The organism is Pseudomonas sp. EB271-G4-1 (assembly GCF_058791355.1).
In genome coordinates, this window is the sequence record NZ_JBYTEO010000020.1 from 1 (window position 1) to 54563 (window position 54563).

The 54563-nt window shown below is 61.2% G+C and carries 60 protein-coding genes and 1 pseudogene (1 of these 61 running past the window's edge); 24 read left to right on the forward strand and 37 right to left on the reverse strand.

Going from position 1 to position 54563, the window contains the following annotated elements; genetic code table 11:
• Positions 1 to 436 precede the first annotated feature (436 nt).
• Both AC3WWR_RS11910 and AC3WWR_RS11915 read left to right on the forward strand, forming a co-directional pair.
• Entirely contained in the window at positions 437 to 1177 is a 741-nt protein-coding gene (locus AC3WWR_RS11910; RefSeq protein ID WP_020800967.1) for a response regulator, read from the forward strand.
• A gap of 105 nt (positions 1178 to 1282) precedes the next feature.
• Complete coding sequence (locus AC3WWR_RS11915) at positions 1283 to 1495, forward strand: hypothetical protein (RefSeq protein ID WP_020800966.1); 213 nt, start codon at positions 1283 to 1285, stop codon at positions 1493 to 1495.
• Between the two features lie 77 nt (positions 1496 to 1572).
• On the opposite strand, the gene AC3WWR_RS11920 is transcribed toward AC3WWR_RS11915, so the two are convergent.
• The 11 genes from AC3WWR_RS11920 to AC3WWR_RS11970 form a co-directional block, all read right to left on the reverse strand.
• Entirely contained in the window at positions 1573 to 3003 is a 1431-nt protein-coding gene (locus AC3WWR_RS11920) for an FAD/NAD(P)-binding protein (protein ID WP_083349322.1), read from the reverse strand.
• A gap of 14 nt (positions 3004 to 3017) precedes the next feature.
• Entirely contained in the window at positions 3018 to 3785 is a 768-nt protein-coding gene (locus tag AC3WWR_RS11925) for an ABC transporter ATP-binding protein (protein WP_492598716.1), read from the reverse strand.
• 2 nt (positions 3786 to 3787) lie between these two features.
• Entirely contained in the window at positions 3788 to 5128 is a 1341-nt protein-coding gene (locus AC3WWR_RS11930) for an ABC transporter substrate-binding protein (RefSeq protein WP_454866109.1), read from the reverse strand.
• Positions 5129 to 5153: 25 nt separating this feature from the next.
• Positions 5154 to 6203, reverse strand: a complete 1050-nt coding sequence (locus tag AC3WWR_RS11935; RefSeq protein ID WP_033043855.1) for a branched-chain amino acid ABC transporter permease — start codon at positions 6201 to 6203, stop codon at positions 5154 to 5156.
• Positions 6204 to 6207: 4 nt separating this feature from the next.
• A complete protein-coding gene (locus AC3WWR_RS11940; protein WP_020800961.1) occupies positions 6208 to 7089 on the reverse strand; it encodes a branched-chain amino acid ABC transporter permease in 882 nt (293 codons plus the stop codon).
• Positions 7089 to 7865 carry an ABC transporter ATP-binding protein gene (locus AC3WWR_RS11945; RefSeq protein WP_020800960.1) on the reverse strand — a complete coding sequence of 259 codons (777 nt, stop codon included), beginning with the start codon at positions 7863 to 7865 and terminating at the stop codon, positions 7089 to 7091. The genes AC3WWR_RS11940 and AC3WWR_RS11945 overlap by 1 nt, the downstream gene beginning before the upstream one ends.
• Positions 7862 to 8767, reverse strand: a complete 906-nt coding sequence (locus tag AC3WWR_RS11950; protein WP_020800959.1) for an acyl-CoA synthetase family protein — start codon at positions 8765 to 8767, stop codon at positions 7862 to 7864. Before AC3WWR_RS11950 ends, AC3WWR_RS11945 begins: the two co-directional genes overlap by 4 nt.
• Positions 8768 to 8943: 176 nt before the next feature.
• Entirely contained in the window at positions 8944 to 10347 is a 1404-nt protein-coding gene (locus AC3WWR_RS11955) for an LLM class flavin-dependent oxidoreductase (protein WP_033043275.1), read from the reverse strand.
• The gene (locus AC3WWR_RS11960; protein ID WP_033043274.1) at positions 10347 to 10796 is read right to left on the reverse strand and encodes an acyl-CoA dehydrogenase; all 450 of its coding nucleotides are present in this window, start codon (positions 10794 to 10796) and stop codon (positions 10347 to 10349) included. Before AC3WWR_RS11960 ends, AC3WWR_RS11955 begins: the two co-directional genes overlap by 1 nt.
• Before the next feature lie 10 nt (positions 10797 to 10806).
• Complete coding sequence (locus AC3WWR_RS11965; protein ID WP_033043273.1) at positions 10807 to 12024, reverse strand: SfnB family sulfur acquisition oxidoreductase; 1218 nt, start codon at positions 12022 to 12024, stop codon at positions 10807 to 10809.
• 157 nt (positions 12025 to 12181) lie between these two features.
• Positions 12182 to 12745 (reverse strand): helix-turn-helix domain-containing protein, encoded by a 564-nt coding sequence (locus AC3WWR_RS11970; protein WP_020800954.1) that lies wholly within the window; start codon positions 12743 to 12745, stop codon positions 12182 to 12184.
• Between the two features lie 15 nt (positions 12746 to 12760).
• Here AC3WWR_RS11970 and AC3WWR_RS11975 point away from each other — a divergent pair, with 15 nt between their 5' ends.
• The 7 genes from AC3WWR_RS11975 to AC3WWR_RS12005 all read left to right on the forward strand — a co-directional run bounded on the left by AC3WWR_RS11975 (position 12761) and on the right by AC3WWR_RS12005 (position 20073).
• Complete coding sequence (locus AC3WWR_RS11975; RefSeq protein WP_432669680.1) at positions 12761 to 13765, forward strand: DMT family transporter; 1005 nt, start codon at positions 12761 to 12763, stop codon at positions 13763 to 13765.
• Between the two features lie 244 nt (positions 13766 to 14009).
• Positions 14010 to 16928: a monovalent cation/H+ antiporter subunit A gene (locus tag AC3WWR_RS11980; protein ID WP_492598717.1), complete on the forward strand. Its 2919-nt coding sequence runs from the start codon at positions 14010 to 14012 to the stop codon at positions 16926 to 16928.
• On the forward strand, positions 16928 to 17272 hold the full coding sequence (locus AC3WWR_RS11985) for a Na+/H+ antiporter subunit C (RefSeq protein WP_007986256.1): 345 nt from the start codon (positions 16928 to 16930) through the stop codon (positions 17270 to 17272). The genes AC3WWR_RS11980 and AC3WWR_RS11985 overlap by 1 nt, the downstream gene beginning before the upstream one ends.
• Positions 17269 to 18954 (forward strand): monovalent cation/H+ antiporter subunit D, encoded by a 1686-nt coding sequence (locus tag AC3WWR_RS11990; RefSeq protein WP_492598718.1) that lies wholly within the window; start codon positions 17269 to 17271, stop codon positions 18952 to 18954. Before AC3WWR_RS11985 ends, AC3WWR_RS11990 begins: the two co-directional genes overlap by 4 nt.
• On the forward strand, positions 18951 to 19439 hold the full coding sequence (locus AC3WWR_RS11995; RefSeq protein ID WP_454866112.1) for a Na+/H+ antiporter subunit E: 489 nt from the start codon (positions 18951 to 18953) through the stop codon (positions 19437 to 19439). Before AC3WWR_RS11990 ends, AC3WWR_RS11995 begins: the two co-directional genes overlap by 4 nt.
• The gene (locus AC3WWR_RS12000) at positions 19436 to 19714 is read left to right on the forward strand and encodes a K+/H+ antiporter subunit F (protein WP_008063386.1); all 279 of its coding nucleotides are present in this window, start codon (positions 19436 to 19438) and stop codon (positions 19712 to 19714) included. Before AC3WWR_RS11995 ends, AC3WWR_RS12000 begins: the two co-directional genes overlap by 4 nt.
• On the forward strand, positions 19711 to 20073 hold the full coding sequence (locus AC3WWR_RS12005; RefSeq protein WP_008063389.1) for a Na+/H+ antiporter subunit G: 363 nt from the start codon (positions 19711 to 19713) through the stop codon (positions 20071 to 20073). Before AC3WWR_RS12000 ends, AC3WWR_RS12005 begins: the two co-directional genes overlap by 4 nt.
• A 280-nt stretch (positions 20074 to 20353) precedes the next feature.
• On the opposite strand, the gene AC3WWR_RS12010 is transcribed toward AC3WWR_RS12005, so the two are convergent.
• From AC3WWR_RS12010 to AC3WWR_RS12025, 4 genes are all read right to left on the reverse strand, one after another.
• A complete protein-coding gene (locus AC3WWR_RS12010; RefSeq protein WP_033044544.1) occupies positions 20354 to 20791 on the reverse strand; it encodes a DUF3995 domain-containing protein in 438 nt (145 codons plus the stop codon).
• A gap of 106 nt (positions 20792 to 20897) precedes the next feature.
• Complete coding sequence (locus AC3WWR_RS12015; protein ID WP_083349327.1) at positions 20898 to 21911, reverse strand: ABC transporter substrate-binding protein; 1014 nt, start codon at positions 21909 to 21911, stop codon at positions 20898 to 20900.
• 118 nt (positions 21912 to 22029) lie between these two features.
• Positions 22030 to 22233: a hypothetical protein gene (locus AC3WWR_RS12020; RefSeq protein ID WP_020796722.1), complete on the reverse strand. Its 204-nt coding sequence runs from the start codon at positions 22231 to 22233 to the stop codon at positions 22030 to 22032.
• A complete protein-coding gene (locus AC3WWR_RS12025; protein WP_020796723.1) occupies positions 22233 to 22703 on the reverse strand; it encodes a hypothetical protein in 471 nt (156 codons plus the stop codon). Before AC3WWR_RS12025 ends, AC3WWR_RS12020 begins: the two co-directional genes overlap by 1 nt.
• A gap of 409 nt (positions 22704 to 23112) precedes the next feature.
• On the opposite strand from AC3WWR_RS12025, the gene AC3WWR_RS12030 reads away from it, so the two are divergent.
• The 3 genes from AC3WWR_RS12030 (at position 23113) to AC3WWR_RS12040 (ending at position 24121) form a co-directional block, all read left to right on the forward strand.
• Positions 23113 to 23361 (forward strand): hypothetical protein, encoded by a 249-nt coding sequence (locus AC3WWR_RS12030; RefSeq protein WP_080725390.1) that lies wholly within the window; start codon positions 23113 to 23115, stop codon positions 23359 to 23361.
• A 149-nt stretch (positions 23362 to 23510) separates the two neighbouring features.
• On the forward strand, positions 23511 to 23741 hold the full coding sequence (locus AC3WWR_RS12035) for a hypothetical protein (protein ID WP_008064250.1): 231 nt from the start codon (positions 23511 to 23513) through the stop codon (positions 23739 to 23741).
• A gap of 140 nt (positions 23742 to 23881) precedes the next feature.
• On the forward strand, positions 23882 to 24121 hold the full coding sequence (locus AC3WWR_RS12040; RefSeq protein WP_020796726.1) for a DUF2789 domain-containing protein: 240 nt from the start codon (positions 23882 to 23884) through the stop codon (positions 24119 to 24121).
• A 2-nt stretch (positions 24122 to 24123) separates the two neighbouring features.
• Here the strand turns inward: AC3WWR_RS12040 and AC3WWR_RS12045 are convergent, their stop codons facing one another.
• From AC3WWR_RS12045 to AC3WWR_RS12055, 3 genes are all read right to left on the reverse strand, one after another.
• The gene (locus AC3WWR_RS12045) at positions 24124 to 24333 is read right to left on the reverse strand and encodes a hypothetical protein (protein ID WP_432668313.1); all 210 of its coding nucleotides are present in this window, start codon (positions 24331 to 24333) and stop codon (positions 24124 to 24126) included.
• Between the two features lie 173 nt (positions 24334 to 24506).
• A complete protein-coding gene (locus AC3WWR_RS12050) occupies positions 24507 to 26171 on the reverse strand; it encodes a methyl-accepting chemotaxis protein (protein WP_371106604.1) in 1665 nt (554 codons plus the stop codon).
• 168 nt (positions 26172 to 26339) lie between these two features.
• A complete protein-coding gene (locus AC3WWR_RS12055) occupies positions 26340 to 26744 on the reverse strand; it encodes a TraR/DksA family transcriptional regulator (RefSeq protein WP_007935965.1) in 405 nt (134 codons plus the stop codon).
• Positions 26745 to 27108: 364 nt separating this feature from the next.
• On the opposite strand from AC3WWR_RS12055, the gene AC3WWR_RS12060 reads away from it, so the two are divergent.
• Entirely contained in the window at positions 27109 to 27720 is a 612-nt protein-coding gene (locus AC3WWR_RS12060; RefSeq protein ID WP_020796730.1) for a glutathione S-transferase, read from the forward strand.
• Between the two features lie 224 nt (positions 27721 to 27944).
• Here the strand turns inward: AC3WWR_RS12060 and AC3WWR_RS12065 are convergent, their stop codons facing one another.
• Entirely contained in the window at positions 27945 to 28874 is a 930-nt protein-coding gene (locus AC3WWR_RS12065) for a hypothetical protein (RefSeq protein WP_042955307.1), read from the reverse strand.
• A 278-nt stretch (positions 28875 to 29152) separates the two neighbouring features.
• On the opposite strand from AC3WWR_RS12065, the gene AC3WWR_RS12070 reads away from it, so the two are divergent.
• Positions 29153 to 29836: a response regulator transcription factor gene (locus AC3WWR_RS12070; RefSeq protein ID WP_020796732.1), complete on the forward strand. Its 684-nt coding sequence runs from the start codon at positions 29153 to 29155 to the stop codon at positions 29834 to 29836.
• Entirely contained in the window at positions 29814 to 31208 is a 1395-nt protein-coding gene (locus tag AC3WWR_RS12075) for a sensor histidine kinase (protein WP_020796733.1), read from the forward strand. Before AC3WWR_RS12070 ends, AC3WWR_RS12075 begins: the two co-directional genes overlap by 23 nt.
• A gap of 116 nt (positions 31209 to 31324) precedes the next feature.
• Here the strand turns inward: AC3WWR_RS12075 and AC3WWR_RS12080 are convergent, their stop codons facing one another.
• From AC3WWR_RS12080 to AC3WWR_RS12090, 3 genes are read right to left on the reverse strand one after another with little or no spacing between them, the layout of a single operon-like run.
• Positions 31325 to 31735 carry an SRPBCC family protein gene (locus AC3WWR_RS12080; protein WP_033044548.1) on the reverse strand — a complete coding sequence of 137 codons (411 nt, stop codon included), beginning with the start codon at positions 31733 to 31735 and terminating at the stop codon, positions 31325 to 31327.
• A 28-nt stretch (positions 31736 to 31763) separates the two neighbouring features.
• Positions 31764 to 32561 carry an SDR family NAD(P)-dependent oxidoreductase gene (locus AC3WWR_RS12085; RefSeq protein ID WP_033044549.1) on the reverse strand — a complete coding sequence of 266 codons (798 nt, stop codon included), beginning with the start codon at positions 32559 to 32561 and terminating at the stop codon, positions 31764 to 31766.
• A 2-nt stretch (positions 32562 to 32563) separates the two neighbouring features.
• On the reverse strand, positions 32564 to 33580 hold the full coding sequence (locus AC3WWR_RS12090; protein WP_020796736.1) for an aldo/keto reductase: 1017 nt from the start codon (positions 33578 to 33580) through the stop codon (positions 32564 to 32566).
• A 115-nt stretch (positions 33581 to 33695) separates the two neighbouring features.
• Between AC3WWR_RS12090 and AC3WWR_RS12095 the strand changes: the two genes are divergently transcribed.
• Together AC3WWR_RS12095 and AC3WWR_RS12100 are read left to right on the forward strand one after the other, a co-directional pair.
• Positions 33696 to 34598, forward strand: coding sequence for a LysR substrate-binding domain-containing protein (locus AC3WWR_RS12095; protein ID WP_020796737.1), 903 nt, complete (start codon positions 33696 to 33698; stop codon positions 34596 to 34598).
• 179 nt (positions 34599 to 34777) lie between these two features.
• Positions 34778 to 35698 (forward strand): annotated as a pseudogene (locus AC3WWR_RS12100) (LysR substrate-binding domain-containing protein).
• Here the strand turns inward: AC3WWR_RS12100 and AC3WWR_RS12105 are convergent.
• The 5 genes from AC3WWR_RS12105 to AC3WWR_RS12125 form a co-directional block, all read right to left on the reverse strand.
• On the reverse strand, positions 35619 to 36212 hold the full coding sequence (locus AC3WWR_RS12105; protein ID WP_033044551.1) for a DinB family protein: 594 nt from the start codon (positions 36210 to 36212) through the stop codon (positions 35619 to 35621). The pseudogene AC3WWR_RS12100 and the gene AC3WWR_RS12105 sit on opposite strands and share 80 nt — an antisense overlap.
• A 79-nt stretch (positions 36213 to 36291) precedes the next feature.
• Positions 36292 to 36417 (reverse strand): hypothetical protein, encoded by a 126-nt coding sequence (locus tag AC3WWR_RS12110; RefSeq protein ID WP_492598719.1) that lies wholly within the window; start codon positions 36415 to 36417, stop codon positions 36292 to 36294.
• 8 nt (positions 36418 to 36425) lie between these two features.
• Positions 36426 to 37532 carry an NAD(P)/FAD-dependent oxidoreductase gene (locus AC3WWR_RS12115; protein ID WP_492598720.1) on the reverse strand — a complete coding sequence of 369 codons (1107 nt, stop codon included), beginning with the start codon at positions 37530 to 37532 and terminating at the stop codon, positions 36426 to 36428.
• Positions 37532 to 38845, reverse strand: coding sequence for an MFS transporter (locus tag AC3WWR_RS12120; RefSeq protein WP_492598721.1), 1314 nt, complete (start codon positions 38843 to 38845; stop codon positions 37532 to 37534). Before AC3WWR_RS12120 ends, AC3WWR_RS12115 begins: the two co-directional genes overlap by 1 nt.
• A 197-nt stretch (positions 38846 to 39042) precedes the next feature.
• Positions 39043 to 39831 carry an SDR family oxidoreductase gene (locus AC3WWR_RS12125; RefSeq protein WP_020796742.1) on the reverse strand — a complete coding sequence of 263 codons (789 nt, stop codon included), beginning with the start codon at positions 39829 to 39831 and terminating at the stop codon, positions 39043 to 39045.
• Positions 39832 to 39987: 156 nt separating this feature from the next.
• Between AC3WWR_RS12125 and AC3WWR_RS12130 the strand changes: the two genes are divergently transcribed.
• From AC3WWR_RS12130 to AC3WWR_RS12140, 3 genes are all read left to right on the forward strand, one after another.
• Positions 39988 to 41154: an iron-containing alcohol dehydrogenase gene (locus AC3WWR_RS12130; RefSeq protein WP_492598722.1), complete on the forward strand. Its 1167-nt coding sequence runs from the start codon at positions 39988 to 39990 to the stop codon at positions 41152 to 41154.
• Between the two features lie 14 nt (positions 41155 to 41168).
• Positions 41169 to 41483 (forward strand): NIPSNAP family protein, encoded by a 315-nt coding sequence (locus AC3WWR_RS12135; RefSeq protein ID WP_008054497.1) that lies wholly within the window; start codon positions 41169 to 41171, stop codon positions 41481 to 41483.
• A gap of 152 nt (positions 41484 to 41635) precedes the next feature.
• Positions 41636 to 42619: a cyclase family protein gene (locus tag AC3WWR_RS12140; RefSeq protein ID WP_020796745.1), complete on the forward strand. Its 984-nt coding sequence runs from the start codon at positions 41636 to 41638 to the stop codon at positions 42617 to 42619.
• Here AC3WWR_RS12140 and AC3WWR_RS12145 read toward each other — a convergent pair.
• From AC3WWR_RS12145 to AC3WWR_RS12155, 3 genes are all read right to left on the reverse strand, one after another.
• The gene (locus AC3WWR_RS12145) at positions 42612 to 43541 is read right to left on the reverse strand and encodes a LysR family transcriptional regulator (RefSeq protein ID WP_020796746.1); all 930 of its coding nucleotides are present in this window, start codon (positions 43539 to 43541) and stop codon (positions 42612 to 42614) included. The two genes, AC3WWR_RS12140 and AC3WWR_RS12145, sit on opposite strands and share 8 nt — an antisense overlap.
• Positions 43542 to 43611: 70 nt before the next feature.
• Positions 43612 to 45195, reverse strand: coding sequence for an aldehyde dehydrogenase (NADP(+)) (locus AC3WWR_RS12150; RefSeq protein ID WP_492598723.1), 1584 nt, complete (start codon positions 45193 to 45195; stop codon positions 43612 to 43614).
• Positions 45196 to 45354: 159 nt separating this feature from the next.
• Positions 45355 to 46293 (reverse strand): cyclase family protein, encoded by a 939-nt coding sequence (locus AC3WWR_RS12155; protein ID WP_020796748.1) that lies wholly within the window; start codon positions 46291 to 46293, stop codon positions 45355 to 45357.
• 227 nt (positions 46294 to 46520) lie between these two features.
• Here AC3WWR_RS12155 and AC3WWR_RS12160 point away from each other — a divergent pair, with 227 nt between their 5' ends.
• Both AC3WWR_RS12160 and AC3WWR_RS12165 read left to right on the forward strand, forming a co-directional pair.
• The gene (locus tag AC3WWR_RS12160) at positions 46521 to 47531 is read left to right on the forward strand and encodes a GlxA family transcriptional regulator (protein ID WP_168758497.1); all 1011 of its coding nucleotides are present in this window, start codon (positions 46521 to 46523) and stop codon (positions 47529 to 47531) included.
• An 89-nt stretch (positions 47532 to 47620) separates the two neighbouring features.
• Positions 47621 to 47941: a DUF2388 domain-containing protein gene (locus AC3WWR_RS12165; protein ID WP_033044188.1), complete on the forward strand. Its 321-nt coding sequence runs from the start codon at positions 47621 to 47623 to the stop codon at positions 47939 to 47941.
• Between the two features lie 86 nt (positions 47942 to 48027).
• Here the strand turns inward: AC3WWR_RS12165 and AC3WWR_RS12170 are convergent, their stop codons facing one another.
• Entirely contained in the window at positions 48028 to 48819 is a 792-nt protein-coding gene (locus AC3WWR_RS12170; RefSeq protein ID WP_033044187.1) for an SDR family NAD(P)-dependent oxidoreductase, read from the reverse strand.
• Positions 48820 to 48942: 123 nt separating this feature from the next.
• Here AC3WWR_RS12170 and AC3WWR_RS12175 point away from each other — a divergent pair, with 123 nt between their 5' ends.
• Both AC3WWR_RS12175 and AC3WWR_RS12180 read left to right on the forward strand, forming a co-directional pair.
• Positions 48943 to 49887, forward strand: coding sequence for a GlxA family transcriptional regulator (locus tag AC3WWR_RS12175; RefSeq protein ID WP_020796752.1), 945 nt, complete (start codon positions 48943 to 48945; stop codon positions 49885 to 49887).
• Between the two features lie 65 nt (positions 49888 to 49952).
• Positions 49953 to 50612, forward strand: coding sequence for a methyltransferase family protein (locus tag AC3WWR_RS12180; protein WP_020796753.1), 660 nt, complete (start codon positions 49953 to 49955; stop codon positions 50610 to 50612).
• 74 nt (positions 50613 to 50686) lie between these two features.
• Here AC3WWR_RS12180 and AC3WWR_RS12185 read toward each other — a convergent pair whose 3' ends face one another.
• The 6 genes from AC3WWR_RS12185 to AC3WWR_RS12210 form a co-directional block, all read right to left on the reverse strand.
• Positions 50687 to 51385 carry an HAD-IA family hydrolase gene (locus AC3WWR_RS12185; RefSeq protein WP_033044182.1) on the reverse strand — a complete coding sequence of 233 codons (699 nt, stop codon included), beginning with the start codon at positions 51383 to 51385 and terminating at the stop codon, positions 50687 to 50689.
• A 128-nt stretch (positions 51386 to 51513) separates the two neighbouring features.
• Entirely contained in the window at positions 51514 to 51921 is a 408-nt protein-coding gene (locus AC3WWR_RS12190) for a response regulator (RefSeq protein ID WP_020796755.1), read from the reverse strand.
• A 132-nt stretch (positions 51922 to 52053) separates the two neighbouring features.
• Positions 52054 to 52320: a pentapeptide MXKDX repeat protein gene (locus AC3WWR_RS12195; protein WP_020796756.1), complete on the reverse strand. Its 267-nt coding sequence runs from the start codon at positions 52318 to 52320 to the stop codon at positions 52054 to 52056.
• 52 nt (positions 52321 to 52372) lie between these two features.
• Positions 52373 to 53158, reverse strand: a complete 786-nt coding sequence (locus tag AC3WWR_RS12200) for a molybdopterin-dependent oxidoreductase (RefSeq protein WP_033044181.1) — start codon at positions 53156 to 53158, stop codon at positions 52373 to 52375.
• Positions 53155 to 53763, reverse strand: coding sequence for a cytochrome b/b6 domain-containing protein (locus tag AC3WWR_RS12205; RefSeq protein WP_033044180.1), 609 nt, complete (start codon positions 53761 to 53763; stop codon positions 53155 to 53157). The genes AC3WWR_RS12200 and AC3WWR_RS12205 overlap by 4 nt, the downstream gene beginning before the upstream one ends.
• Positions 53764 to 53984: 221 nt before the next feature.
• Positions 53985 to 54563, reverse strand: partial view of a hypothetical protein gene (locus tag AC3WWR_RS12210; RefSeq protein ID WP_492598724.1) — the end only. Its footprint extends 2994 nt past the window's final position; only the last 579 of its 3573 coding nucleotides appear in the window; its start codon lies off the right edge, out of view — the gene reads right to left on this strand; it ends in the stop codon at positions 53985 to 53987.

The window sequence follows — 54563 nt, forward strand, 5'->3', positions numbered from 1 at the left end:
TCTTGCCCCCTCGAGAGGCCGAGTGGAGGTTCTGCGCAGTGGGTAAACCGGCATGGATGCCGGTTTAGCCGCGCACGACCATGGATGGTCGATCGCGGCGGGCCCACGGAGCAGGACCGGAGCGAGGGCATGCCGAGCATTAGCGAGGCACCGAACGCCAGGGGCAGGAGCGTTTGGTTACTTTGCGCCGGGCGGCGTTCCGCTCTTCAAAGTGACTCGCTGTAAGAGCGAAACCATAGGTGGCCGTTACCGCTGGAATGGATATGTACACCTGAAAGAGAATTGGTTGACTGTAAGGGCGCCTTCGCCGGCAAGCCTGGCTCCTACAGTAAATCAGTAGATCAGTAGATCGGGTACATCCGAGAGCTATGAGGCCGCCTTCGCTGGCAACCCAACGCCTACAAAATGTATCGTTGCAAAAAAAGAGGATCGACCGATGGACCACGTCAACCACATCCTGATCGTCGACGACGATCGCGAAATCCGCGAACTGGTCGGCAACTACTTGAAGAAAAACGGCCTGCGCACCACCGTGGTCCCCGATGGCCGGCACATGCGCAGCTTCCTCGAAGCCAACCAGGTCGACCTGATCGTGCTCGACATCATGTTGCCCGGCGACGACGGCCTGGTGCTGTGCCGCGAACTTCGCGCGGGTAAGCACAAAGCCACGCCGATCCTGATGCTCACCGCTCGCAACGATGAAACCGACCGTATCCTCGGCCTGGAAATGGGCGCTGACGACTACCTGACCAAACCCTTCTCCGCCCGCGAACTGCTGGCGCGGATCAACGCCGTATTGCGCCGTACCCGCATGCTGCCACCCAATCTGCTGATCAGCGAAAGCGGTCGGATGCTCGGTTTTGGCCGCTGGCGCCTGGACACCACCGCCCGTCATTTGCTCGACGAAGACGGCACCCTGGTGGCCCTCAGTGGCGCCGAATACCGCCTGCTGCGGGTGTTCCTCGATCACCCGCAACGGGTTCTGAGTCGCGACCAATTGCTCAACCTGACCCAAGGCCGCGACGCCGATCTGTTCGACCGTTCGATTGATTTGCTGGTCAGCCGCCTGCGCCAACGACTCAAGGACGACTCACGGGAATCGACCTACATCAAGACCGTGCGCAGCGAGGGATACGTGTTCTCCTACCCGGTGGAAATGCTCGATGCACAGGCCTGAATAGATCAACACCCTCGATAACGACTATGCGCAAGGGTGTTTTTTCATCGCGACGCTCCAGCACTACAGTGGCCACATCTTCTCCCCACGCTCTGGAGCAACATCATGAAAAGCCTCATCGGTCTCGGCTTCGCCCTTTCGGTGCTTGGTGCCACTAGCGCCATTGCCGCCCCCCACGCCACTACCCCGCTGGTTGCAGCGGCGAAAGTCAGCCAGCCGGCGACACTCAACGTGAACACCGTCAGCGCTGACCAGAAAGACAAACTCTACGTCGCAGAAAACCGCCCTGAGTTCGGCTCCAAGTATCAGCGCTATTGATCAACAGCCTTGGGCTGCCTGAAACAACAAACCCCGCCAATGCGGGGTTTGTTGCATCTACACAGCTCCTACAGGGTTTATGGTGTTGCCAATCGCGCGGCCAGTGCCTTGGCCTGGCTTGCGACATCTGTGACCGCAGTGCTTTCCCACCACATCCCGCGCAACGGTGGGCCCATGGCAAACAGTCGGCTCGCAGCCTGACCATCGGCATCCAGTACCGCACCGTCGACCTCGGCCGCAATGCCCAGCGCCAGGTGTCCCGGGCGAATCAGCCCGCGCGCCAGCAATTGCCGGGGCAATGGTCGCGCCACCCGTCGCCAGTCATATTCGATGCCGCTGGAGTTGATCAATGCCGCGCCACTGACGACAACGGTTTGCGTTTCACCTCGGCGGCGAATTCGAATACTCACCTCATTGCCCGAAGAAGGCTCCAGCCCTTTGAACGAGGCTGCCTGAATCTGCAATCGCCCTTCCTTGTGCAGGCGTTCCACCAGTTCGGCGCTCAACGGTGGCGAGCGGTGATGATGGCTTTCCCACCACGGCCGTACATGGCGCACGAATTGCCGCCGCTGCAAGTCGGTGGCCTGACTCCACAGACGGCCGATGTGCGCCCGCACCGTGTCCAGCGGTGCCTGCCAGTCAATGCCCCGGGCGATGGCATCGCGGCAATGCCGGCGTAATTCACGCACCAGCTGTCGTGGCGTGCGAATGCTCTGATCCTCGGCCAGGAAATCCACCCAGGCCGGTGGCTGGCGCCGCACATGGGGCAACAGGCCGTGACGGGAAAACACGTTGATCGGCCCGCGATGCCCGGCCTGTTCCAGCGACACCACGGCATCGACCATGGTCAGCCCCGAGCCGATGATCAGCACCGTCGACTGCGGATCGAGCTGGCGCATCGCAGCAACATCCCACGGGTCAAGCGCCGCCGCGTTCAAACCGCTGGACTGCGTCTGCGGCGTGCGCGCGGCCGGGAACATCCCCGTCGCGAGCACGGCAAAGGAACCCTGCAGTCGCTGGCCGTCGCTCAAGCTCAAGCGCACCGACTGCGCATCGGTTTGCAGATCCACCACCTCGGCGCGCACATGCTCGACCGTCGAGCCGTTCAACGCACCCAGCGCTTGCGCCTCGGCCAGGCGTTGCTGCACGTACAGGCCGAAAATCCCCCGGGGCGGGAACAACTCGCTGACCGGTACATGCTGCTCATCCGACTCCGGCCAGCCGCCGGCCGCAATGTAGTCGGTCAACCATTGGGTCAGGTCATCGGCGTTGTCCGGATCGACACTCATTCGCGCCGCGTTGCCGTTGAGCGTATGCCCAAGCTCCACGGCGCTGTAGGCCTCGCCGCGCCCGAGCTCGGCGCGCGGTTCGATCACCAGCACCTGGCGCTTGCCCGGCAGGCGTAACAGTTGCGCCGCCAACATCGCGCCGCTGAGGCCGCCGCCGATAATCAGGATGTCCGCGTGACGGATGACGTCGCTCGCCTGTCCGTTTTGGGTTTCACTCATGCCGTTCTCACTGCTCAGTGTTTACCTAGATAGAAGTCATGCAGATCGCCCCGGGCCAGCAGCTCGCTGGCGCTGCCGGACAACACCACCCGGCCGGTGTCGAGGACATAGGCCGTGGAAGCGTACTTGAGCGCCACATTAATATTTTGCTCGGCAATCAGGAAGCTCACTTGTGCGTCGCGGTTGAGCTGGGCGACGATCTCGAAAATCTCCTGGACGATGATAGGCGCCAATCCCATGGAAGGTTCGTCGAGCAGTACCAAAGTAGGACGTGTCATCAATGCGCGGCCGATGGCGACCATCTGCTGTTCGCCACCGGACGTGAGGCCGGCCTGGGTCTTGCGCTTGGTTTTCAGGCGCGGAAACCAGGCGTAGATGCGCTCCAGCTCCCGGGCCATGTCCTGGCGACTCAAGCCGCGGACAAATCCACCACTGCGCAAGTTGTCCTCCACCGTCAATTGCGCGAAGACGTGCCGGCCCTCCAGTACGTGGACCATCCCTTCGCGCACCCGCAGGCTCGGATCGACGCCTGCGGTATCACGCCCCAGGAACTCGATGCTGCCACGACTGACCTCGGCCCGCTCGGCCCGCACCAGGCCGGAAATCGCCTTGAGCGTGGTGCTTTTACCCGCGCCGTTGGCGCCGAGCAACGCGACGATGCCGCCCTTGGGCACCGTCAGCGAGACGCCGGCCACGGCCAGGATCGCGCCGTCGTAGATCACTTCGATGTCATTGACCCGCAACAGATCGTTGACGGCAATGTCGCTGGCGGCTTCGCTCATGATTATTCCTCTGCGGTGCAGGTGCGTGGCGTCAGGCCTTTTTCCTTGGCGAACGCGGCGGATTTCTCGTCGATCAACGGCCGCAGCAACGCGCGGTCGGCGGCGATCCAGTCGCTGATCAGCGTCCAGTTGGCGCCGTCCCACTGCTGCACCCGCGCCGAACCGCCGCCCTCGTGATCCTTGCAAGACAACTTGAGGTTTTGCATCAGGCCCAAGTAACCCATGTCCTTGAGCCGCGCATCGTCGATATTCAGATGTTCCAGGCCCCAACGCCCTTCCTCACCGTTGAGCGGGCGCTTGCCGAATTTGCCCTGGGCGGTGCGAATCGCTTCCACCGCCACGGCGGCATTCACCAGCCCGGAGTTGTAGTAGACGCTGCCGAAATTCTTCAGGTCCTTGAGGTCGCTCTTGCCCTTGTCGAGGATGTATTGCTTGAGGCGCTTGTGGATCTCGAAGTCAGTGCCGGCCGGGTACGGCGTCAGCGCCAGGTAGCCTTTGGCGGCAGCGCCAGCGGGCAGCACGTCTTCGCTGGAGCTGGCCCAGATGTCGCCGACGATGTGGTCCACCGGGAAGCCGAAACGCGCAGCGGTCTTGACCGCCACCGGGGTCGACACGCCCCAGGTGCGCAGGAACACCCAGTCCGGGTTGAGCTGACGGATCTGCCGCCATTGCGCCGATTGCTCATTGCCCGGATCGGCCACCGGAATCTGGATGTTCTCGAACCCGTACTTCTCGGCCAACAGCTTGAGCGGCCCCAGGGTTTCGCGACCGTATGCGGAGTCGTGGTAGACCGTGGCGATTTTCTTGCCCTTGAGTTTGTCGAAGCCACCCTCTCGCTGGGCGATGTAGTTGATCAGGCTGGAGGCTTCGCTGTAGAAGGTCAGCATCACCGGGAAGTTGTACGGGAACACCGTGCCGTCGGTGGCTTCGGTGCGGCCATAACCCAGGGTGATCAGCGGAATCCTGTCGACTTCCGCCCGTTCACTCAGGGCATAGGCCGCCGGCGCGCCGTTAGGTTGATAGACCGCTACGGGCGCGCCATCCAGGCCATTCTTGAAGCGCTCGTAACACTCGATGCCCTTCTCCGCCGTCCATTCGGTTTCGCATTCCTGCCAAACCAGTTTCACCCCATTGATCCCGCCTTCGACCTCGTTGATGTAGTTGAGGTAATCGATCATCCCGGCCCACACCTGTACGCCGCTGGAGGCGTAGGCGCCGACCCGGTAAGTGGCCAACGGAAAGAACTGCTGGTCCGCCGAGGCCTGGGCCATCGGTACTGCACTGCCGAAAACCGCCAGCGCCAAAGCGGCGCCGAGCAGGGAGCGTTTCAAGGATGCACGCATGTTGTTTCTCTAGTAGTGGAAGGATTCAGAAGCGCAGCGGCCAGTGGCCCAGCCGTTCACGAAGATTGCCCAGCAGGCGGATCAAGCCTTCCGGTTCCTTGATCAGGAACAGGATGATCAGCACGCCGAAGATGATTTTTTGCAGGTTTTGCAGCTGCCCGGCATCCACCGCGCCACCGAGCAAGGCTTGGCCGAGGTGGCTGAGCAGGATTGGCAACAGGCTGATGAATGCCGCGCCGACGAAGTTGCCGGCGATGCTGCCCATGCCACCGATAATGATGATGAACAGGATCTGGAATGATCGATTGATATCGAAACTGCTGGCACTGGCGGTGCCCAGGTAGGCAAAGGCCCACAAGGCGCCGGCGATGCCCAGGTAGAACGAGCTGACGGCAAATGCCAGGAGCTTGTAGCGCGCCACGGGAATACCGATGACGGCAGCGGCGGTGTCCATGTCGCGGATCGCCATCCAGTTGCGGCCGATCTGGCTTTTCACCAGGTTCACCGCGACCCAAGTCAGCAGCAGCACAGTGGTCAGGGTCAGCCAATAGCGGCCCAGCGGCGTGTTCAGGTCATGGCCGAACAGCGCCAGTTTCGGTGCGCTGATGGTGCCGGACGAGCCGTAGTTGTAGAACCAGGGGAATTTGACGAACAGCCACTCCAGGAAAAACTGCGCCGCCAGGGTGGTAACCATCAGGTAAAAGCCCTTGATCCGCGAACTCGGCAGCCCGAAAAAAAAGCCCACCACCGCACTGATCAAACCGCCACCCAGCAACGCCACTGGCAGCCCCAGTTCAGGCAAACGCAACAGAAAACCGTACGTGGCAAACGCCCCGACCGCCATGAACCCGGCCGCACCCACCGAGGTTTGCCCGGTGTAGCCGGTCAGCAGGTTCAGGCCAAGTCCGGCCAGGGACAGCACCAGGAACGGAATCAGAATGGCGTTCAACCAATAGTCGTTGCCGGTCAGTGGAACGACGACAACCGCGATCAGCAATAAGCCGACCAGACCGAACGGCACGCGGCGCCGGACCAACACCGCCGGTGCGGTTTCACGGGTAAGGGAAATCGACATGGGTTCAGACTCGCTCGATGGCGCGCTCGCCGAACAGGCCGGCGGGACGGATGTAGAGGAAGGCCAGGGCCAGGACATAAGCAAACCACGGCGTGATGCCGCCACCGATCAGCGGGCCGATGTAGACTTCGGCGAGGTTCTCCGCCGCACCGACGATCAGCCCGCCGACAATCGCCCCGCCAATCGAGGTGAAACCACCGATGATCAACACCGGCAACGCCTTGAGCACCACCAGCGACAGGGAAAACTGCACCCCTTGTCGCGCCCCCCAGAGCAACCCGGCCACGAGTCCGACCACTCCGGCCACGGCCCAGACGATCTGCCAGATGCGGTTGAGGTTGATGCCGATGGACAGCGCGGCGGTGGTGTCATCTGCCACCGCCCGCAACGAGATGCCGATGCGGGTCTTGTTGAACAGCAGTGCCAGCACCGTCACCAGCACGATGGCCGCAGCGGCGGCGATCAGGTCGAACTGGCTGAACATCATCGCGCCAATGAACAGCGGCACGTCGTCGATGCCCAGGTCCAGCGCCCGGACCTGCGAGCCCATCAAGCCTTGCGCCAGGCCTTCGATGATGAAGGACAGGCCGAGCGTGGCCATGAACAGGGTGATCTGTGAGCGATTGACCAAGGGTCGCAGCACCAGCCGCTCGATCAACAGCGCGCCAACGATCATCACCAGCACTGTCAACAGCAGCGCCAGGGCAAACGGCACACCCTGATCGTGCAGGCTGACGAAAGTCAGCGCGGCGAACAACAGCATCGCGCCCTGGGCGAAATTGAACACACCGCTGGCCTTGTAGATCAGCACGAAGCCGATGGCGACCAGCGAATACAGGGTTCCAGCGAGCAAGCCGCCGAGCAGGGTTTCAACGAAGAACGTCATCAGTGCACCACTCCCAGATACGCCGCGATCACCTCAGGGTTGGCCTGCACCTGGGCAGGCGTGCCATCGCCAACCTTGCGCCCGTAGTCGAGTACCACCACATGGTCGGACAGGCCCATCACCACGCTCATGTCGTGTTCGATCAACACCACCGTGGTGCCAAGGTCACGGTTGATGTAGGCGATGAATCGGGCCATATCCTGTTTTTCCTCGGCGTTCATCCCGGCCATCGGCTCGTCGAGCAGCAATAGGCTCGGACCGGCGATCAGGGCGCGGCCCAGCTCGACGCGCTTTTGCAGGCCATAGGCGAGATTGCCCACCGGCACATCGCGTTGGGCTTGCAGTTCGAGGAATTCGAGGATGCCTTGGGCCTGCTGGCGAAACTGTTCGGCTTCAAGCCGGGCTCGTGGCAAACCCAATGCCTGCTCGATGAAGCTGCTGCGCAGGTGTCGCGACAGGCCGGTCAGGAGGTTGTCGATCACGCTCATTTTCTTGAACAGCGCGTTGTTCTGGAACGTTCGGCCTATGCCCCGGCGCGCAGCGCTCAAAGGATCGATGCGCTTGAAAGACTGCTGCTCGAACACGATCGAACCGGCATCGAAGCGGTACACGCCGTTGAGCACATTGAGCAACGAACTCTTGCCCGCCCCGTTGGGGCCGATCAACGCGCAGATCTCGCCACGGCGCACATCGAACGACAGGTCGTTGATCGCCTTGACGCCTTTGAAGGACAGGGAAATACCGCTGACTTGCAGGATGGAATCGGTCGAGATCATGCGATGTTCCGTTTGAATTCGGCGAGCCAGGCAGGCGTGGATTGCGCTTGCGCGGTGCGCGTGGCTTGCCAGATGAAGTGCAGGTTGTGAAAGCCCAGCAGGCGGCGGACGCGGGTCTTGATCAGGCGTTGCAGGGGCTTTTGCGGCTGGGCAATGGCCCAGTCGCACAGGCGGCGGCGCCAGGTGCCCGGTGACGCGAGGCGGCTTTCGATTTCCATGGCAAGCAGTTGCAGGCGCCCGGCGGAGAGCAGCAAGCCCGTAGGCGCCACTTCACGGCGATCACGACTGGCGCTGCCAGGGCTTTCCGGGAAAGCCAGGGTTTGCCCGCTGCCCAGCCACAGTTCGAACAAGACGCTCAGGCCGCCCTGCCACTCGGTGCCCTCTTCGCTCCATAACTGTTCTGCGTTCACACCGAGGCGAAGCCGTTGCGGATGCTCTGTCGGGCCCAGCAGCTCGGCGAAGTCGAGCAACGACTGGCCCTGGTTGAGCCAGAGTTGCCGCGCCTGCCGTCCCTGCACAAAGGCGTGGCCAGGGCTGCTGCGCCACAGGACGTTGTGCAAGGCGGGAGCGTCGAGGTTGTCGGCGATGGCCAGCACCTCGCCGCCGATGTGCTGAGCCGCCAGGGCCAGCAGCAACAGGTTCGGCTCGAAGGCGCCGCTGACGGCCAGCCGCGAATCCTCATCGAATCCTTGCTGGCGCAAGCCATCGGCCAGGCGCTCGACATCGCGCAAGACATCGATCCAGCGCCAGGCAAACCATTGCCCGTGACGCTTGTGCCGCAGCGCTGGCTGCAAAGGACTGATTTGCGCCCAATGGCGCAATTGCTCCAGCGCCTTGGGTGCGCTGACCTGCCATTCCCTGGTATCCGCAATCGGCGGACGCTTGAGTTCGTGCACGCTCATGGGTTGACCTCCTGTTCATGGGTAATGTGGGAGCGAGCCTGCTCGCGAAGATGCCATGATCGTTCCCACGCTCTGCGTGGGAACGCCGCCATGGACGCTCTGCGTCCGCTCCTGATGCAGGGACGCGGAGCGTCCCGGGATGCATTCCCACGCAGAGCGTGGGAACGATCATCTACTCAGGCAGACACCACCTTTCTCTCCTGCTGCCGCAACCCCGCCAGATCGCGGTACCCGCTGCCCGGATGAATCTGCGGCAAGCGCGGTCCTTCACCGAACAACTTCTCGCGCAATGTCCCCGGCGCGTATTCGGTCTTGTACACACCGCGTTTCTGCAACTCCGGCACCAGCAACTCCACGGCATCGATGAACGTTTCGTGGGTCAGCGCATACGCCAGGTTGAAGCCATCCACATCCGTCTCCTCGACCCATTCCTGCAGCAGATCGGCAACGGTTTCCGGGCTCCCGACAAACAACGGGCCAAAGCCACCGATGCCCACCCAGTCGGCCAGTTCATTGGGGGTCCAGACCTTGTTCGGATTGGCCGTGGAGAACGCCTCCACCGCCGATTGAATGGCATTGGTGTGCACATGCTTGAGCGGTTCATCCGGGTTGAACTGACTGAAATCGATGCCCGTCCAGCCGGAAATCAACGCCATCGCGCCCTCATAACTGACCCAGCTCTTGTATTCCTCGAACTTGGCCTTGGCCTTGGCGTCGGTCTCGCCGAGGATCACCGTCTGCAGGTTGAAAATCAGGATCTTCGACGGATCACGCCCCGCCTGCGCTGCACGCTTGCGGATGTCGGCCACGGTTTTCTTCAGCAGCACTTTCGACGGTGCGGCGACGAACACACACTCGGCATGCTCGGCGGCGAACTGCTTGCCGCGACTTGACGCCCCCGCCTGATATAACACCGGAGTGCGTTGCGGCGAGGGCTCGCAGAGGTGAATCCCCGGCACCTGGAAGTGTTTGCCGACATGTTGGATCTCGTGGATTTTGCTCGGGTCGCTGAAGATCCGCCGCTCGCGATCGCGCAGGATCGCGCCCTCTTCCCAACTGCCCTCCCAGAGCTTGTAGCAAACCTGCAGGTACTCTTCGGCGAAGTCGTAGCGGGCGTCGTGTTCGGTCTGGGTTTTCTGCCCGAGGTTCTTCGCCCCGCTCTCCAGGTACGAGGTCACGATGTTCCAGCCAGCGCGGCCCTTGGTCAGGTGATCGAGGGTCGACAGGCGTCGGGCAAACGGGTACGGATGCTCGAACGACAGCGACGCGGTCAGGCCAAAGCCCAGGTGTTCGGTCACCAGCGCCATCGGCGGGATCAGTTGCAGCGGGTCGTTGACCGGCACCTGGGCCGCCTGGCGGATTGCCGCATCGCCGTTACCGTTATAGACGTCGTAGATGCCAAGCACATCGGCGATGAACAGGCCGTCGAACTTGCCGCGCTCGAGGATTTTCGCCAGATCTGTCCAGTATTCCAGGTCCTTGTACTGCCAGGAACGATCCCGCGGATGCGCCCACAACCCTGGCGACTGATGGCCGACGCAGTTCATGTCGAAAGCATTGAGACGGATTTCACGGGCCATCAAACGGCTCCCTTGGTTGATGTGTGCAAGCTGGGCGGGTGAATGCCGTTGAGGCGAAAGTTGCCGATGAGGTGGAGCTTGCCGCGCAGCGGATCGTGCAGCGAACCCGGCAATGCGGTGCGCTGCCCCGTGAGTTCGAATTCGGCGTTGCTGGCTGTGCTCAAAGCCTCGGCGCTGGCCAGGCGGGATTCGGCTTCGGCGATGCTGACTTCGATGTCGTCAGTGCCACTGGCGAGAAATTCTTCAGCGCGTTCCAGCAGCGCAGCGGCCACTTCGATGCGGATGTGCACATCGCCAAGGCGGCTGATCACCAGAGGCTCATCAGTTGCCTGGTTGTGCTGGCGGACGAAACGCAAGGTCGCATCGAGCAGGCTACGCGCGTTGTGCAGGTCATGCCGGCTGTTGGCCAGGGGTTGCCCGGCGGCAATCGGTTGGGTCAAGGCGTTCATGGTGGACTCCTCAGTTCCAGGCGTGGCGCGCAGGCTTTACGCCGTTGAGCAGGTAGTTGCCGATCAAGTGGAATTTCCAGCGCGCCGGGTCGTGCAGCGTATGGGTGCGGGCGTTGCGCCAGTGACGGTCGAGGTTGTATTTGCCGAGCACCGAGCGGGTACCGGCCAGTTCGAAGAGCTTGCTGCTGGTGAGCAAGGCGATTTCGGCGGACAGCACCTTGGCCTGGGCGACCACCACCGAGGCGTGCGCCACCGTGTCTTCATTGGCGTCGAGCAGCGCGGCGTCAATGGCCTGGCCGGCCTTTTTCAGGATCGCTTCGCTACCCCGCACACGCCATTCGAGATCGCCGATGGCGGCAATGCTGAACGGGTCCTGCCAGCCGTGGTCCTGGCCGCTGTCGATCCATGGCCGCGCTTCACGGGCGTAGCGCTTGGTTTCTTCCAGGGCACCCACGGCGATACCGGTGTCCACGGCGGCCTGGATGATTTGTGAGATCGGGCCGTCGGCGGTTGGCTCATCGAAGGCTTTGTGGGCCGGGATCACCGCGCTGAGCGGGACCTGCACCGCGTTCAGGGTCACGCCACCGCTGGCGGTGGTGCGCTGGCCGAATCCGTCCCAACTGTCGATCACCGTCAAGCCGGGATTGTCGCGCTCGATGAAAGCGATGAACGCCTGGTTCTGTTCGTTGACCGCCACCGCCGGCACGATGTGCGCAAACAGCGCGCCGGTGCAGTAGAACTTCTCGCCGTCGATTTGCGCGGTGTCGTCGTTGAAGTGAATACGGGTTTCAAAAGCCCCGGCGTGTTTGCTTTTCGATTCCGAGAAGGCGTTGCCGAAGCGGTAACCCTGCAGCACTTTGCCGAAGTAGTACTGTTTCTGCTCTTCGCTGGCGGTTTGCACCAGGATGTCGAGCACGCCAAGGTGGTTTTGCGGGATCTGGCCCAGGGAAGAATCAGCGGCGGAAATGATCTTGATCACTTCGGCGACGGTCACATAAGACACTCCGGCGCCACCGTAGGCTTTTGGCACGGTGATGCCCCAGAGGCCGCTAGCGGAGAACTCGTCGAGCTCGGCAACCGGCAGACGTCGTTCGCGATCGCGCACGCTGGCTTCGACGGCGAATCGCGCCGCGAGCTTGTGGGCGATGGCAATCGCTTCCGCATCCGAGCGGATCACATGGGCAGGGCTCACACTGGCCGAGCGGGGGGATTGGGCTGAGGCTGTCATGGGCCGACTCCGGGTTCTGGGTGAATGCACCAGAGCTTTTGCAGGAGTCGTGCCTGAATTTAAATTCGTTATTTATCAAAATCTTAACGAATTATTAGAGAAAAGCTTTTAGCTTCAGAACAGCAAAATGTTTATCCAGTGTTGACCGGCCAACAGTTCAGATCACCACATTGCGCACAAAGCGCACCGCGACTTCTCCCTCGTTGCGATAGGAATGCGGCTGGTTGCTGGCGAACATGAAGAACTCGCCGGCGGCGATCTTGTGCGGCACCTCGCCGACCATCACCGTCAGGCAGCCTTCGAACACGTAGAACTGTTCGCTCCAGCCTTCGGCGTCAGGCTCCGACGGATAATGCTCGCCCGGCTCCAGGCGCCATTCCCAGAGTTCGACTTCACGGGTGGCATTGGCCTTGGCCAGCAGCACCGCCTTGCTACCGGGGATCGTTCCGGCCCAGGCGAGTTCGTTGATGCGGCTATGGTCGCGCACATCGGGGGCCTGGATCAGGTCGCTGAACGCCACGTCCAGCGCTTCGGCCACACGGTCGAGGGTGGTCAGGCTAACGTTCTTTTCGCCGGCCTCGATCGCCACCAGCATCCGGCGACTGACACCGGATTTTTCCGCCAACGCGGTCTGGCTCATATCGGCGGCATGGCGCAACCGCCGAATGTTCTGGCTGACGTGTTGCAGGACCGAAGCCCGGGGCGAGGAATCTTTGTGCACTATATTGCTCACTTGATGGTGTTGCGCAGTATACTGCCCAACTTCGGGAGCATTGTGCGTCCCCCTCAAACAGTGTGCAAGATCATGACGTCGGTGAACTCCTCCCAGGCTCCCTCCCGTTTCCTGCGACTCAGCAAGGCCGAGTGCGTGCTGGTGTTGATCACCATGGTCTGGGGCGGGACCTTTCTGCTGGTCCAGCATGCGATGACCGTCAGTGGCCCGATGTTTTTCGTCGGCCTGCGCTTTGCCGCCGCCGCGATCATCGTCGCGCTGTTCTCCTGGCGCAGCCTGCGGGACCTGACCTTGTTTGAATTGAAGGCCGGCGCCTTCATCGGCGTGGCGATCATGCTCGGCTACGGCCTGCAGACGGTCGGGCTGCAAAGCATTCCCAGCAGCCAGTCGGCGTTCATTACCGCGCTGTACGTGCCCTTCGTGCCGTTGCTGCAATGGCTGGTACTGGGGCGTCGTCCGGGGCTGATGCCAAGTATTGGCATCATGCTGGCATTTACCGGGTTGATGCTGCTGTCGGGCCCTTCCGGCGCGGCATTGAACTTCAGCCCCGGTGAAATCGCTACCTTGATCAGCGCCATTGCCATTGCGGCGGAGATCATCCTGATCAGCAACTTTGCCGGCCAGGTCGATGTGAAACGGGTGACCGTGGTGCAATTGGCGGTCACGTCGCTGCTGTCGTTCCTGATGGTGGTGCCGACCCAGGAACACATTCCTGATTTCTCCTGGTTGCTGTTGTGCAGTGCCCTTGGGCTGGGCGCGGCGAGTGCGGCGATCCAGGTGGCGATGAACTGGGCGCAGAAGAGTGTTTCGCCAACCCGCGCGACCTTGATCTATGCCGGTGAGCCGGTGTGGGCCGGGATTGTCGGGCGGATCGCCGGGGAGCGACTGCCGGCGATTGCGCTGGTGGGAGCGGGATTGATCGTGGCGGCGGTGATTGTCAGTGAGTTGAAGACCAAGGGTAAGGCCGCTGTGGCTGAGGAAGCGTTGGAGCGGGAAACCCAGGGTTAACCGCAAAATCTGCAACGTCTGGAAGATAGCTTTCGCGAGCAGGCTCGCTCCCACAGTTGAAATGCATTCTCCTGTGGGAGCGAGCCTGCTCGCGAAGAGGCCGGACCTGCTGAACGCAGGCCTTCGAAACAATGTGAAGCAAGACTTTTCCGTCTACCTTGTAGGATTCTGCGACAGCTTGGCGTTTGGCGATCCGGGAACTGGCACGTATGATGCTTCACAAACTTCCGCAGATTAGAAGCCTATGTCCCTGATAGTTCTACTGCTTCTGCCTTTCATAGGCAGCTGTCTGGCAGCGGTGCTGCCTCACAACGCGCGTAATACCGAATCGTTATTGGCTGGCCTGGTCGCTTTGATCGGCACCGTCCAGGTCGCCCTGCTGTACCCGCAAATCGCCCATGGCGGCGTGATCCGCGAAGAATTCCTTTGGCTGCCCAGCCTTGGCCTGAACTTTGTCCTGCGCATGGACGGTTTCGCCTGGCTGTTCTCGATGCTGGTGCTGGGCATCGGCACGCTGGTGTCGCTGTACGCCCGCTACTACATGTCGCCGGACGATCCGGTACCGCGTTTTTTCGCGTTTTTCCTGGCGTTCATGGGTGCCATGCTCGGGCTGGTAATCTCCGGCAACCTCATCCAGATCGTGTTTTTCTGGGAGCTGACCAGCCTCTTCTCGTTCCTGTTGATCGGCTATTGGCACCACCGCGCCGACGCGCGACGCGGTGCTTATATGGCGCTGATGGTCACCGGTGCGGGCGGCTTGTGCCTGTTGGCGGGGGTCATGCTGCTTGGCCATGTGGTCGGCAGCTATGACCTGGACAAGGTCCTGGCCGCCGGCGAGCTGATTCGTGCTCATGCCCTCTACCCTATCCTGCTGCCCCTGATCCTGATCGGCGCGCTAAGCAAAAGCGCGCAATTCCCCTTCCACTTCTGGCTGCCCCACGCCATGGCCGCGCCGACACCGGTTTCGGCCTATCTGCACTCGGCAACGATGGTCAAGGCCGGGGTGTTCCTGCTGGCTCGCCTGTGGCCGTCGCTCTCGGGCAGTGAAGAATGGTTCTACATCGTCAGTGGTGCCGGCGCCGCCACCCTGCTGCTCGGCGCGTATTGCGCGATGTTCCAGAACGACCTCAAGGGCCTGCTGGCGTACTCGACCATCAGCCACCTGGGCCTGATCACCCTGCTGCTGGGCCTGAACAGCCCGCTGGCCGCCGTAGCCGCGGTGTTCCACATCCTCAACCACGCCACGTTCAAGGCCTCGCTGTTCATGGCGGCCGGCATCATTGACCACGAAAGCGGCACCCGCGACATCCGCCGGCTCAACGGCCTGTTCAAGCTGATTCCGTTCACCGCGACCCTGGCCATGGTCGCCAGCGCCTCCATGGCCGGCGTGCCGCTGCTCAACGGCTTCCTGTCCAAGGAGATGTTCTTCGCCGAGACCGTGTTCATCAACGCCACGGCCTGGATCGAAGCCACCCTGCCGATCGTCGCGACCATCGCCGGGACCTTCAGTGTCGCCTATTCCCTGCGTTTCACCGTTGACGTGTTCTTCGGCCCGACCGCTACCGACCTGCCCCACACCCCGCACGAGCCGCCGCGCTGGATGCGCGCGCCGGTCGAGCTGCTGGTGTTCACCTGCCTGGTGGTGGGGATCTTCCCGGCGCAAGTGGTCGGCCCGTTGCTCGCCGCTGCCGCGCAACCGGTCGTGGGCGGCACCTTGCCCGAGTACAGCCTGGCGATCTGGCACGGCTTGAACGCGCCGATGATCATGAGCCTGATCGCCATGTCCGGCGGCATCGCGCTGTACCTGCTATTGCGCAAGCAGCTCAAGCTCGGTCGCTTCCATTACCCGCCGCTGATTGGCCGCTTCAATGGCAAGCGCCTGTTCGAACGCAGCCTGGTGCTGATGATGCGCCTTGCCCGACGCCTGGAACCGCTGATCAATACCCGGCGCCTGCAGATGCAATTGTTCCTGATGGTGCTCGCCGCGGTCCTGGCCGGGTTGATCCCGATGTTGCACAGCAGCCTGCACTGGGGCGACCGACCGAAAATCCCGGGCTCGATCGTGTTCGTCATCCTCTGGCTGCTGGCGATTGCCTGCGCCCTCGGCGCCGCATACCAGGCCAAGTACCATCGTCTGGCCGCCCTGACCATGGTCAGCGTCTGCGGCCTGATGACCTGTGTGACCTTCGTCTGGTTCTCGGCCCCGGACCTGGCGTTGACGCAACTGGTGGTCGAAGTGGTGACCACGGTGTTGATCCTGCTGGGCCTGCGCTGGCTGCCACGGCGGATCGAAGAGGTTTCGCCGCTGCCGAGCAGCCTGCGCAGGGCGCGCATCCGCCGCATCCGCGACTTGCTGCTGTCGGCGGTAGTCGGCGGTGGCATGGCGTTGCTGGCCTACGCGATGCTGACCCGCCAGACGCCGAACGACATTTCTTCGTTCTACCTCAGCCGCGCCCTGCCCGAAGGCGGCGGCAGCAACGTGGTCAACGTGATGCTCGTGGACTTCCGCGGCTTCGACACCCTCGGCGAAATCACCGTGCTGGCGGCCGTGGCGCTTACCGTGTTCGCCCTGCTGCGACGCTTCCGTCCGCCGAAGGAAAGCCTGCAGTTGCCGGCCCAGCAGCGCCTGCTCGCGCCGGACGTGGTCACCGACCTGGTCAACCCGCGTCACGCCAGCGACACCGCGCTCGGCTTCATGATGGTCCCGGCGGTGCTGGTTCGCCTGCTGCTGCCAATTGCGCTGGTGGTCTCGTTCTACCTGTTCATGCGCGGGCACAACCAGCCGGGCGGCGGCTTTGTCGCGGGCCTGGTGATGTCGGTGGCGTTCATCCTGCAGTACATGGTCGCCGGCACCCAGTGGGTCGAAGCGCAAATGAGCCTGCGGCCGCTGCGCTGGATGGGCGTCGGCCTGCTGTTCGCCACCGTCACCGGCCTGGGCGCGATGGTCGTCGGCTATCCGTTCCTGACCACCCACACCTGGCATTTCGACCTGCCGCTGCTGGGCGACATTCACCTGGCCAGTGCGCTGTTCTTTGATGTCGGCGTGTACGCCGTGGTGGTCGGTTCGACGCTGTTGATCCTGACCGCCCTCGCCCACCAATCGGTGCGGGGTCACAAGACCGCGGCCCAGCCCAAACTTGTCGTCATCAAGGAGGCTGTCTGATGGAAGAAGTCATCGCCATCGCCATCGGCGTCCTGGCCGCGTCCGGCGTCTGGCTGATCCTGCGTCCGCGGACGTTCCAGGTGGTCATGGGCCTGTGCCTGCTGTCGTACGGTGTCAACCTGTTCATCTTCAGCATGGGCAGCCTGTTCATCGGCAAGGAGCCGATCATCAAGGACGGCGTGCCCCAGGATCTGCTGCACTACACCGACCCGCTGCCGCAAGCACTGGTACTCACCGCCATCGTCATCAGCTTCGCCATGACCGCACTGTTCCTGGTGGTCTTGCTGGCTTCGCGCGGTCTGACCGGCACCGACCATGTGGATGGCCGGGAGCCTAAAGAATGAATCCGATGTCGCACCTGATCGCCGCCCCCATCCTGCTGCCGCTGCTGACCGCCGCGATCATGCTGATGCTCGGCGAGAAGCACCGCCCGCTCAAAGCCAAGATCAACCTGTTCTCCAGCCTGCTGGGGCTGGGTATTTCAGTGCTGCTGTTGCAATGGACGCAAACCACCGGCATCGCCGGTTCCATTGGCGTGTATCTGCCGGGCAACTGGCAGGTGCCATTCGGCCTGGTGCTGGTGGTCGATCGCCTGTCGGCGCTGATGCTGGTGCTGACCGGCATTATCGGCGTCTGTGCGCTGCTGTTCGCCATGGCGCGCTGGGACAGCGCCGGTTCGAGCTTCCACGCGCTGTTCCAGATCCAGCTGATGGGCCTGTATGGCGCCTTCCTGACGGCGGACCTGTTCAACCTGTTCGTGTTTTTCGAAGTGCTGCTGGCCGCGTCCTATGGCTTGATGCTGCACGGGTCGGGCCGGGCGCGGGTGTCGTCGGGGCTGCATTACATCTCGATCAACCTGCTGGCCTCGACCCTGTTCCTGATTGGCGCGGCGCTGATCTACGGCGTCACCGGCACCCTGAACATGGCCGACCTGGCGCTGAAGATTCCGCTGGTGCCCGAAGCCGATCGGGGACTTTTGCATGCAGGCGCGGGCATCCTGGCGGTGGCGTTCCTGGCCAAGGCCGGGATGTGGCCGCTGAATTTCTGGCTGGTGCCGGCGTACTCCTCGGCAAGTGCGCCGGTGGCGGCGATGTTTGCGATCATGACCAAGGTCGGCATCTACACCTTGCTGCGCCTGTGGACCCTGCTGTTTTCCGGTCAGGCCGGCGCCTCGGCGTACTTCGGTGGCGACTGGCTGATCTACGGCGGCATGGCCACCATCGTCTGCGCGGCCGTGGCGATCCTCGCGGCCCAACGCCTGGAGCGCATGGCCAGCCTGAGCATCCTGGTGTCGGCGGGGATCCTGCTGGCGGCGATCGGCTTCGGCCAGCCCAACCTGATCGCTGCGGCACTGTTCTATGTGGTCAGCTCGACCCTGGCGCTGAGCGCGCTGTTCCTGCTGGCGGAGTTGATCGAACGCTCGCGCTCGGCCAACGAAATGCCCCTGGAGGATGAAAACGAGATGCTGCCTCGGCCGCTGGAATCGTTGTATCCGGTCAAGGGCATCAACCTCGACGACGACCAGAAAGCCGTGGTCGGCCAAGTGATTCCCTGGACCATGGCGTTCCTCGGCTTGAGCTTCATCGCCTGCGCCCTGCTGATCATCGGCATGCCACCGCTTTCCGGGTTCATCGGCAAGCTCAGCCTGCTCAGCGCCCTGCTCAACCCGATGGGTCTGGGCAACGCCGGCGACGCACCGGTATCGAATGCCGCGTGGGGCTTGCTGACGCTGCTGATCCTCTCGGGACTGGCGTCGTTGATCGCCTTTGCCCGCATCGGCGTCCAGCGTTTCTGGACACCGGCAGAACGCCCCTCGCCTGCGCTGCGGCGCCTGGAATGCGTACCGATTTTTGCGCTGTTGGGCTTGTGCATCCTGCTCACGCTCAAGGCCGAACCGCTGCTGCGCTACACCCAAGCGGCCGCCAACGCCTTGAACAACCCGCAGCAGTATGTGATGGCCGTGCTCGGCACCCGCGTAGTGCCAGGCCCGCAGGCCAGTGCAGCGCTGCTGGAGGTGCAACCATGAAGCGCCTGCTGCCTGCGCCATGGCTGTCGCTGGCCCTGTGCCTGTTGTGGTTGCTGCTGAACCTGTCGCTCAGCCCCGGCAACCTGTTGCTGGGCGCCCTGCTGGGGTTTTGCGCGCCTTTAATGATGCGCAAGCTGCGCCCGCTGCCGATTCGCATTCGGCGGCCCGGGGTGATTCTGCGTCTGTTCCTGCTGGTCGGTCGCGATGTGCTGGCGTCCAACCTGGCGGTCGCCTTTGGTGTGCTCAATGCTCGCCGCCGGCCGCCACGCTCAGGGTTCGTCAAGGTGCCGCTGGACCTGCGCGACGCCAATGGCCTGGCCGCGCTGTCGATGATCTGCACGGTGGTCCCCGGCACCGTCTGGTCGGAACTGGCGCTGGATCGCAGCATCCTGCTGCTGCATGTCTTCGACCTGGATGACGAAGTGCTGTTCATCCAGCACTTCAAGGCGACCTACGAGCGCCCGCTGATGGAGATTTTCGAATGAGCAGCTTGTTGTCCAACGCCATCCTGCTAAGCCTGTTCCTGTTTTGCGTGGCGATGATCCTGACCCTGATCCGCCTGTTCAAGGGCCCATCGGCCCAGGACCGGGTCCTGGCCCTGGATTACCTGTACATCGTGGCGATGCTGATGATGCTGACGCTGGGCATTCGCTATGCCAGTGACACTTACTTCGAGGCGGCGTTGCTGATCGCGCTGTTTGGCTTCGTCGGTTCGTTCGCCCTGGCGAAATTCCTCCTGCGCGGCGAGGTGATCGAATGAGTGCGCCATTATCCTTGTGGGTGGAAATACCCGTGGCCATCCTGCTGGTGCTCGGCAGCCTGTTTGCCCTCATTGGCGCCACTGGCCTGTTGCGGATGAAGGATTACTTCCAGCGCATGCACCCACCGGCCCTGGCCTCGACCCTGGGAGCATGGTGCGTGGCCCTGGCCTCGATCATCTTCTTTTCGGCGCTCAAGTCCGGGCCGGTTTTGCATGCGTGGCTGATACCGATACTGCTGGCGATCACTGTGCCGGTGACCACGTTGTTGCTGGCCAGGGCGGCATTGTTTCGCAAGCGCATGGCTGGGGATGATGTGCCGGCGGAGGTTTCTAGTCGGCGTACGGAGAGTGGGGGGTGATTGAAAGATCGCAGTCTGCGTTGATGGAGTACATTCCATTCCTGCGGTAACGGCCACTTATGGTTTCGCCCTTACGGCGAGTCACTTGGAAAAGCCCCAAGTAACCAAGGGCTCTTGCCCCTGACGTTCGGTGCCTCGCTAATGCTCGGCACCGAGTGGTGGGGCAAAGCCTTTTGGTTCCTTTTTGGCGTTTGAAAAAGGGACTCGCCGTAAGGGCGAAACCATAGGTGGCCGTTACCGCAGGAATGGATATGTACTCCGTCGGCTGCGATTTTTCATCTTAGACCCAGGCCACCGCCAACAACCCAGCCCCCAGCACCACACACAACGGCGAATAAACCCAAGTGTCCCAGCGGGCAAACCGCGACCCCTTGACCTCCTTGAAAAACCCCACCAGTTCCGAATCACCAATCGCCCGGGCGAACAGCAATAACGCAATGGCGCTGATCACCCATTGCAACCCTCGATGATCCACCTGCGGCAGCCACCAGCCAACTCGCAAGCACACCAACAGGGCAATGGTCAGCAACGCCGCCGCCACCAGCATCGTCATCCAGCCACGGGGCTTGAAGGCCGGCTGCAATCGCGCTTCGCCCTCCACCGGCACCTGCGGCACCACCGCCACGACGGCCCATTTACCACCCAACGCCCAATACACGTGTGCCAGGGCGATTGCCGCAATTACCGTCGCCAGCCATTGAGCCAACACGAAGGTCATGGTCTGAAATCCTTGAAAGGGATTTGAACAGACTCATCCTAGTCGGCTTTTTTCGCCGTGCACGCGCTCATGCCAACGACCCGACCAACGCGTTTGCGGCTGCCGCCTACAAGGCGGCTGACACCTTGTCCGCGATATCCTTGGGCAACCAGGCCTTCCAGACCTGCGGATGCGCCTTCATGAACGCTTCGGCGGCCTGACGCGGTGGCGTGTGCTTTTCACTCATCTCAGCCAGCGCCCTGTTCAACGCGTCGATGGGAAAATCGACCTTGGCAAAGAACGCGGCAATCTGCGGGTACTGCTTCTGGAACGGCGTGGACACGCCGATAGACAGCTTCGAGGGCAGCGATCGGGTCGGTTGCGGGTTGGGGTTGTCGGCGTCGGTCAGGGTTTTCCAGGCCTGCGCATCGAAGGGCGGCTCCTCCAGCTGGATCAGCTTGAAGCGACCGAGCAGCGGCGTGGGCGACCAGTAATAGAACAACACCGGTTTACCCCGGCGAATCGACGAGCTGATCTCCGCATCCAGCGCCGCTCCCGAACCGCTGCGAAAATTCACATAGCTGTCATCGAGCCCATAGGCCTTGAGCTTCTGCTTGTTGACCACTTCCGAGGTCCAACCGATAGGGCTGTTGAGGAAGCGCCCCTTGTTCGGCGCTTCAGGGTCCTTGAACACGTCTTTGTACCTGGGAAGGTCGGTGACACTGCGCAAGTCCGGCGCCAGCGCCTTGATGCCCTTGGCCGGGTCGCCCTTGACCACGTACTCAGGCACCCACCAGCCTTCCGTGGCGCCCTTGACCGTATCGCCCAGGCTCACGACCTTGCCTTCCGCCTCTGCCTTGACCCAGACCGGGCTGCGCCCCGCCCACTCCTCGCCAATGACCTGGATGTCATTGTTGGCCAGTGCGGTTTCCAGGGTGATGGTAGTGCCTGGCAAGGTGTCGGTCGGCAGCCCATACCCTTTTTCGACGATGATCCGCAGGACATCGGTGATCAGGCTGCCGCTTTCCCAATTGAGGTCGGCGAAGTGGATCGGCGCGCTGGCAGCCAGCACCGCAGCGGGTGACGCCAACAATCCGAACGTGGCCACGACAGCGGCCAGCAACCGGCGAATGCCTTTCATGCTTGTGCACCTCGTGCTGTTCACAGCAATAGCAGGATGGCCTGGCAGAAGACCGCAAAGCCTCTGAATACTCAGTCAACTGACTGTAGTAGAGGTTCCTGCTTTCGAGGGACGAGGATCACTTTTCACAGGATTGCTGCAGACAGGCCAGCTCTCTCCTGACCATGCTGGCGTACGCCGCAGGTTGCAACGCGTAGATTTGCGAGGCCACCCAGTTCAGCCAGGCACCCTGCAGGACCGCCTTTTGCTCAAACAGACGCTGGGCCTCGGCTTGCGCACGGGCCTGGTGCTGTTGGTGGAAATCGGCACGGGGCAGGACCACTATTCACTGGCCTTGAACGTCACCAGTTCGCCCTTGCGCCACTTGGCGGCCTTGCCGGTCACGGCCTTGAGGGTCTTGGTCAGGCCTTCCTGCAGCTGCTGGTGGGCGGCGAATACCGTCACCACGTTGTGCCCTTCCTTGAACAGGATAGCTTGGCCGTCGGCCGTGGTCACGAAGGCGTAATCGCCCAGGCCATAGACTGTCAGTTTGATGTCGCGGAACTTGATTTCCAGTTTGCCGCCTTCGCGGCTGGGCAACACCGACGCGCTGAAATGATCGCCGACCTTAAGTTTGAGCCCCGGTTTATCGTCCACCACGAGCGCTGTCTCGGTGTCGATCTCGGCAATGTAAATGCCTTCGGCGCTCTGTTCGGTAATGTAAACAAAACGTGACTGAAACTGTTTAACCAGCTTTGCGCGCAAATCGCCCAGCACGAACAAAGCATGCATATCGAGATTACTTACTGCCAAGGAAACATCCCCACATCTGAAAATGACGCCGCACGCGAAAAAAGCGCACGGCCAAAAAAGCGGCAATGCCGAGGTGAAGCCAGATAACCCGGGTTGAGATCCTGGATGCGCAGAGCGCTCATCCCTCTCGAAGCTTGAGCAGATTACTGGATGCTGCTCACGTCGTCTCGCCCGGCATTCGACAAAGGCTGAAGGAAAACGCCCTTGGAACCGCCAGAGAAATACGGACTATCAACTTTAGGGAAAAAACTCTTATAAAAAAGCACTTTTCTTACATATCGCCAGCCAGAAATTGCTTTAGATAAGCCTTGTCCACCCACCAGTGACGCTGATTCTAGAGCAGCGATGCTCACCGAGACTACCCATAACGACGTACATTACGTCGGCAAACCCAAGAAAAGGACTTCACATGTGCACACTGACACACTTTGCCCATCCCCAGGCATCTTACTCCAACACCCCACCTTCCCTGCACCCCGCCTTGTTCCTTGCGACCGAAGCCGCTCCTCACTGCCCCTCGCCACCACGATTTCACGTGGTTCTGGCGGGTATCGCCTTCTTTCATATCAAAGAAACTTCCACGGGGCACGTAAGAGGTTTCCGCGGCGATCATAACCAGGCCTGCGCCCTCGCCCGCGCGCTCGAGTCACATAGGTGAAACTTTCATCCCGTTTTCCCGGAAGGTTTTGTCAAGCCGGCGACTTTACTCAGCCGCCGGCCTCCAACTACTGCCATACTCCCCGACCAATCAAGCGCGCCTTCCCGTGGCGGGCGCGTTAAACAACAATTTCATGGGAAGGCTGTAACGTGACGGAATTTGATATCGGCGAGTTTTTCATCAGGGGCGAAGCCAGAGAGATCGACGGCGAGTTCCAGGCCGTGATCGTGATGCGCGCCAAGCCACCGCTGAAAACCGTGACCTATCATCAGGTTGAGAAAGATCGCTGGTTCAAGTCCTCCGACATCGCCGCCCTCGCCGCGCAGGAGTCGGCCAAGGAACTGAAGGCGGCCGTCGATGCAGGCGCCTTGAAAACCTGACACGCGCCATTGCGGTCTATGCTCACTGCTGCGTTGGAACATCGTTTGCGAACTTAATGAAGCACGGCTCCCTCAGATGCAGCAGAGACGTTCTTCATCTCTATCACTCGACACGACCGATGACCTGCAAGGAGATCAAGATGGAATCACCGACCCACGACCTGAAAGGCTTGTTCGACCAGCTCGGGCTGGATTCCAGCCCAAAAGCCATTGACGATTTCATTGCCAGCCACTCCCCCCTGCCCCAAGACAAAAAACTCATTGATGCCGAGTTCTGGACCTCCCAACAGGCAGGCTTCCTCAAAGAACAACTGCGTGAAGACGCCGACTGGGCGCGAGTGGTCGACGACCTGAACCTGCGCATGCATCAGGTTCACTAAGATCAGGCACAGTGCAGGTTGCCTGGCGTTTCGGCGCGCAATTGCGCCAGCCAGGCGGCCTTGCACTCTTCGGCTTCATTGCGACTGGAATAGGCCGTGCCACGGCGTTCGCCATTGAGCAGCACCACCCAGCAGATGCTTTTCCCCATCGCCCGCAAACTGGCGGGTACTCCGCTACCGATCATGACCGCGACATCAACTTTACCGTGCATGCTGCGCCTCCAATTCCGTTAGCAACCTAACTAATACAGTTATGGTAACGACAGCGCAGGCGCGAAAACAATATCGACTTTGTACAGCTTAGTTACCAAAATTGTAACAATCGCCCGCCATCATCGGGCCCCCTCTCCACAGGTTTGTTTCTTGCCTGAAGATTGCTTGAACATTATCGAGGGTTTTCCGGCTTGTAGCCCAAGCGCAAACCACCCCAATGACGGCCCTTGAGCATGATCGGCACTGACAGGTCGTGCATGAGCTCTCCGGTATCGCGGGTGTAGGTTTGCAACAGCACGGCCTGCTGATGACTGCCACAGCGGATCCCCGTTCGGTCGGCGAATTTGCGTTTGCTGCGGTTATGCAGGGTATCGTGCTGTATATCGCCGGTCAGTGGCTGGCTGAACGCCTGGTTATGCGTCGGCACGTAGCCCTGCTGGGTGCAGGCAATGGCGAATACCAGGCCTTCGTGGCGTGGCAGCAGTGGCTCCTGGATAGCCGGCAGGACCTGATCGGTGTAACGATCAAAGCGCGTTCGGTATTTGGCCGGGTGGGTATCGGGAATCGCCTGGTAATGGCGGTCGAACAGGTCTTCGAGGCTGATGTGCCCCGCATCGATATCTGCCTCGAAGCGCGCGGCAATCTGGCTCGCGCCTTCCCGGGCGAGGTCATAGATACGCTGGTGATAGTCATCCAGGCCGACTTCGGCGAGGCGCTCGCTGATGGTCTCGGCCTGGCCTTCCATCTGCACCGCTGCCAAGGCCAGGCGCTGGGTCTGCTGGTCACTGATCGCAAGGTCGCTGCGCATCTGCTCGATGGCGTGAAACAGGCTATCGAGTTGTTCGCGGTTGGTTTCGGCACCGCGAGCGATTGCCCCGACCTGGCTTTCGACACCGGCAGCCAGGCGAGCAATGTTGTCCAGGTGCTGGCCCGTCTGTTCGACCTGGCCTACGCCGGTGTCGAGGTCGCTGGACAACTGGCGGATCTGCTCGACCACTTGTGCAGTGCGCTGCTGGATATCGGCCACCATGTCGCCGACTTCTCCGGTGGCCGTGGCCGTGCGCGCGGCAAGCCCGCGCACCTCATCGGCCACCACCGCAAAGCCACGACCGTGCTCTCCGGCCCGCGCCGCTTCGATGGCCGCGTTCAAGGCCAGCAAGTTTGTCTGGCTGGCAATGGACTGGATCACCAATGTGACCCGCTGAATGTCATCGCTGCGCAGGCTCAGGGCTTCGATCAGCTCACGGCTGTTATTGGCCCGCTGGCTGAGTTGGTGCATGCGGGCAATGGACTCGATCAACTCGGTACGCCCTGCCACGCCGCTTTGATGCGCTTCACTCGCGGCACTCAGGGCCTGGTGACTGAGGGCCGAGGTGGCCTGCTCGGTAGCGATCATGACTTCGGCATTGCCAACGATTTGTGCTGCCGCCCCCAGTTGCGACTGCAACTTGTCGGCCAGCTGCTTGACCGAGAAGGCCACGCCGGCGGCGGACAAAGCGTTATGACTGGTGGTGTAGGACAGTTCGCGGGTTAACGCCGAGAGTGTGCCGGACGTATCGACCGGCGCGACTTCAGGCATTGCGCGTGAGCGCAGGCGCGGCAGCCAGATGATCAACACGGCCAGAGTCAGGCCAAGGTAGAGCGGCCAGCCGCCCAGGGTAATGCCACACAACAGCAGCATCAGGGCGATGCTTTGCAGTGTCGGCGTCAACCAGCGGTTTTTCGGCAAAAGCGTGGGTGCAGGCACGGCCGCCACCCGAGATCCGTCTCTCGTCATCTTTTTCACCCCGCCAATTTCTAGTTGTTGTCTTCGCATTAAACGCCAGCACAAGGCCATTATCCATGAGCCTTTAGTCGGGGACGTTGCAGTGGATCAATAGAAGTTCGGGGGGATTGTGCAGGCGTCGAAAAGCAAAGATCGCAGCCTGCGACAGCTCCTACAGGGGGCTGCCGACGGCTGCGATCTTTTCCAGGCAGCCCAGGTTAAGTGGGCTGCCCAACAGAATCAGGCCTGACGCTGGTGCTTGTCGATTTGCTCGTGACGTTCTTGAGCTTCGATGCAGTACTTGGTGGTCGGGCTGATCAGCAGGCGCTTGAGGCCAATAGGCTCGCCGCTGTCATCGCACCAGCCGAAGCTGTCTTCCTTGATGCGTTCCAGGGCTTGTTCCAACTGAGGCAGCATGCGCTGATCACGATCGATCGCGTTCACCAGCCAAGTGCGCTCTTCTTCAACGGAAGCGGCGTCCGCCGGGTCGGCTGGGGTGTCCAGGCTTTCGATGGCGATGCGGTTCTGTTCGATGCGCTCATGGGTTTCGACTTTCATGTTTTGCAACAGCTCAGAGAAAAAAGCATGTTGCTCGGCATTCATGTAGTCATCCGCCGGCATGGCCAGCAACTTGTCCTTTGTCATTGATATCTCTATAAAAAAACGTGCATTAAGGCGAATTAGGGAGCGTTGCGGCGGACCATCGAAGGTCATCGCAAAGGCGCCGTTTATACCAAGCGCCACCCGGCACTCAATTTACGAGGGGCGGCAGTCTAAGGCCGACTTGAGGCCTCAGCAACTGAAAAGACAGCGAATTTGTCCGACAAAGCCTCGAAAATGCTCTAAGACAGGCATCCAGGCGGATATCGGAGTGCGTTTATAGCAAGAAATTCAATCCTGCGAAGCTTATATAAAAGACAAACCGCTGAGCTGCATGCCCCGGTTTGCAGGTCGACCGGGCTCAGCTAAGGTTGTCGCTCGCGTAATGGCTATCTCAAGGAGCGGTTAAATGAAGCTGATCGGCATGCTGGATTCACCTTACGTGCGACGCGTCGCCATTTCTGCCAAGCGCCTGGGCATCGCCCTGGAGCACGAATCGGTGTCGGTGTTCAGGACCTTCGAGCAATTTCGGCAAATCAACCCGGTGGTCAAGGCGCCGACCCTGATACTGGATGACGGTGAAGTGTTGATGGATTCGACGCTGATCATCGATTATCTGGAGGCATTGGCCGGCCCGGATCGCAGCTTGATGCCTGCGGGTATCGAACATCGCCTGCGGTCACTGCGCCTGATTGGCCTGGCATTGGCTGCCAGCGAAAAGTCGGTGCAGCTTTATTATGAACGCAACCTACGCCCGGCAGAGATTCAATACGAGCCTTGGGTTGAACGGGTCGAGGGGCAATTGGCAGCCGCCTATTCGGCGCTGGAACGAGAGCTGGAAAAGCAGCCGCTGAAAAATGACGGCTCGATTGACCAGGCTGGTATTACCCTCGCTGTTGCGTGGAGCTTTACCCAGTATGTGGTGCCGGATCAGGTTCCGGTTGAGCGGTTCCCAAAAATCGCTGCGTTCACCCGCTATGCCGAGGGGCTTGAGGTGTTTATCGACACGCCGATTGACTGACGGCGTTACGGCCACCATCGCATCGCCAGCAAGCCGGCTCCTACAGGTGCGTTCCACACCTTTACATCCACCAGCAAAAACGCCGCTTCTGCCAAAAAGGCAGAAGCGGCACAGGCACGAGGCCAGGAACTATCAGTTCATGTAAACAACGCGATCAGAATGATGATCGGGATCGGTATGCCGAGAAAGAACAGCAGTAATGAACGCATGATGATTCTCCTGAGTTAGCGAACAGGTGTGGTGTTCACATAAGTGTCGGTTTCTACATACACCACGGCATCCCGACGACGACCTCCAAATGTTGCTGCAAGGCTGGCGAAGAACGCACCGGCCAAGAGCGCAACAAACATCCACAAGGTGGTCATGGCAGCGACTTTGGCGGCGGTATCAGCAGCTTGTTGCGCAGCCAGCTTGGCGTCCGCCACGGCTTTCTGCGTGCGGGCATAGACTTCGTCGACACGACGCTCGGCGTCCGCTTGGGGCAGGTTGGTCCGTTGCGCCACCAGTTGTGCCAGGTAAGTACGGTCTTCAGCGGCCAGCTGACCGTCTTTCAGTGAGCGCACGAAAATGCGCGTCACTGTGCCTCGGGCGGCGTCGTCGCTGAGGGCGGCCGGCTGGTCATTACGAAACAGGCTGTCGATGTAGTAGCCGTACTGATCGCTGTCAGTGTTGGCTGCCGCGGTGCCCGCCGCTGCTGTCATGGCAGTGGCGGCGCCACCGGCGACCTGCGCCCCGGCCTGCACGCCACCACTGACGATGCTGCTGACCGAACCGGCGACCAACGTGGCCGTCACCAGCGTCGCCACGCACCAGGCGAGAAAACCGTGGGCGGTATCGCGGAAATAAACTTCATCGCCATGCATGTAAGCCCACTTCACCCGCAGCCGGCCGGCGATATAGCCACCGGCGCCGGAAGCGACGATTTGCGTGACAGCCAGCCAGACAATCGTCGATATGCCCAAGCCCTTGGCGCTCATGCCTTCATTGGCCCACGGCGAAACTGCCGAAAACCCCAGGCCGAATCCGAGCAGTACCAGGATCAGCGACAACGCCGCCGCCGCCGCGGCCCCGGCGAAAATCGCCCCCCAGGACACGCCCGACACTGTGCTCGATTCATCCGTGGCGGGATAGAAACCCTCAGAGGATCTATTCATTGTTGTATCGCTCCAGGCAGAAAGATGGTGTTACAAGTCTCGAAGGAGCAATTGCAGTCACCGTGCCAGTCGCGGATTTTCAATAAATCCTTTTGTTTCAGAGATTTAGAAACTTTGAACTTCCCAGTTCCATGCAATTTGCAATGAACGGCTGGTCGCAGCGGGTTTTATGCATTAAACGACGATGGATGTGTCCATGAACTTTTATTTAGTAAGCCTTCGATCATTTCTTGGCAAAATGCTGCACTACGTTGTGAATACCTAATCAGGCCAGCCTTATGACCCGCATCTTGACCATCGAAGACGACGCCGTGACCGCACGGGAAATTGTCGCCGAACTGAGCAGCCACGGGCTCGACGTCGATTGGGTCGACAACGGTCGAGAGGGACTTGAGCGTGCGGTCAGCGGCAACTATGACCTGATCACCCTCGACCGCATGCTGCCCGAACTCGACGGCCTGGCGATTGTCACCACATTGCGCACCATGGGCGTGGCCACGCCTATCCTGATGATCAGCGCCCTTTCCGACGTCGACGAGCGCGTACGCGGCTTGCGTGCCGGGGGTGACGATTACCTGACCAAACCCTTCGCCACCGATGAAATGGCTGCCCGGGTCGAAGTCCTGCTGCGCCGGCAGAACACCGTGACGGCCCAGGCCACCACGCTGCGGGTGGCAGACCTGGAGCTGAACCTGATCAGCCACGAAGCCAGCCGCGACGGCCAGTTGCTCACCCTGCTGCCCACCGAGTACAAACTGCTGGAATTCCTGATGCGCAACACAGGGCAGATCCTCTCGCGGATGATGATTTTCGAAGAGGTCTGGGGTTATCACTTCGACCCCGGCACCAATTTGATCGACGTGCATATTGGTCGCCTGCGCAAGAAAATCGACCCACCTGGCAATGTTCCATTGATTCGAACGGTGCGAGGCTCGGGTTATGTCATTGCCGAACCCGTCTAAAGGCTGGCGTTCTTCCACCAGTCGCCTGCTGGCGCTCTACAGTGCGTTGTTCGTGGTCTGGAGCGGGATACTCATGGGGGTCATGTATTACGAGGTGTCCGCTTACCTCGACAACCTGGCCAAGCATTCGCTGATGCAACGCCAGCATCTGTTCTCGCACTTCCAGGGCGATCAACTGACGGACGCCCTTGCCGTCAGCATGACCTTCGACATCCGCGGCATCGACGCCTACGGCCTGTTCGATGCCGAACATCGTTACCTCAGCGGCGCCTTGCGCCACATTCCCAAAGGCCTGCCGCTGGACGGCAAGATTCACATGCTCAACGACTGCGCCGAGTCCGACGACCCGACCCTGCCCGTCGACAGCTGCGACGCGGTGGCAACCCAGACGAAAGATGGTCGCTGGCTGATCCTGGTGCGGGACAACGGTTCGTTGTTTGCCGTGACCCGGATCATCCTCCATGCCTTGTTCTGGGGCGTGACCCTGACCATCTTGCCGGGCATCGTTGGTTGGCACCTGTTGCGCCGCCGACCGCTACGGCGGATTCGCGCGATCCAGGGCAGCGCCGAAGCCATCGTCGCCGGGGACCTTACCCGGCGTCTGCCGCTGTCCAATCGCCGCGATGAACTGGACATGCTGGCCGCCATCGTCAACGCCATGCTCGAACGCATCGAGCGCTTGATGAACGAGGTCAAGGGCGTGTGCGACAACATCGCCCATGACTTGCGCACCCCGCTGACCCGCCTGCGCGCGCAGCTCTACCGCATGCAACAACAGGCCGGCGAAGGTTCGCCACAAGCGACGCAATTGGACGCGGTGTTGGCCGAGGCCGACACCCTGATGGCGCGTTTTCGCGGGCTGCTGCGGATTTCCGAACTGGAGGATCGCCAGCGCCGGTCCGGTTTCGTGCAATTGGACGCGGTGTCCTTGCTACAGGAACTGCATGAGTTTTATCTGCCATTGGCCGAGGACGATGGCCTGACGTTTGAACTGCAACTGCCCACATCGCTGCCTTCGCTCAATGGCGATCGCGCCCTGCTGTTCGAAGCGGTGGCCAATCTGTTGAGTAACTCGATCAAATTCACCCCGCCCGGTGGCCAGGTGATTTTGCGTGGGGTCAATGAGAACGGGCATACCCGCATCGAAGTACTCGACTCCGGCCCCGGCATTGCGGAGGCTGAACGCGAGGCGGTGTTCCAGCGCTTCTACCGCGCCGAGGCGGGGAATCAGAAAAGTGGTTTCGGCTTGGGGCTGTCGATCGTCGCGGCGATTGTCAGCTTGCACGGATTTGCGCTGGAGGTGGGGACAAGTGAGTTGGGTGGAGCGCGGTTGGTGCTCGATTGTCGGGAGAGTCTGATTACCCCCGCATGATCGTTCCCACGCGCCGCAAAGGAATGCCTCAAGGGACGCTCAGCGTTCCAGCTTGCGAAAGGGACGCGGAGCGTCCCGGGCTGCATTCCCACGCAGAGCGTGGGAACGATCAGTGATCAGGCTGGGTAGTTCGCCCGCAGGGCCTCAAGACCACCCTGGTAAATCCCGGTGAATAACGCCACGACTTCCTCATGGCTCACACCCACCGGCTCAAACCGACCGGACCAGGTCACCCGGGCGCCCTGCCCCTGCGCTTCAACGCGGATCGTCGCCAGATAATCAGTGGCCGGAAACGGCGCCTGCAAGATCGAGTAACTGTAGGTCTTGCCATCGTTGTCGAACGTTTGCAGGCGCTCAACCACCACCGCGCCGTCCGCCGTTTGCAGGCTGCGTACCCGCCCGCCTTCGCTGAGCTCACTCTTGGGAATGAACGGCAGCCAGTCCGGCAGCGAATTGAAACCGCCAATCAATTGCCAGACCTGATCGGCCGAGGCCGGGATGTCGATGGATGCTGAGGTTGTTGCCATGAAAAATACTCTCCAGATTCAAAAAGGTTCAGATCGCCAGGCTGTCGACGACACCGCCGTCGACCCGCAGGGCGGCGCCAGTGGTGGCCGAGGATAGCGGCGAAGCAATGTAGGCCACCAGGTTTGCGACCTCCTCGACATCCGCTACGCGCTGGATGATCGAGCTCGGCCGCGCCTTGCGCACGAACGCGTCGGCTTCTTCCCGAACGCTACGTCCGGAGGCGGCAATGGCGTCCTTGAGCATTTCCTCCACGCCGTCAGTGAGGGTCGGACCCGGCAGGATCGAGTTGACTGTCACCCCCGTGCCCGCCAGACGTTTGGCCAGGCCATGGGACACGGCCAGGTTGGCACTTTTGGTTACGCCGTAGTTGATCATTTCGGCGGGGATCGCCACGCCGGATTCCGAAGACAGGAAGATCACGCGGCCCCAGCCCTGCTTGACCATATCCGGCACGTAATGCCGGGCCAGGCGCACACCGGAGATCACGTTGACTTCATAGAAACGTGTCCACTCGCTGTCCGGGGTCTCGAAGAAGTCCACGTCGTTGTAGATCCCCAGGTTGTTGACCAGCACGTCAGCACGGGGCTCGGCGGCAAACAGTTTTTCCGCGCCTTCAGCCGTACCCAGGTCGGCGGTCAGCCCGCGCAGTTGAGCACCGGGCACTTGCTGACGAATGCTCGCCAGCGCCTGCTCGACTTTGGCCGTATCGCGGCCGATCACCACCACCGTGGCGCCGCATTCGGCCAGCGCCTTGCTGATCCCCAAGCCTATGCCGGCCGTGCTGCCGCTGACAATCGCCAGTTTTCCACTCAGATCGATTTTCATGCTCAAGCTCCAATGATGGGTAATGGGGCACGCTCGGAGACCAGCCTGGCGTCACGCAGGTCCTGCCAGAAAGCGGCTGGAACCACCTCCGCCAACGCCGAGATATCTTCGGCAATGCGCTCAGGACGGCTGGCACCTGGAATCGCCGCCGCCACCGCCGGGTTGGCCAGGGAGAACTGCAAAGCAGCCGCTTTGATGCTGACACCGTGGGCAGCGGCGATGCGCTTGATCTGCTCGACTTTATTGATGATCTGCGGGCTGGCCTTCTGGTATTCGAAGTGCGCGCCACCGGCCAGGATCCCCGAGCTATACGGACCGCCGACCACGATCTCGACGTTCTGCGCCAGTGCTGCGTCCATCAGACGCTGCAAGGCACGATCATGGTCGAGCAGAGTGTAGCGGCCCGCCAGCAAAAAACCGTCCGGTTGCGCTTCGCTCAGATCCAGGGTCAATTCGCACGGCTCGACCTTGTTCACCCCCAGGCCCCAGCCCTTGATCACGCCCTCTTCACGCAGGCGGGTCAGGACTTTGAACGCACCGGTACGGGCCTGGTTGAAGTACTCCAGCCATTGATCGCCGTAGAAGTCCTGGGCGATGTCGTGCACCCAGACGATGTCCAGGCGATCGGTTTGCAAACGCTTGAGGCTGTCTTCGATCGAACGCAGGGTCGCATCGGCGCTGTAGTCGTTGACGATCTTGTTCGGGCGACCATGCTCGAACACCCCGCTCTTCTCGCCCAAATCGCGAGCGGCGGCGTCTTCGACCTCGTCGAGAATCACCCGGCCGACCTTGCTGCTCAGTACATAGTCATCGCGGTTGTAGCGCGACAGCGCCTGGCCGAGGCGAATTTCCGACAGGCCCGAACCGTAGAACGGCGCGGTATCGAAATAACGCACACCGGCATCCCAGGCGGCGTGGACGGTGGCTTGCGCTTCTTCCTCGGGAATGGCGCGGAACATGTTGCCGAGCGGTGCAGTGCCGAAACCCAGTGCGCCGGGCAGTTTGTCTTTCAAGCTCATATTCAGATCCTCATCAGTTCAGTGGTCAGGTGGTGACCGTTGAGCAGATCCTAGATTGCGACCATCGGACCGTCCAAGACATAATATGCAGCACTTGAGTCCTTGGAGGTCTTACATGATCGACATCCGTCAATTGCGCTACTTCGTCGCCGTCGCCGAGGAAGAACACGTCGGTCGCGCCGCCGAACGCCTGCACATTTCCCAGTCGCCCCTGAGCCGGCAGATCGCCCAGCTCGAAGAACGCCTGGGCCTGACCCTGTTCGAGCGCAGCCAGCAACGCATCCGCCTGACCCGCGACGGCCAGACCTTCCTCGCCGAAACCCGCGCCCTGCTGACCCACGCCAACCGCCTGGAATCCCTCGGTAAACGCCTGGGGCGTGGCGAAGAAGGCGGCCTGTGCATCGGCTACATCGAAAACGCCATGCACGCCGGCGTCTTGCCCAATGCCTTGCGCGTGCTGCGTGTAAGCCGCCCGAACGTGCACATCGCGCTGTACAACCAGAGCTCCGCCGAACAACTCGAAGGCCTGCGTCAGCGTAGTCTGGATATCGCCCTGGTCAGTGAGCCGCCGACCGATGACGACCCTGACCTGCTGGGTTTCCAGGTGCTGGACGACCCTATGCTGCTGGCACTGCCCGAGCACCATCCGCTGGCCCGAAAGACCGTGCTGACCCCGCAAGATCTCGCCGATCAGGAGTGGATTGGCGTGCAACACCACCAGAATGTCAGCAGTCGCGAAAACTTCGTCAGCGCCTGCATCCGCGCAGGCTTCACCCCGGATATCCGTATGGAAGCCACCGGCCCTTTCACTGCGATGGCGCTGGTAGCGTCAGGACTGGGCATCGCCATGATTCAGAAAGGCTTGAGCCGCAACGCCCCCCCGGGCGTGGTACTGCGGGAAGTGCCGTGGATTGCCCTCACCAGACCATTGTGGGCGGCGTGGCACCGGATCAATCTGCGGCCGTTGGTGGAGACGTTCAGGAAGGTGCTGACGGAGTCGGAGCCGTTGCCCGCATAGGGCCGAAATCTCTGTGTGGCGAGGGGATTTATCCCCGTCAGGGCGCAAAGCGGCCTCAAAACTATAAACCGCGAAATACACCCTTCAAGTCGCCTGGCCTGCCGTCTTCGCTAGCAAACTCGTTCCTACAAGGTTTGGTGCTTTACTGAAAAGGTTCCCAACCCCAGCGAGCCTGCACCATGAACCGCAACGACCTACGACGCGTGGACATGAACCTGTTGGTGATTTTCGAAACGCTGATGTTCGAGAAGAACCTCACTCGGGCCGGCGAGAAGCTGTTCCTCGGCCAGCCTGCCGTCAGTGCGGCACTTGCGCGGTTGCGCGATCTGTTCGACGACCCGCTGCTGGTGCGTAACGGCCGGGTGCTGGAGCCGACGCCGCGGGCGCTGGTGATTCTCAAGGAGCTGCAACCGGCCATGGACACCATTTCCGGGGCGGTGAGCCGGGCCAAGGATTTCGACCCGTCCATCAGCCGCGATGTGTTTCGCATCGGCCTGTCCGACGATGCCGAGTTCGGCCTGTTTCCGCCGCTGCTCAAGCAGATTCGCGAAGAAGCGCAGAATGTCGTGGTGGTGGTGCGCCGGGTCAATTACCTGTTGATGTCGTCGATGCTTGCCAGCGGTGAGATTTCCGTCGGCATCAGCTACACCACGGAGCTGCCGGCCAACGCCAAACGCAAAAAGCTACGGGACCTGAGCGTCAAGGTGCTGCGTGGCGATGACAAGCCCGGCCCCCTGACCCTGGATGAATTCTGCGAGCGTCCCCACGCGCTGGTGTCGTTTTCCGGGGACTTGAGCGGCGCCATCGACAATGACCTGGCGCGCATCGGCCGCTCCCGCCGCGTGGTGCTGGCAGTGCCGCAGTTCTCGGGCCTGCGCGCCCTGCTGGCGGGTACCGACATGCTGGCCTCGGTGCCCGATTACGCCGCCTGCGCGCTGATCGAGGGCAGCAGCCTGTTGCGTGCCGACGACCCACCGTTCGAGATCAACCTGTCCGAACTGTCCATGGTCTGAAACGGCGTCAACGATAACGATCCGGCAGAACGTTGGTTGCGCTCGCGAATAGTGGAGCACATGTCGGCGCCACTGCCGGGGCATTGAGCGCGTTGAAGTGCGGGTCGGTCTCGCGCAGGTAGATCGGCATGTCCGTCATCGGCGGCATGGCCGGGATCTCGAAGTACATCTGGATCACCCAGCCACGGTGGTAGCTGGCGTGGTTGACCACGTGCATCAGCATCGCGCCGGCAGTCATGGTGCCGCTTTCGCCGGAAACGAAAGTGAACCTCAAGGGTTTGTCCAGCGAGGCATCGGTCTGCCTTGCGCTCCAGTTGCAGTACCAGCGATCCACGTCCTGTTGCGCCAGGCGCAGCACCGCCAGTTCAGGATGTACCAGTTCATGGGAGGTCTTGAAGCCGTGCCCTCGGCCTTCGAGGTGAGCCTGCCAGATACGGTCCACCACATAGATGTGATTGAGTGTGCCAATCATGTTCTTGAAGACCCCGGCGCGTTCTTTTTCGACTTCGCCGGGTGGCAATAGCGCCAGGTTATCGAAGAGGCGCTGGTTGGCCCATTGTTTGTAATCGGCAAGCATGCGGGCAGTGCGTACGTTGATCATCAGATGTCTCCGATGGCGAAGAGCACATTTTCCAAGGATAGCGCTATCTGCGCGTTGCGGTGCGGGCACTGATTATCGGTCACCCTGCACCTTTACCTTTACCTGTAGGAGCGAGCATGCTCGCGATGGACTCGAATACTGCGTTGGGTGTCAGCCAGCCAGCGTCATCGTTGACGACCATCGCGACGGTGCGACGATTCGACATGCTCGCTCCTACAGGTGCAGGGTGTTCATCACGTGCGCGGCCAACGCCAGGCAACTGGTCAGGCCTGGTGATTCGATGCCGAACAGATTGACCAGCCCGGGAATGCCATGCTCGGCGGGGCCACTGATGCGAAAGTCGGCGGCCGGCTCGTTCGTGCCGCTGATTTTCGGGCGAATGCCGCTATAGGCCGGTTGCAGGCTGTCATTCGGCAAGCCCGGCCAGTAACGGCGGATCGCCGCGTAAAAGTCGTCGGCCCGGGCTGGATCCACGCGGTAATCGACCCTGTCGACCCATTCCACATCCGGCCCGAAACGCGCCTGACCAGCGAGGTCTAGGGTCATGTGCACACCCAGCCCGGCGCTTTCCGGTGCCGGGTACACCAGATGGCGGAACGGCGCGCGGCCACTGAAACTGAAATAGCTGCCCTTGCACAATCGCGCCTGGGGAACGTATTGCGTTGGCAGGCCAGCGATTCGGCTTGCCACTTCCGGCGCGGACAATCCCGCACAGTTGATCAGCTCGCGGCAGCTCAAGGTCATGGGCTCGGCGCCACCCATGTGCAACTCGAAACCCTGTTCACTGCAGCGCGCCGACAACAGCGGCGTGTGAAAGGCCAGCGATGCGCCCAAGGCCTCGGCATCGGCCTGCAACGCCAGCATCAGGCCATGGGAGTCGACAATGCCGGTGGATGGCGACCACAGCGCGGCAACACAGGACAATTCAGGCTCCAGCGCCCGCGCCTGACCGGCCTCCAGCCATTGCAGGTCATCGACGCCATTGCGCCGGCCCTGCTCGAGCAAACCCTGCAAGGTCACACGCTGCGCATCATCGATGGCGACGATCAGCTTGCCCAGCCGACGATAATTGACGCCGTGGTCGTCGCAGAAGGCGTAAAGGCGTTGCTTGCCCTCCACGCACAACCGCGCCTTGAGACTGCCACTGGGGTAATAGATACCGGCGTGGATCACCTCGGAATTGCGTGAACTGATACCCACGCCAATCCCTTCGCCGGCCTCGACCAGGATCACTTCGCGTCCGCCCATGGCCAGGGCCCTGGCCACCGCCAGCCCGACCACACCAGCCCCGACCACAACGCAGTCGACATCAACGCTCATCAAGCCAGCCCTCGCTCCCGGTAATCGATCAGGCTGGAGAATATCGCCAGCAGCATGGCCATGACCACGAAGAAGATCAGCACCAGGAAATACGAGCCGGTGAACTGCACGATCAAACCGATCAGGATCGGCACGATCACCCCCGCCATATTGCCGCAGAAGTTCATGGTGCCGGCCAGCACACCGGTTTTCGACGTGCCGCCGAGGATCGACGGAATGCACCAGTACATGCCGCACCAGCGAATGAAAAACATCGCCACGCACAGCAGGCCGATCGCCTGGCTGGCCTCGGAGGCGTACGCCGTTCCCAGCATGCACAGCGCCGCCACCAGTGCCGAACCGCTGAACATGCTGCGCATTACCAGGTTGGGCGAGGCGCCGCTGGATTTCCACTTATCTCCCAGGTAGCCGCCGACCAGTTCGCCGACGAAGCCGCACATGAAGATCAGGAAAGTCGCGCCACCCATGCCGGAAATGTTCAGGCCGTGGGTCTGGTGCAGGTAGCTCGGCATCCAGGTCAGCAGGCCGTAGAACACGCTGAGGATGCAGCAGTAACCGGCGAACATCGCCAGCACCGAACGGTCCTTGAGCAGTTCCTTGAACGGGATGCTGGTGACCGCGCCGGGCTTGTTGACCGTGGCGTTGCCCTCGGTGATGTGCGCCAGTTCCGCGGCATTGACGCCGGGGTGTTCGCTGGGGTGGTTGCGAATGTACTTCCAGGCCAGCACGCCGGCGAGCATGGTGCCGACCCCGGCGATCACGAACGCGATGCGCCAGGAGTCGAACCAGCCGATCAGCCCGGCAATGATGATCGCGCCGAAGGCACTGCCCAGCGGCGCACCGCCGTCGACCAGTACCGCGCCACGTCCGCGTTCGTTGGGCGTCAGCCACGCGCCGTTGAGCTTGGCGCCGGCGGGCATGATCGGCGACTCGGCAATGCCCAGGCCCATGCGGGTGAGCAACAGGGTGATCCAGTTATGCGCCCCGGCGGCCAGGGCCTGGAAGGCGCCCCAGGCCACCGTCGCAACGACGATGACGCGGCGGGTATGGAATCGATCCAGCAGCATGCCGCCGGGGATCTGCATCAAGGCGTAGGACCAGAAAAACGCGCTGAGCATCAGGCCCTCGAGGGCCGGCGGGATCTGGAACTCGCTGGATATCAGCGGCAACGCCACCGACAGCGAGGCGCGGTCGATGTAGTTGATCGCGGTCAGCAACAACATGATGAGGAAAATTCGCCAGCGCACGTTGGTGGCACGCATCGTTGCGTTTGCTGCTGGCAACGCCAGGCTTTCGGCACTCGGATTGTTCATGTGGGGCGCTCTTATTGTTGTGGAACAAGCGGCCCCACTCTAATCACGCCCCCGAGTGCTGAATAATGATGGGATCTGATTGGGGGATCACCGGATGTCATCCCCTGGAAATGCCTGAAGGATTTGTGTTGGATCAATGGCCTCTTCGCGGGCAAGTCGAAGGGGCCGGATGAGTCAACACCAAACCGGAAGACTAGTCAGAACGTTCCCGGGTAACTGCCACCATCGAGCAACAGGTTCTGCCCAGTGAGAAAACCGGACTGGGCACTGCAAATGAATGCGCAATAAGCACCGAACTCATCGGGCTGGCCGAAGCGTTGGGCCGGGACGTTTTTACGCCGTTGCTCGGCGATGCTTTCGACGCTGGCGCCCTTGGCTTCGGCGGCGGCATTGAGGGTCTTGTGCAGCCGTTCGGTCTCGAACGGCCCCGGCAGCAGGTTGTTGACGGTGACGTTGTTGCCGGCCAAGCGGGCCTGGCGCGCCAGCCCGGCGATGAAACCGGTCAAGCCACTGCGGGCGCCGTTGGACAACCCCAACACATCGATCGGCGCTTTCACGGCGCCTGAGGTGATGTTGACGATGCGTCCGAAACCGCGCTCGGCCATGCCATCGACACAGGCCTTGATCAGCTCGATGGGCGTGAGCATGTTGGCATCCAGCGCCTTGAGCCAGTCTTCGCGCTGCCAGTCGCGAAAATCCCCCGGTGGCGGCCCGCCGGCGTTGTTGACCAGGATATCCACCTGCGGACACGCCGCCAGCACCTGTGCGCGCACCTCAGGTGTGCTGATGTCCCCGGCCACTGTGCGCACTTCGATGTTCGGCGCCAGAGTGCGCAGCTCAGTGGCCGCCGCCTGCAAGGTGTCGTTACCACGGGCATTGATCACCAGGTTCACGCCCTCCTTCGCCAAGGCCCGCGCACAGGCCAGGCCCAAGCCCTTGCTGGCGGCGCAGACGATGGCCCAGCGCCCCGAAATACCCAAATCCATGACGATGCTCCTGACGGTTGGAAAGGCTCACGTTACCACCGTGCACCCGCCACTCGGGGGATGACAAAGGGTGATCGCTGAATCAGGTCTTTTCATTATCGACAGGCGGCGGTGCTCATTACTGTTTCGGGACCCAATAAGAAACCGGAGACACACATGAACCCGTTCCAGTTCTATTTCCCCACAACCTTGAAAAGCGGCAACGGCCTGGCGCGTCAGGCCGGCGCATTGCTCAAGCCCCATGTTGGAAAAAAACTGCTGGTGATCACCGACGAAGGCTTGATGGCATCGGGAGTGATGGAGAGTTTTTTCGCCTCGCTGGCCGAGCGTGACATTGGCTACGAAGTGTTTGCCGGCGTCGAACCCAACCCCACCACGGATGTGCTGGAGCGCGCCGTAGCCTTCCTGAAAAACCACGAATGCGACGCGGTGATCGGCGTAGGTGGCGGCAGCAGCATCGACACCGCCAAGGGTGTCGCGGCCATGGCCACCAACCCCGGTAACATTCTCGACTACGAGGGCTACGACAAACTGCTGCACCCGCCCCTGCCGATCTTTGCCATTCCCACCACCTCGGGCACCGGCAGCGAGTGCACGGCGTCCACGGTGTTCACCAACACCAAAACCCTGTTCAAGACCGTGATCATCAGCCCGGCACTGTTTCCAACACTGGCGATTCTCGACGCCGAACTGACCCTCAAGCTGCCGCCGTCGATCACCGCGGCCACCGGCATGGACGCACTGACCCACGCCATCGAATCCTACGTCTCGAAGCAGGCCAATCCGGTCAGCCAGGCCCTGGCCCTGCAAGCGATCAAGATGATCTGCTCCCACCTGCCGAAAGCCTTTTTCAGCGGCTCCGATTTGCACGCCCGGGAGCAGATGTTGCTCGGTTCGTTCCTCGCCGGCGTCGCCTTCGCCCAATCGAAACTGGGCAACGTGCATGCGATCTCCCACACCTTCGGCGGCGTGTTCAACATCCCCCACGGCATCGCCAACGCGACGCTGTTGCCCTACGTCATCGAATACAACCTGCCGGCCTGCCCTGAGCTGTTCCGCGAGATCGCCATCGCCATGGGCGAAGACGTCAGCGGCCTGAGCCCCGCCCATGCCGGTCACAAAGTGGTGGAGCACGTGATGGCGCTGAACAAGGCCATCGGCATTCCCGACAACATCAAGGACCTGGGGGTGGACCTGGACTACATGCCGCAAATGGTCAGCGACTCGATGCGCAGCGGCAACGTGCTGGTCAACCCGCGCCTGACCCAGGCTTCCGACATCGAGCGGATCATCGGCAACGCCTTCCACGGCCTTCATTCCTGAGAGAGAGAACCCCTATGTTCTACGAGATGCGCACCTACACCCTGCAGATCGGCAAGATGCAAACCTACCTCAAGCACTTCGAGGAAAACGGCCTGCCGGTGATCTCCCGCTATGCCACGCTGGTGGGCTGGTGGTACACCGAAATCGGCGAGCTTAACCAGGTGATTCACATCTGGGCCTACGAGAGCCTGGACGAACGCATCAAGAAACGCGCCGCGCTGTACCAGGACCCCGACTGGCTCGAAGGCTTCGTGCCGATCGCATTCCCCATGCTGGAAAAGATGGAGTCGAAACTGCTGATGCCGGCGCAGTTTTCGCCGATCAAATAATCTTTCTGACAAACAACACTAAACCTGTGGGAGCGGGCTTGCCCGCGATAGCGGTGTGTCAGTCAGCAAAAATTTCGACTGACACTCCCTCATCGCGGGCAAGCCCGCTCCCACAGGGGACTGCGCAAGCCGCTCGAACAAGGACAGATCCCATGTGCGACCACAACACCAACAACACCGCCGCCGACCGTTCTCCCGACATCAAGGCCTTGCTCGAAGGCCTGCCCACCAACTGGGGCAAATGGGGGCCGGACGATGAGGTCGGCGCCCTGAACTACCTGCAAAGCGCCGAGATCCTGCGCGGTATCGGCGCCGTGCGCCAGGGCAAGACTTTCACCCTGCAAGTGCAGATCGGCCATCCCAAGGGTGAGCCGCTGTGGCCTGGCCGACGCCCGTCAATGCGGGTCAACGTATTGGACAAAGGCCACTTCCTGGCCGGCAAGACCCACTTCGACGGCCATGTCGAATACGCCGACGACGTGATCTTCATGCACCTGCAAGGCTCGACCCAATACGACGCCCTCGGCCACGTCTGGCACGACAACAAACTGTGGAACGGCTACGACGCCATGAGCACCATCGGTGGCATGGACAAGGCCAGCATCCTGCCGATTGCCGAGCGCGGGATTGTCGGGCGCGCGGTGCTGATCGACATGGCCCGCCATCGCGGCAAAGCGGTGCTGGACAAGGGCGAAACCTTCAATCACCTCGACCTGCTGGCCGCTGCGAAGGCCCAGGGTATCGAAATCCAAAAACGCGACATCCTGATCATCCGCACCGGCTGGATCGGTTCATTCTATGAGCGCGAACCGGATGAGTTCTACAAGGATTTCGCCGAGCCGGGCCTGACCTTCAGCCGGGAGCTGGTGGAGTGGTTTCACCAGATGGAAATCCCCAACCTGGTGACCGATACCATGGCCAACGAAGTGGCGGTCGACCCGGCCACAGGGGTGTTGATCCCGCTGCACAACGCCTTGATGCGCAACCTTGGCGTGACCTTCACCGAAGTCGCGATGCTCGATGAGCTGGCCAGCGATTGCGCCGAAGACGGTCAGTGGCAGTTCCTCTACACCGCCGCGCCGCTGAAGATCGTGGGCGGCACGGGGGCGCCGGTGAACCCGATCGTCATCAAGTAAGCAGATCTCGCTGCAATTCGTTGATCAGCAGGGTCGCCGCCGGAGACAAATCGGCGCCCGCCCGGCTGATCACGCCATAAGGCTCGATCAGCGCACGCATCGACACCGGCAGCTTCACCAGCAACTCGTGTTGCTCGCAGAACTGCGCCACTTCCACCGGGATTACCGCCAGCAACGTCGGGTCCTGTTGCACCAGCAAAATGGTGGCGAAGGTCGACGAGGTTTCCAGCGGATACCGCGGAATTTCCAGCCCCGCCTCGTTCAGTTCGCGCTCCAGGGCCTGGCGCATCGGCATGTCCTTGGGATAGACCACCCAGCGGTAATCGCTCAATTGCGCCAGCTGCAACGACTCGGTACGGGCCAGCGGATGATCCTTGCTGGCGACCACGGCCAAGGGCTCTTCGCTCAGTTCAATGCAGTCATAGGCGTCAGAGCGCTGGCCGACGCTGGTCCGACAGATCGCCAGGTCCAGTCGCCCCTGATCCAGCAGCCCAAGCAAGGTCGCGCTGGTGTTTTCCACCAGCTCCACCGACAGCTCCGGTTGCTTGAGCCGCAGCTCGGTCAGGGCCCGGGTCAGCAGCGGCACCGCCCCCATGATCACCCCCACCGACAACCGCCCGCCCTGCCCCTGCATGATGCTGAGCATTTCCTCGCGCAGATGCTCCACATCGCTGTAGATCAGCCGTGCATAACGAATCATGCAACGCCCCATTTCATTGGCCACCAGGCCCTTGGGCTGGCGCTCGAACAAGGGCATGCCGAGCAGTGACTCGACCTCATGCAGGGCCTTGGTGGCGCCGGACTGGGAAATCGAAATCTGCTCGGCGGCCTTGTGCAGGGAGCCGCGGTCATCCAGTGCGATCAACAAGCGCAGTTGCTTGAGGCGCAAGCGTGAAGCGATGCTGCCAAGGGAAGGAACCATATCGGTGTGTGCTCGATTCAATGTGCAATCCATCAAGGCCCACGCCAGCCGCGCCGACGTGGGCGGCGGGTCAGTTCAGGGTCAACCGGCTCCACTGGCCATCGACCAGTCGATCGAGACCCAGCGGGTTAGCGTTTTGCAGCGCGGGCGGCAGGTACTCATCAGGATAGTTCTGGTAGCAAACAGGGCGCAGGAAGCGATCGATGGCCAGGCTGCCGACCGAGGTGCCACGCGCATCCGACGTCGCCGGATAAGGCCCGCCGTGGACCATCGCATCGCTGACTTCGACGCCGGTGGGATAACCGTTGAGCAGCAAGCGCCCGACCTTGTCCTCCAGCAACGGCAGCAGACCACTGAAGCGATCCAGATCCGCAGGTTCTGCAATCAGCGTGGCGGTCAGCTGTCCGTGCAAACGGTCGAGCACCGCGCGCAACTGCGGCTGGTCAGCTACCTCGACCACCACCGTGGCCGGGCCGAATATCTCTTCCTGCAACAGCGCATCGCCGTCGAGCAACAGCTGCACATCGGCCTTGAACAACTGCGGCTGCGCCTTGGAATGTTCTTGCGGCTGACCGGCCAGGTGATCGACAAGGTCGTGCGCAGCGATGTGCGCAAGTCCTGCGCGATAACTGTTGAGCGCGCTTGTGTTGAGCATGGTCTGGGGCGGTTGGCTGCCCATGTTCTGTGCGAAGGCTTGCAGGAACTCGCTGAACTGCGGCGAGCGCAGACCGATGATCAAGCCGGGGCTGGTGCAGAACTGGCCACAGCCAAGGTTGACCGAGGCCGTCAGCTCCTCGGCAATTTTCTGGCCTCGTTGGCCCAAGGCTTCAGGCAGTACGATCACCGGGTTGATGCTAGACATCTCGGCGAACACCGGGATCGGTTGCGCCCGCGCAGCGGCCAGATCGGCCAGGGCCCGACCGCCCTTGAGCGAGCCGGTGAAGCCCACGGCCTTGATGCCATCGGCCATGACCAGCGCCTGGCCCACGCCGGCGCCGTAGATCATGTTGAACACCCCCGACGGCATGGCCGTGCGTTGCGCCGCGCGAACGATGGCACCCGCCACCCGCTCGGCCGTCGCCATGTGCCCGCTGTGGGCCTTGAACACCACCGGGCAACCGGCGGCCAGGGCCGAGGCGGTGTCGCCGCCGGCGGTGGAAAACGCCAGGGGAAAGTTGCTTGCACCGAACACCGCCACCGGACCGACGCCGATGCGGTACTGACGAATATCCGGCCGTGGCAACGGCGTGCGTTCAGGCAGCGCCTGGTCGATCCGCGCAGCGAGAAAATCACCACGGCGCAGTACCTGGGCAAACAGGCGCAGTTGGCCGCTGGTGCGACTGCGTTCACCGCGAATCCGCCCCTCGGGCAACGCGGTTTCCTGGCAGACCAGAGCGGTGAAATCATCCCCCATGTCATCGATTTCCTCGGCGATGGCGTCGAGAAATTCGGCCCGGCGCAAAGGCGACAGCTGGCGAAACGGCGCAAACGCGCGCGTTGCCGCCGATACCGCCAGCTCGACTTCCTGCTCGGTGGCCTGATGGAAAACATACGGCAGCGCATGGCCGGTGCTGGCATCGACGCTGTGCAGGGTCTCGCGGCCCAGGGCACTGCGCTGCCCATCGATGAACTGCTGGCCCAAAATATCGGACATCAAAAATCTCCCTCGCCTGCGCTCGGCAGGCGATGACTCGAATGAAAGGGATGCGCCAAAAACGCACGCTTCACTCTATGGGCCGGGGTCAGGGGCAAACAAATGACAACAACGGGCCGGGGGATGAGCGTTTGTCATCCCCCGGCTTGGTGCTGCCTTTCAGCGAATCGCCACCGGGTTGATGTTGACCTGGGTCGAGCCCCTGTACAGCGGCTGTCCGAGCACGAACATGAAGGTCCAGGCCTTGTCCCGCACCAGCGCGCGGCTGTCGATCAGCTCAAGGTTGTAGATGCCGTTTTTCGCCAGCATGAACTGGTTGACCGGGAACTCCTGGCCGTCGGTGCCAGGGTAGATTTCCGAGGCCCAGGTATCACCGCCGAACGCGACGATCTGCTTGCCCGCCAGCCATTTGGCCGCCGCCATGCCGATGCCCGGCTCCACAGCGAGGAATTTCTCGTTGTCCTTGCCCAGCAGCTCCAGCCAACCGGTATTGAACAGCACCACATCGCCCTTCTCGATGCTGACGCCTTGCAGATCCAGGGCTTTCTGGATATCGGCGACAGTGAACTCGGTTTTCTCCGGTACGATGGCGCTGCCATACACGGCGGTCATGTCCAGCACCACGCCACGGGTGACGATGGGCGGGACTTTTTCGATGCCGAGTTTTTGCACCCCTTCCACGGTCACGAAGTCCGCCGCGCGGTTGCCGTTGTAGTAGACGTTGTCGATGCCAATGTGGCCGATGCCGTTGAGTTGGGTGCCGACCCCGGTCCAGCCCACCACCAGTTCATCGTTGAAGGTGAATTTGTTGGGGCCCATGGTGGTACCGCCCGCTTCCCCCGGCTGGACGTTGGTCAGGTGAAAACTGCGATGCCGGAACGCCGGCAGGTTTTTATCGATGGGCACGGCCAACGGGTAGGTCTTGCCGGTCTTGATCAGCTTGGCGGCGTTGAGTACCGAGTTGGCATCGAGCAGGTTCAACGCACCGATTTCGTCATCGGTGCCGTATTTTGAGGGGTACCATTTTTCGCCATCGGCGGCGTTTGCGGCGTTGAAGGTGAGCAGCAGGGCAAAAGGCAGGGCCAATCGATTGAACATGAAGGAGGTCCGCATCTGGTTTCAGTGAACCCAAGGTACGCAGCCCTTTTGTGCGGAAACAGACAGCCATGGACAATACAATTGTTCTGGATTGTCACGAGTGGCCGTACTTGCAGTTTTGCCGGGCGAGTGACATAAAACCCTGAAATCCGGACAGCCGACCAGCTGCGATAACGCTTATACCGTTTGCGAATTATCATTATTCCAACGCGTCAAACCAGAAGCCTATGAACGATATCGCCAGCTCTCCCGATTCACCGTCCGACCAACCGCGCCTGATTGTCTTCCTCGCCTACCCCGAAATGGGCCTGCTCGACCTGACCGGCGCACAAACCGTGTTCTGGGCGGCCTCGCGCTACCTCAACAGCAGCAATCTGCCCGGCTACACCCTGCAGACCGCCAGCCTGAACGGCGGCCTGATCCACACCGCAGAGGGCCTGGCCGTCGACACCGTGCCCTTGAGCACCTTCGATGACCAGACGATCGACACGCTGATCGTTCCCGGTGCCCCGGCGATTATCCTGGCGATGAACAACACCCTGGGCCTGGTCGACTGGCTCAAACAGGCGTCCACCAAAGCCAGGCGCACCGCGTCGGTGTGCAGCGGTACGTTCCTGCTGGCCGAGGCCGGATTGCTCGAAGGTCGGCGCGCCGCCACCCATTGGGCGATGTGCGGCCTGCTCAAGGAGCGCCATCCATCCATCGAAGTCGACAATGATGCGATCTTCGTCCAGCAAGGTTCAGTCTGGACTTCTGCCGGGGTCAGCGCCGGAATCGACCTGGCACTGGCGTTGGTCGAAGAAGATTGCGGAAGAGAACTGGCACTGCTGACGGCGCGGGAAATGGTGGTGTTCCTCAAGCGCCCCGGTGGCCAGGCCCAGTACAGCCAGTTGCTGCAATCGCAAACCAGCGAAGGTGCGGCCTTCGACGACTTGCATTTGTGGATCACGCAGAACCTGTCTGGCGCCAACCTCACCGTCGAGACACTCGCCCAACAGGTTCAAATGAGCCCGCGCAACTTTGCCCGGGTCTACAAACTCAAGACCGGCCGCACGCCGGCCAAGGCCGTGGAAGTGCTGCGCGTGGAAGCTGCGCGACGCTTGCTGGAGGATTCGGAGCGCAACATCGATCAGATTTCCCGGTTGTGCGGCTTCGGGGATGAAGAGCGCATGCGCCTGACCTTCCAACGCAACCTCGGGGTTTCGCCGCGGGATTATCGCAACCGGTTTTCGCGCTGAAAACCTGCCAGGGGAACTCCTGACGACCGCCATGCATCCTAAAGGGTGAGAGACTTCCTTTTTGCTTCACGTCTTCAGAGGACACCGTCATGCGCCGTCTGATTATCATTTCTTCCCTTTTGCTGTGCTTACCTGTCGGCTCCGCGATGGCCGATGTGGATGCAAAGGATGTCGCCACGTCGGCCGGGGTTTCCGCCTCGCTGTATTCGACGTTCAAGGATGACAAACTGATGATTCCCGCCCGGGATGACGCCTCCAGCTTCGTGGCCAGTGGCGGCGCGATTCGTGGCGTTTATCTGGAGCAGGTACTGCAGCGGATTCGCCAACAGCATCCTGACCTCAACAGCGCCAGCGACGAAGACCTGGCTCGCGCAATTCTTGTCCAGGAAGGCGTTCCGGCTGGCCAGTAATGTCAGTAATGATCTATGTAGCGCGGTGTTGTTGATGGCCCCATCGCGGACTTGCCCGCGATGGGGACCAAAAGAGCACAGTCAAGCTATCGATAACGCGCTGCTGCCGTGGAATTGCCGAACAGCCCGGACAGCACTTGGCGCTGCGCTTCGTAGCGATCCCACTGCTCCCCGTCGTGTAATCCCGGAATGGTCACCACTTCCCCCTTCTCCAGCCCCACCAGTGCGGCATCGACCATTTCTTCGGCGGACATCACAATCTCCTGCGGCAAATTCTCCACCGGGTTGCCGGCCTCGCTCCAGAAGTCGGTGGCGGTCGCGCCTGGCAGCACGGCCTGGATACGAATGCCTTTATCCGCCAGTTCCCGGTGCATCGATTGGCTCAGGCCCAGGACAAATGCCTTGGTCCCGCCATACACACCATTGAGGATTTCCGGGGCGATGGCGACGATCGACGAAATGTTGATCACGGTCCCGGCACCGCGTTCGACGAAGCCCGGTATCGTCGCATAGGCCAGGCGTGTCAGCGCGGTGATGTTGAGGCTGATCATGTCTTCCATGTCATCCACGGGGCTGCCGAGCAACGGCATGACCGCGCCAACTCCAGCGTTGTTGACCAACAACGTGATGCTCGCGTCACTTCGCAGTATCTGTTCGACCCGCAACAAGTCGGCCTTGTCTTTCAGATCCGCGGCGACCACTTCCACATTACGGCCGGTCTGGTCGCTCAGCCGGTTGGCCAGCGTGATGAGTTTTGCCTGACTGCGCGCGACCAGGATCAGGTCGTAACCCTGCCGGGCGAGACGGTCGGCATACACCGCGCCGATGCCCGAAGAGGCGCCAGTGACCAGTGCAGTGCCTTTGGAGGAGAGAGCCATGTTCATTTTCCTTCACAGTGAGGCGAGACAATCGCCAGTCAGGAACTGTTATAAAGGGACTCGTGTCCGTCGCAAATGACGTTTAACCTACGTTTTTAGGACATCTGTTTTGAGGATTGGGCGATGATCAGCGTGGCGTTTGTGGTGTTCGAGGGTTTCCAGTCCATGGCGCTGGCTGCCATGCCGGTATTCGAATATGCCAATTTCAGTGCTGGGCAAGCCCTGTATGACGTGCGTGTACTGTCCGAAGACGGCCGCACCTTGCGCGCTTCTGGTGGCTTGAATGTTGGCACCGAGGCGTTCGACGAGCGGGTGTTCGATACGGTGATCGTGGTGGGCGGCGACACCATCCTCGAGCAGGCGCCCGAGGGTGTACTCGACTACGTGCGTGCCAGTGCCAGGACCGCCCGCCGTACCGCGTCGATTTGCTCTGGAGCCTTTGTCATGGCCCAGGCCGGATTGCTTGAGGGCCGGCGGGCTACCACGCATTGGGCTTATGCACGGCAACTGCAAGAACGCTTTCCATCGATCAAGGTTGAACCCGATCGAATCTACGTGATCGACGGCGCGATCTGGACCTCCGCCGGCATGACCGCCGGCATCGACCTGGCGCTGGCCATGGTCGAAAAGGATCACGGCGCCGAACTCGCACGTGCCGTAGCGCAGAAACTGGTGATGTACCACCGCCGTGCCGGCGGGCAATCACAGCACTCGGCGCTGCTGGAACTGGCGCCGAAATCCGACCGCATCCAGACCGTCCTCGCCTACGCTCGGGAGCACCTGGCGCAGACCTTATCGGTGGAACAACTGGCGCAAGTGGCGAGCCTCAGCTCGCGGCAATTCAGCCGTGCGTTCCGTACCGAAACCGGTCAGTCGCCCGCCAAGGCCATCGAGAACCTGCGCCTGGAGGCGGCACGGCAGATGCTTGAGGGTGGTCGCCTGACACTCGAGCAGATTGCCTTGGAAAGCGGGTTTATCGATCCTCGGCGCATGCGCGAAGCATTCCTTCGAACATTCGGGCAACCACCGCAGGTGATCAGGCGCAATGCGCGATCAGCGGCACAATGATGATCGTTCCCCTGCTCCGCGTGGGAACGGTCGGCGCTACACTGGGAGTGTCGGGGGTATTGCCTATGAAAATCTCGGCCAAACTGGCGTTTTTCGCCATCGTCTCCACCCTCGCCTACCTCTTGCTGGCAATTTGGGGGCTGGGCGGCTTCGCGGCGTTTTTTTCCCATACCGCCTTGGTGGTGGTTGCCCTGGCGACGCTGGTCATGGCCATCGCTTCGCTGTTTACCGAGGTCAACCTGAGTTCCGGTGAGCGCGAGGACAGGGCCAATCGCTGGGTACTGCCAGCGTTCGGAGTGATCGGGTTATTGAGTGGGTTTTTCCCGGCCTACACCGACCGCATCGACTTCTGGACCTTCGGTGGCGAAGGCGTGCGTTGGCTCGGGGCGCTGCTCTTCATCATCGGCGGCGTGCTGCGAATGTGGCCGGTGTTCGTGCTCGGCAAACGCTTCAGTGGGCTGGTGGCGATCCAGCCTGGCCATCGCCTGGTGACCGACGGGATTTATCGTCGCTTGCGCAACCCCAGTTACCTGGGGATGTTGGTGATTGCCGTGGGCTGGGCGCTGGCGTTTCGTTCGGGGGTCGGGTTGCTGCTGGCCGCGCTGACCGTGATTCCGCTGATCGCGCGGATTCATGCCGAGGAAGCATTGTTACGGGCGCAATTTGGCAGTGAATATGAGGCTTATTGCGCCCGGAGCTGGCGATTGATTCCGAAACTCTACTGAGACACACCCCCCACTGTGGGAGCGAGCCTGCTCGCGAAAGCGCAGTGCCAGGCAACGTTTATGTCGGCTGGAAGTCAGCGTTCGCGAGCAGGCTCGCTCCCACAGTGGATCGTGCGAAGTCGAATCACGCCGTGGGCGTCTAGGCGAGCAACGACCTCGTCATAACTTGCCAACGTGGCGTGTGCGGTCACAATCGGCTGCTCATGTGTCGCCGTGACAATCAGTAAATCCGCCCCCGCCGCCTCGGCTGCGAGAATGCCTACCGTTGCATCTTCGAAAACCAGGCAATCCGATATTTCTACACCCAGCCGCTGCGCAGCCAATCGATAACCGGCCGGGTCAGGTTTGCCAGCGGCGACATCTTCGGCAGTGACCAGCACAGCCGGCTCCGGAATCCCTGCGGCTGCCATCCGCCGCAACGCGAGCGCCCTCGGGGCGGAGGTCACGATGGCCCATTGATCGGCTGGCAAAGACTGGAGAAAGCGCGCCGCGCCCGCCACTTCTTCAACACCCCCGACATCCTCGATTTCCGCTTCGGTGATCCACGCCGCTTCGGCCTGGGCATCGACTCCGGGCAATGCCAGGCGATTGATGGTGTCGATGGCGCGGGCACCGTGAATGGTCGGCAGGAAGGTCTCGACATCGACGCCGTGACGCACGGCCCAAGCAGCCCAGACGCGCTCGGCGGCGGCAATTGACGTAAGGATGGTACCGTCCATGTCGAACAGGAAGGCACGGTAAGGAACGTTCAAGACGGATTCGGGAGCAGACAAAGGGTCCTTCCTATCTCAAGGATCTGATGGGATGCCCCGAGAAATGTACACGATCGAACGAACTGTCGCAGGCCGCGATTTTCAAGATCGAGAGATCGTCCGAACGCGGCCCGAGGCTGTGGCAGCTCCTACAGCGGACGGCGTGATTTCAGTGCGCCGTCCACGCAATCAAGCAATTGACCCACCGCCCAGGGTTTCTTGATAAACGAGACATTATGCCGGACCCCGGAAGTTGCAGGGGTTTCGAAGCCGGACATGATCATGATCGGTTTGTCCGGCCAACGATCTCCGAACAGATTGGCCAGGTCCGCGCCGTTGAGCGTTCCCGGCATGGTGATGTCCGTGAGAAGCATCCCGACTTCGGGTGCGTGGCTCTGCAAATACTCCGATGCGGCGTCCGCGCTGGTTTGCGCTTGCACTACATAGCCTTCCTCTTGAAGAATTTCGCAAAGAAACTCCAGGATCAGCGGGTCGTCCTCAACCACCAGAATCAACCCGCCATGAAGCTGTCCGCCCGCTGTCGATTCTCGACTCATGACCTTGCCGCTCCCTGATCACACCAGTTTATATGCGGGCTTGAAATCCGCTACCTACAGGTATGAGCGGCAGTCTCTGCGGAAATTCATTTTTGATACAAACAGACGACGAAATCGGTGTTTGCAAGACGTTTACCGGGACATCGGGTCTTTTTTCATAGCGTCCTTGGACATGGCGTCTTTCTTCATGCTGTCCTTGCTCATGGCATCCTTGGACATGGTGTCCTTGCTCATCGTGTCCTTGGCCATCGAATCCTTTTTCATGACGTCCTTATGCATGGCGTCCTTGGACATCGAGTCTTTGCTCATGCTGTCCTTGCTCATCGTATCGCCAGCAAAAACACTGGCAGCGCCGATGGCCAGGCACATGGACAGAACAACAGTGGTCAACTTTTTCATGGTGAAACTCCTTGATGCATGGGGTGTGGACGGGGGAATTGCCGGGGTTGCGTCAGCTGCCACCGAACCAGTTGTAGCCCTGGTCTTCCCAGTAGCCGCCGCTGTAGGTGTTGCTGACGAAAATCGCCTGGATGTGCTTGGGATTCTTGTAGCCGAGCTTGGTGGGCATGCGCAGTTTCATCGGGAAGCCGTATTCGCGCGGTAGCACAGCGCCATCATAGGTCAGCGTCAACAGGGTTTGCGCATGCAGTGCGGTGGCCATGTCGATGCTGGTGTAGTAATCGTCGGCGCACTTGAAACCGACGTATTTGGCGTCTGTATCGGCCCCGACCCGTTTCAGGAAATCGCTGAAGCGCACACCGCCCCAACGACCGATCGCGCTCCAGCCTTCGACGCAGATATGCCGGGTGATCTGCTCGGTTTGCGCCATGGCGCGCAACTCTTCGAGCCGCCAGGTGCGCTTGTCCGCCACCAGGCCGGTGACCTCCAGCCGATAGCTCTCCTCCTCCACCGTCGGCGCTTCATCGATGCCGTAGAAGGCATTGAACGGAAATGGCCGGGTGATCATCGACGCCGGGTAGGTCGGCGCCATGGCATTGGGGTTGAACAGCCAGCCTTGCACCCGGTCGTTGAAGCGCGACATGGCGGACAACGCGGTCTCGACGCTGTCGTTGTCGGTGAGGTTGCAACCGGACAACATGGCCACGCCGCCGAGTGTCAGGCCACGCAGCAGGAACGAGCGGCGCGAGCGGTCTTCGATCTGCGGGGCGAGGATTTTACGGGCGTCGGTCAGGATGGATGACTCATCCAGCCCGGCGTCTTGAATGGGCTTTTTCATATGGGCTCCTTGCGACCGACAATCATGGCCAACAGTGTTTTGGGAACCAGTGCCACCATCACCAGGTGGACCGCGACGAACGCCACCAACAGTGCCATCGCGATGAAATGTACATGGCGCGCACCTTCGTAGCCCCAGAGCAATTCACGCAACAGCGGGAACTGCACCGACTTCCACAGCACCAGCCCGGAGATCACCAGCAGCGTGATATCGACCATCACGAACAGGTACGCCAGCCGTTGCACCTGGTTGTAATGATTCAGGTCGGCATGTCCCAGCTTGCCGCGCAACGCGGCCCAGAAGTCATGCAGCACGCCTTTGGGCGAGACCGGGAAAAAGCGCCGCTTCAGGCGCCCGCTGAACAGGTTGCAGGCCAGGTAGACGAGGCCGTTGACGGCCAGGAACCACATCGCCGCGAAGTGCCATTGCAGGGCGCCGCCCAGCCAACCGCCGAGGGTGATGCCTTTGGGAAAACTGAAATCGTAAAGCGGGGAAGCGTTGTAGATGCGCCAACCACTGGTGACCATGACCAACACGGCGAGTGCGTTGAGCCAGTGGGTCAGGCGCAGCCAGCGCGGATGAGATGAAACAGGTGGGCACGGCATGGTCGGCTCCCGACGGTTGATCGATGGAGCAATTATGTGAGCCGACAGATCGCCAAATCCTCACGTAAAGTTAAATTAATCGTGATAACTGCGCAGGTAATGCGCCAAGTGTTTTCTCCGCCCATTACCCTCGCCATCAGATCAGGACGCCGTGCTGCAACATTAGGTGAGGTGGGCCAGGCATTCTTCTCCAAGGCCCATCCACACATCGCCCAAATAACTTACTTACAGCCGGGTAACGAGTTTAATGTATTTTTGATACTTTCAATTTCATGCTCTACAAAACGATCCCTGCTAGCCACACGCCCCTCCAAGACATTAAGTATGCTCTGCGCCTTTTCAGTACTTCTGTTACTCGGCCATTCTTCATGAGAAAAACCGGTTGTCGGAGCCGAAATATTGTTTTCTGTGCCTGGGTTGAGCTGCCCCCTCATATTTGATATTTCCCGGGTGACTTCAGATGTAATTGAAGACCGGCTAGATGAACGACTTAACGTTCCAGGAGAGTTTATACCGGAGTCAAAACTTGTAGTGCTATCGTATCGCCCCCTGGTTAACTCACCCGTTTTTTTAGACAATTGCACGCTACGCCAGCTATCTTCTTGTTCCTGTTTACGATTTGCATGATTCAACTTTGCCTTATCGGTTTCAGAGAGCGCAATTCCATTAAGTTGTCTGGACCATTCAGCGCCCCTGTCTGCGCGGTTTTTTTCATACTTCTCCTGTTTCTCCGCTTGACTCTGCCTTAGCATATTTTGTCGTTCCCTTTCTTCCTGAACACGTTCATTCAAGAAATTTTT

Coding starts and splice junctions, on each gene's coding strand:
- AC3WWR_RS11980 (WP_492598717.1), top strand. CDS start 14,010: ATGTCCCTGATAGTTCTACTGCTTCTGCCTTTCATAGGCAGCTGTCTG.
- AC3WWR_RS12085 (WP_033044549.1), bottom strand. CDS start 32,561: ATGAAAATCGATCTGAGTGGAAAACTGGCGATTGTCAGCGGCAGCACG.
- AC3WWR_RS12200 (WP_033044181.1), bottom strand. CDS start 53,158: ATGAAAAAGCCCATTCAAGACGCCGGGCTGGATGAGTCATCCATCCTG.
- AC3WWR_RS12030 (WP_080725390.1), top strand. CDS start 23,113: ATGTGCACACTGACACACTTTGCCCATCCCCAGGCATCTTACTCCAAC.
- AC3WWR_RS12140 (WP_020796745.1), top strand. CDS start 41,636: ATGTGCGACCACAACACCAACAACACCGCCGCCGACCGTTCTCCCGAC.
- AC3WWR_RS12170 (WP_033044187.1), bottom strand. CDS start 48,819: ATGGCTCTCTCCTCCAAAGGCACTGCACTGGTCACTGGCGCCTCTTCG.
- AC3WWR_RS12040 (WP_020796726.1), top strand. CDS start 23,882: ATGGAATCACCGACCCACGACCTGAAAGGCTTGTTCGACCAGCTCGGG.
- AC3WWR_RS12120 (WP_492598721.1), bottom strand. CDS start 38,845: ATGAACAATCCGAGTGCCGAAAGCCTGGCGTTGCCAGCAGCAAACGCA.
- AC3WWR_RS12010 (WP_033044544.1), bottom strand. CDS start 20,791: ATGACCTTCGTGTTGGCTCAATGGCTGGCGACGGTAATTGCGGCAATC.
- AC3WWR_RS11915 (WP_020800966.1), top strand. CDS start 1,283: ATGAAAAGCCTCATCGGTCTCGGCTTCGCCCTTTCGGTGCTTGGTGCC.
- AC3WWR_RS11960 (WP_033043274.1), bottom strand. CDS start 10,796: ATGAACGCCTTGACCCAACCGATTGCCGCCGGGCAACCCCTGGCCAAC.
- AC3WWR_RS11950 (WP_020800959.1), bottom strand. CDS start 8,767: ATGAGCGTGCACGAACTCAAGCGTCCGCCGATTGCGGATACCAGGGAA.
- AC3WWR_RS12090 (WP_020796736.1), bottom strand. CDS start 33,580: ATGAGCTTGAAAGACAAACTGCCCGGCGCACTGGGTTTCGGCACTGCA.
- AC3WWR_RS11910 (WP_020800967.1), top strand. CDS start 437: ATGGACCACGTCAACCACATCCTGATCGTCGACGACGATCGCGAAATC.
- AC3WWR_RS12195 (WP_020796756.1), bottom strand. CDS start 52,320: ATGAAAAAGTTGACCACTGTTGTTCTGTCCATGTGCCTGGCCATCGGC.
- AC3WWR_RS12115 (WP_492598720.1), bottom strand. CDS start 37,532: ATGAGCGTTGATGTCGACTGCGTTGTGGTCGGGGCTGGTGTGGTCGGG.
- AC3WWR_RS12015 (WP_083349327.1), bottom strand. CDS start 21,911: ATGAAAGGCATTCGCCGGTTGCTGGCCGCTGTCGTGGCCACGTTCGGA.
- AC3WWR_RS11935 (WP_033043855.1), bottom strand. CDS start 6,203: ATGTCGATTTCCCTTACCCGTGAAACCGCACCGGCGGTGTTGGTCCGG.
- AC3WWR_RS11940 (WP_020800961.1), bottom strand. CDS start 7,089: ATGACGTTCTTCGTTGAAACCCTGCTCGGCGGCTTGCTCGCTGGAACC.
- AC3WWR_RS11965 (WP_033043273.1), bottom strand. CDS start 12,024: ATGACAGCCTCAGCCCAATCCCCCCGCTCGGCCAGTGTGAGCCCTGCC.
- AC3WWR_RS12145 (WP_020796746.1), bottom strand. CDS start 43,541: ATGGTTCCTTCCCTTGGCAGCATCGCTTCACGCTTGCGCCTCAAGCAA.
- AC3WWR_RS12075 (WP_020796733.1), top strand. CDS start 29,814: ATGTCATTGCCGAACCCGTCTAAAGGCTGGCGTTCTTCCACCAGTCGC.
- AC3WWR_RS12205 (WP_033044180.1), bottom strand. CDS start 53,763: ATGCCGTGCCCACCTGTTTCATCTCATCCGCGCTGGCTGCGCCTGACC.
- AC3WWR_RS12005 (WP_008063389.1), top strand. CDS start 19,711: ATGAGTGCGCCATTATCCTTGTGGGTGGAAATACCCGTGGCCATCCTG.
- AC3WWR_RS12110 (WP_492598719.1), bottom strand. CDS start 36,417: ATGTCGAATCGTCGCACCGTCGCGATGGTCGTCAACGATGACGCTGGC.
- AC3WWR_RS12105 (WP_033044551.1), bottom strand. CDS start 36,212: ATGATCAACGTACGCACTGCCCGCATGCTTGCCGATTACAAACAATGG.
- AC3WWR_RS11995 (WP_454866112.1), top strand. CDS start 18,951: ATGAAGCGCCTGCTGCCTGCGCCATGGCTGTCGCTGGCCCTGTGCCTG.
- AC3WWR_RS12190 (WP_020796755.1), bottom strand. CDS start 51,921: ATGAGTCGAGAATCGACAGCGGGCGGACAGCTTCATGGCGGGTTGATT.
- AC3WWR_RS11920 (WP_083349322.1), bottom strand. CDS start 3,003: ATGAGTGAAACCCAAAACGGACAGGCGAGCGACGTCATCCGTCACGCG.
- AC3WWR_RS12045 (WP_432668313.1), bottom strand. CDS start 24,333: ATGCACGGTAAAGTTGATGTCGCGGTCATGATCGGTAGCGGAGTACCC.
- AC3WWR_RS12150 (WP_492598723.1), bottom strand. CDS start 45,195: ATGTCCGATATTTTGGGCCAGCAGTTCATCGATGGGCAGCGCAGTGCC.
- AC3WWR_RS12050 (WP_371106604.1), bottom strand. CDS start 26,171: ATGGCCTTGTGCTGGCGTTTAATGCGAAGACAACAACTAGAAATTGGC.
- AC3WWR_RS12000 (WP_008063386.1), top strand. CDS start 19,436: ATGAGCAGCTTGTTGTCCAACGCCATCCTGCTAAGCCTGTTCCTGTTT.
- AC3WWR_RS12180 (WP_020796753.1), top strand. CDS start 49,953: ATGAAAATCTCGGCCAAACTGGCGTTTTTCGCCATCGTCTCCACCCTC.
- AC3WWR_RS12060 (WP_020796730.1), top strand. CDS start 27,109: ATGAAGCTGATCGGCATGCTGGATTCACCTTACGTGCGACGCGTCGCC.
- AC3WWR_RS12080 (WP_033044548.1), bottom strand. CDS start 31,735: ATGGCAACAACCTCAGCATCCATCGACATCCCGGCCTCGGCCGATCAG.
- AC3WWR_RS12175 (WP_020796752.1), top strand. CDS start 48,943: ATGATCAGCGTGGCGTTTGTGGTGTTCGAGGGTTTCCAGTCCATGGCG.
- AC3WWR_RS12165 (WP_033044188.1), top strand. CDS start 47,621: ATGCGCCGTCTGATTATCATTTCTTCCCTTTTGCTGTGCTTACCTGTC.
- AC3WWR_RS12095 (WP_020796737.1), top strand. CDS start 33,696: ATGATCGACATCCGTCAATTGCGCTACTTCGTCGCCGTCGCCGAGGAA.
- AC3WWR_RS12160 (WP_168758497.1), top strand. CDS start 46,521: ATGAACGATATCGCCAGCTCTCCCGATTCACCGTCCGACCAACCGCGC.
- AC3WWR_RS11985 (WP_007986256.1), top strand. CDS start 16,928: ATGGAAGAAGTCATCGCCATCGCCATCGGCGTCCTGGCCGCGTCCGGC.
- AC3WWR_RS12135 (WP_008054497.1), top strand. CDS start 41,169: ATGTTCTACGAGATGCGCACCTACACCCTGCAGATCGGCAAGATGCAA.
- AC3WWR_RS11975 (WP_432669680.1), top strand. CDS start 12,761: ATGGTGTTGCGCAGTATACTGCCCAACTTCGGGAGCATTGTGCGTCCC.
- AC3WWR_RS11925 (WP_492598716.1), bottom strand. CDS start 3,785: ATGAGCGAAGCCGCCAGCGACATTGCCGTCAACGATCTGTTGCGGGTC.
- AC3WWR_RS12070 (WP_020796732.1), top strand. CDS start 29,153: ATGACCCGCATCTTGACCATCGAAGACGACGCCGTGACCGCACGGGAA.
- AC3WWR_RS12065 (WP_042955307.1), bottom strand. CDS start 28,874: ATGAATAGATCCTCTGAGGGTTTCTATCCCGCCACGGATGAATCGAGC.
- AC3WWR_RS11955 (WP_033043275.1), bottom strand. CDS start 10,347: ATGGCCCGTGAAATCCGTCTCAATGCTTTCGACATGAACTGCGTCGGC.
- AC3WWR_RS12055 (WP_007935965.1), bottom strand. CDS start 26,744: ATGACAAAGGACAAGTTGCTGGCCATGCCGGCGGATGACTACATGAAT.
- AC3WWR_RS12125 (WP_020796742.1), bottom strand. CDS start 39,831: ATGGATTTGGGTATTTCGGGGCGCTGGGCCATCGTCTGCGCCGCCAGC.
- AC3WWR_RS11945 (WP_020800960.1), bottom strand. CDS start 7,865: ATGATCTCGACCGATTCCATCCTGCAAGTCAGCGGTATTTCCCTGTCC.
- AC3WWR_RS11930 (WP_454866109.1), bottom strand. CDS start 5,128: ATGCGTGCATCCTTGAAACGCTCCCTGCTCGGCGCCGCTTTGGCGCTG.
- AC3WWR_RS12130 (WP_492598722.1), top strand. CDS start 39,988: ATGAACCCGTTCCAGTTCTATTTCCCCACAACCTTGAAAAGCGGCAAC.
- AC3WWR_RS11990 (WP_492598718.1), top strand. CDS start 17,269: ATGAATCCGATGTCGCACCTGATCGCCGCCCCCATCCTGCTGCCGCTG.
- AC3WWR_RS12155 (WP_020796748.1), bottom strand. CDS start 46,293: ATGTTCAATCGATTGGCCCTGCCTTTTGCCCTGCTGCTCACCTTCAAC.